The 57,671-nt window shown below is 32.9% G+C and carries 46 protein-coding genes and 2 other annotated features (1 of these 48 running past the window's edge); of the genes, 17 read left to right on the top strand and 29 right to left on the bottom strand.

Annotation, left to right across the window (positions count from 1 at the left end):
- The 6 genes from N4T77_RS12235 to N4T77_RS12210 form a co-directional block, all read right to left on the bottom strand.
- Positions 1-825 carry the 5' portion of an MFS transporter gene (locus N4T77_RS12235; protein WP_261672085.1) on the bottom strand. 387 nt of this gene lie to the left of the window's left edge, so the window shows 825 of its 1,212 coding nt (coding positions 1-825); it begins with the start codon at positions 823-825; its stop codon lies off the left edge, out of view.
- A 207-nt stretch (positions 826-1,032) separates the two neighbouring features.
- Positions 1,033-2,142: an ABC transporter permease subunit gene (locus N4T77_RS12230; protein ID WP_261672084.1), complete on the bottom strand. Its 1,110-nt coding sequence runs from the start codon at positions 2,140-2,142 to the stop codon at positions 1,033-1,035.
- A 4-nt stretch (positions 2,143-2,146) separates the two neighbouring features.
- Positions 2,147-3,181, bottom strand: a complete 1,035-nt coding sequence (locus N4T77_RS12225; RefSeq protein WP_261672083.1) for an ABC transporter permease subunit — start codon at positions 3,179-3,181, stop codon at positions 2,147-2,149.
- Entirely contained in the window at positions 3,178-4,800 is a 1,623-nt protein-coding gene (locus N4T77_RS12220) for a sugar ABC transporter ATP-binding protein (RefSeq protein ID WP_261672082.1), read from the bottom strand. The genes N4T77_RS12225 and N4T77_RS12220 overlap by 4 nt, the downstream gene beginning before the upstream one ends.
- An 81-nt stretch (positions 4,801-4,881) precedes the next feature.
- Positions 4,882-6,105, bottom strand: coding sequence for a DUF3798 domain-containing protein (locus tag N4T77_RS12215; protein ID WP_346432501.1), 1,224 nt, complete (start codon positions 6,103-6,105; stop codon positions 4,882-4,884).
- 329 nt (positions 6,106-6,434) lie between these two features.
- Positions 6,435-7,058: an MtnX-like HAD-IB family phosphatase gene (locus N4T77_RS12210; RefSeq protein WP_261672081.1), complete on the bottom strand. Its 624-nt coding sequence runs from the start codon at positions 7,056-7,058 to the stop codon at positions 6,435-6,437.
- A gap of 196 nt (positions 7,059-7,254) precedes the next feature.
- On the opposite strand from N4T77_RS12210, the gene N4T77_RS12205 reads away from it, so the two are divergent.
- The 4 genes from N4T77_RS12205 to N4T77_RS12190 all read left to right on the top strand — a co-directional run bounded on the left by N4T77_RS12205 (position 7,255) and on the right by N4T77_RS12190 (position 10,667).
- Entirely contained in the window at positions 7,255-7,674 is a 420-nt protein-coding gene (locus tag N4T77_RS12205) for a HutP family protein (protein WP_261672080.1), read from the top strand.
- A 311-nt stretch (positions 7,675-7,985) separates the two neighbouring features.
- Positions 7,986-8,996, top strand: coding sequence for an ABC transporter substrate-binding protein (locus N4T77_RS12200; RefSeq protein WP_261672079.1), 1,011 nt, complete (start codon positions 7,986-7,988; stop codon positions 8,994-8,996).
- Complete coding sequence (locus N4T77_RS12195; protein WP_261672078.1) at positions 8,996-9,910, top strand: ABC transporter permease; 915 nt, start codon at positions 8,996-8,998, stop codon at positions 9,908-9,910. Before N4T77_RS12200 ends, N4T77_RS12195 begins: the two co-directional genes overlap by 1 nt.
- On the top strand, positions 9,873-10,667 hold the full coding sequence (locus N4T77_RS12190; protein WP_261672077.1) for an ABC transporter ATP-binding protein: 795 nt from the start codon (positions 9,873-9,875) through the stop codon (positions 10,665-10,667). The genes N4T77_RS12195 and N4T77_RS12190 overlap by 38 nt, the downstream gene beginning before the upstream one ends.
- A 156-nt stretch (positions 10,668-10,823) precedes the next feature.
- Here the strand turns inward: N4T77_RS12190 and N4T77_RS12185 are convergent, their stop codons facing one another.
- Complete coding sequence (locus N4T77_RS12185; RefSeq protein WP_261672076.1) at positions 10,824-11,246, bottom strand: hypothetical protein; 423 nt, start codon at positions 11,244-11,246, stop codon at positions 10,824-10,826.
- 16 nt (positions 11,247-11,262) lie between these two features.
- Positions 11,263-12,060, bottom strand: coding sequence for a 4-hydroxy-tetrahydrodipicolinate reductase (dapB, locus tag N4T77_RS12180; protein WP_261672075.1), 798 nt, complete (start codon positions 12,058-12,060; stop codon positions 11,263-11,265).
- A gap of 312 nt (positions 12,061-12,372) precedes the next feature.
- Between dapB and N4T77_RS12175 the strand changes: the two genes are divergently transcribed.
- Together N4T77_RS12175 and N4T77_RS12170 are read left to right on the top strand one after the other, a co-directional pair.
- Positions 12,373-13,236, top strand: a complete 864-nt coding sequence (locus tag N4T77_RS12175; protein ID WP_261672074.1) for a CsxC family protein — start codon at positions 12,373-12,375, stop codon at positions 13,234-13,236.
- Positions 13,237-13,437: 201 nt separating this feature from the next.
- A complete protein-coding gene (locus tag N4T77_RS12170) occupies positions 13,438-14,958 on the top strand; it encodes a CsxC family protein (protein ID WP_261672073.1) in 1,521 nt (506 codons plus the stop codon).
- Between the two features lie 101 nt (positions 14,959-15,059).
- On the opposite strand, the gene ilvB is transcribed toward N4T77_RS12170, so the two are convergent.
- The 4 genes from ilvB to N4T77_RS12150 all read right to left on the bottom strand — a co-directional run bounded on the left by ilvB (position 15,060) and on the right by N4T77_RS12150 (position 19,537).
- A complete protein-coding gene (gene ilvB / locus N4T77_RS12165) occupies positions 15,060-16,730 on the bottom strand; it encodes a biosynthetic-type acetolactate synthase large subunit (protein ID WP_261672072.1) in 1,671 nt (556 codons plus the stop codon).
- A 71-nt stretch (positions 16,731-16,801) separates the two neighbouring features.
- A complete protein-coding gene (gene ilvC / locus N4T77_RS12160; protein WP_261672071.1) occupies positions 16,802-17,803 on the bottom strand; it encodes a ketol-acid reductoisomerase in 1,002 nt (333 codons plus the stop codon).
- A gap of 259 nt (positions 17,804-18,062) precedes the next feature.
- Complete coding sequence (locus N4T77_RS12155) at positions 18,063-18,281, bottom strand: hypothetical protein (protein WP_261672070.1); 219 nt, start codon at positions 18,279-18,281, stop codon at positions 18,063-18,065.
- A gap of 86 nt (positions 18,282-18,367) precedes the next feature.
- The gene (locus N4T77_RS12150) at positions 18,368-19,537 is read right to left on the bottom strand and encodes a PLP-dependent aminotransferase family protein (RefSeq protein WP_261672184.1); all 1,170 of its coding nucleotides are present in this window, start codon (positions 19,535-19,537) and stop codon (positions 18,368-18,370) included.
- A gap of 121 nt (positions 19,538-19,658) precedes the next feature.
- Positions 19,659-19,854, bottom strand: a binding site (T-box leader).
- A 499-nt stretch (positions 19,855-20,353) separates the two neighbouring features.
- Positions 20,354-20,603 (top strand) — a binding site (T-box leader).
- A 61-nt stretch (positions 20,604-20,664) separates the two neighbouring features.
- Between N4T77_RS12150 and ilvD the strand changes: the two genes are divergently transcribed.
- Complete coding sequence (ilvD, locus tag N4T77_RS12145; RefSeq protein ID WP_261672069.1) at positions 20,665-22,347, top strand: dihydroxy-acid dehydratase; 1,683 nt, start codon at positions 20,665-20,667, stop codon at positions 22,345-22,347.
- A gap of 80 nt (positions 22,348-22,427) precedes the next feature.
- On the opposite strand, the gene cooS is transcribed toward ilvD, so the two are convergent.
- Complete coding sequence (gene cooS, locus N4T77_RS12140) at positions 22,428-24,344, bottom strand: anaerobic carbon-monoxide dehydrogenase catalytic subunit (RefSeq protein WP_261672068.1); 1,917 nt, start codon at positions 24,342-24,344, stop codon at positions 22,428-22,430.
- Positions 24,345-24,689: 345 nt separating this feature from the next.
- On the opposite strand from cooS, the gene spoVB reads away from it, so the two are divergent.
- On the top strand, positions 24,690-26,195 hold the full coding sequence (spoVB, locus tag N4T77_RS12135) for a stage V sporulation protein B (protein WP_261672067.1): 1,506 nt from the start codon (positions 24,690-24,692) through the stop codon (positions 26,193-26,195).
- Between the two features lie 78 nt (positions 26,196-26,273).
- Here spoVB and N4T77_RS12130 read toward each other — a convergent pair whose 3' ends face one another.
- On the bottom strand, positions 26,274-26,891 hold the full coding sequence (locus N4T77_RS12130; protein WP_261672066.1) for a YitT family protein: 618 nt from the start codon (positions 26,889-26,891) through the stop codon (positions 26,274-26,276).
- 10 nt (positions 26,892-26,901) lie between these two features.
- A complete protein-coding gene (locus N4T77_RS12125; RefSeq protein ID WP_261672065.1) occupies positions 26,902-27,309 on the bottom strand; it encodes a MarR family winged helix-turn-helix transcriptional regulator in 408 nt (135 codons plus the stop codon).
- A 265-nt stretch (positions 27,310-27,574) separates the two neighbouring features.
- Here N4T77_RS12125 and N4T77_RS12120 point away from each other — a divergent pair, with 265 nt between their 5' ends.
- Entirely contained in the window at positions 27,575-28,465 is an 891-nt protein-coding gene (locus tag N4T77_RS12120) for a sulfite exporter TauE/SafE family protein (protein WP_261672064.1), read from the top strand.
- Between the two features lie 74 nt (positions 28,466-28,539).
- Here the strand turns inward: N4T77_RS12120 and N4T77_RS12115 are convergent, their stop codons facing one another.
- From N4T77_RS12115 to N4T77_RS12105, 3 genes are all read right to left on the bottom strand, one after another.
- On the bottom strand, positions 28,540-29,658 hold the full coding sequence (locus N4T77_RS12115) for a restriction endonuclease subunit S (protein WP_261672063.1): 1,119 nt from the start codon (positions 29,656-29,658) through the stop codon (positions 28,540-28,542).
- Between the two features lie 13 nt (positions 29,659-29,671).
- Positions 29,672-31,213: a type I restriction-modification system subunit M gene (locus N4T77_RS12110; RefSeq protein WP_261672062.1), complete on the bottom strand. Its 1,542-nt coding sequence runs from the start codon at positions 31,211-31,213 to the stop codon at positions 29,672-29,674.
- A 115-nt stretch (positions 31,214-31,328) separates the two neighbouring features.
- A complete protein-coding gene (locus N4T77_RS12105) occupies positions 31,329-34,079 on the bottom strand; it encodes a type I restriction endonuclease subunit R (RefSeq protein ID WP_261672061.1) in 2,751 nt (916 codons plus the stop codon).
- 203 nt (positions 34,080-34,282) lie between these two features.
- On the opposite strand from N4T77_RS12105, the gene N4T77_RS12100 reads away from it, so the two are divergent.
- Positions 34,283-35,173 carry a GGDEF domain-containing protein gene (locus tag N4T77_RS12100; RefSeq protein ID WP_261672060.1) on the top strand — a complete coding sequence of 297 codons (891 nt, stop codon included), beginning with the start codon at positions 34,283-34,285 and terminating at the stop codon, positions 35,171-35,173.
- Between the two features lie 61 nt (positions 35,174-35,234).
- Here N4T77_RS12100 and N4T77_RS12095 read toward each other — a convergent pair whose 3' ends face one another.
- The 7 genes from N4T77_RS12095 to N4T77_RS12065 form a co-directional block, all read right to left on the bottom strand.
- Positions 35,235-36,842, bottom strand: coding sequence for a polysaccharide biosynthesis protein (locus N4T77_RS12095; RefSeq protein ID WP_261672059.1), 1,608 nt, complete (start codon positions 36,840-36,842; stop codon positions 35,235-35,237).
- Between the two features lie 128 nt (positions 36,843-36,970).
- Entirely contained in the window at positions 36,971-37,930 is a 960-nt protein-coding gene (locus N4T77_RS12090; protein ID WP_261672058.1) for an RluA family pseudouridine synthase, read from the bottom strand.
- A 296-nt stretch (positions 37,931-38,226) separates the two neighbouring features.
- Positions 38,227-39,399 (bottom strand): M20 family metallopeptidase, encoded by a 1,173-nt coding sequence (locus N4T77_RS12085; protein ID WP_261672057.1) that lies wholly within the window; start codon positions 39,397-39,399, stop codon positions 38,227-38,229.
- A gap of 66 nt (positions 39,400-39,465) precedes the next feature.
- Positions 39,466-41,583 carry a cell division protein FtsA gene (locus tag N4T77_RS12080; protein ID WP_261672056.1) on the bottom strand — a complete coding sequence of 706 codons (2,118 nt, stop codon included), beginning with the start codon at positions 41,581-41,583 and terminating at the stop codon, positions 39,466-39,468.
- Between the two features lie 94 nt (positions 41,584-41,677).
- Positions 41,678-41,977, bottom strand: coding sequence for a hypothetical protein (locus N4T77_RS12075; protein ID WP_261672055.1), 300 nt, complete (start codon positions 41,975-41,977; stop codon positions 41,678-41,680).
- Positions 41,978-42,114: 137 nt separating this feature from the next.
- Entirely contained in the window at positions 42,115-43,335 is a 1,221-nt protein-coding gene (locus N4T77_RS12070) for an SGNH/GDSL hydrolase family protein (RefSeq protein ID WP_261672054.1), read from the bottom strand.
- A gap of 110 nt (positions 43,336-43,445) precedes the next feature.
- A complete protein-coding gene (locus N4T77_RS12065; RefSeq protein WP_261672053.1) occupies positions 43,446-45,467 on the bottom strand; it encodes an ATP-dependent helicase in 2,022 nt (673 codons plus the stop codon).
- Positions 45,468-45,645: 178 nt separating this feature from the next.
- Between N4T77_RS12065 and N4T77_RS12060 the strand changes: the two genes are divergently transcribed.
- Positions 45,646-47,127: a nicotinate phosphoribosyltransferase gene (locus tag N4T77_RS12060; protein WP_261672052.1), complete on the top strand. Its 1,482-nt coding sequence runs from the start codon at positions 45,646-45,648 to the stop codon at positions 47,125-47,127.
- 165 nt (positions 47,128-47,292) lie between these two features.
- On the opposite strand, the gene N4T77_RS12055 is transcribed toward N4T77_RS12060, so the two are convergent.
- Positions 47,293-47,523: a hypothetical protein gene (locus tag N4T77_RS12055; protein WP_261672051.1), complete on the bottom strand. Its 231-nt coding sequence runs from the start codon at positions 47,521-47,523 to the stop codon at positions 47,293-47,295.
- Positions 47,524-47,817: 294 nt separating this feature from the next.
- On the opposite strand from N4T77_RS12055, the gene N4T77_RS12050 reads away from it, so the two are divergent.
- Both N4T77_RS12050 and N4T77_RS12045 read left to right on the top strand, forming a co-directional pair.
- On the top strand, positions 47,818-48,207 hold the full coding sequence (locus tag N4T77_RS12050) for a helix-turn-helix domain-containing protein (protein ID WP_261672050.1): 390 nt from the start codon (positions 47,818-47,820) through the stop codon (positions 48,205-48,207).
- 106 nt (positions 48,208-48,313) lie between these two features.
- Positions 48,314-48,661 (top strand): hypothetical protein, encoded by a 348-nt coding sequence (locus tag N4T77_RS12045; RefSeq protein WP_261672049.1) that lies wholly within the window; start codon positions 48,314-48,316, stop codon positions 48,659-48,661.
- Between the two features lie 51 nt (positions 48,662-48,712).
- On the opposite strand, the gene N4T77_RS12040 is transcribed toward N4T77_RS12045, so the two are convergent.
- Positions 48,713-49,318 carry a CoA pyrophosphatase gene (locus N4T77_RS12040; RefSeq protein ID WP_261672048.1) on the bottom strand — a complete coding sequence of 202 codons (606 nt, stop codon included), beginning with the start codon at positions 49,316-49,318 and terminating at the stop codon, positions 48,713-48,715.
- Positions 49,319-49,537: 219 nt separating this feature from the next.
- Here N4T77_RS12040 and N4T77_RS12035 point away from each other — a divergent pair, with 219 nt between their 5' ends.
- The 3 genes from N4T77_RS12035 (at position 49,538) to N4T77_RS12025 (ending at position 52,817) form a co-directional block, all read left to right on the top strand.
- Positions 49,538-50,803 (top strand): D-alanyl-D-alanine carboxypeptidase family protein, encoded by a 1,266-nt coding sequence (locus tag N4T77_RS12035; RefSeq protein ID WP_261672047.1) that lies wholly within the window; start codon positions 49,538-49,540, stop codon positions 50,801-50,803.
- Between the two features lie 176 nt (positions 50,804-50,979).
- The gene (locus N4T77_RS12030) at positions 50,980-52,494 is read left to right on the top strand and encodes an MBL fold metallo-hydrolase RNA specificity domain-containing protein (RefSeq protein ID WP_261672046.1); all 1,515 of its coding nucleotides are present in this window, start codon (positions 50,980-50,982) and stop codon (positions 52,492-52,494) included.
- A gap of 74 nt (positions 52,495-52,568) precedes the next feature.
- Entirely contained in the window at positions 52,569-52,817 is a 249-nt protein-coding gene (locus N4T77_RS12025; RefSeq protein WP_261672045.1) for a hypothetical protein, read from the top strand.
- 35 nt (positions 52,818-52,852) lie between these two features.
- On the opposite strand, the gene N4T77_RS12020 is transcribed toward N4T77_RS12025, so the two are convergent.
- Positions 52,853-53,935, bottom strand: coding sequence for a 4Fe-4S dicluster-binding protein (locus N4T77_RS12020; RefSeq protein WP_261672044.1), 1,083 nt, complete (start codon positions 53,933-53,935; stop codon positions 52,853-52,855).
- A 207-nt stretch (positions 53,936-54,142) separates the two neighbouring features.
- Complete coding sequence (gap, locus tag N4T77_RS12015; protein WP_261672043.1) at positions 54,143-55,195, bottom strand: type I glyceraldehyde-3-phosphate dehydrogenase; 1,053 nt, start codon at positions 55,193-55,195, stop codon at positions 54,143-54,145.
- Positions 55,196-55,949: 754 nt separating this feature from the next.
- On the opposite strand from gap, the gene gltX reads away from it, so the two are divergent.
- Entirely contained in the window at positions 55,950-57,404 is a 1,455-nt protein-coding gene (gltX, locus tag N4T77_RS12010) for a glutamate--tRNA ligase (protein WP_261672042.1), read from the top strand.
- Positions 57,405-57,671: the final 267 nt, after the last annotated feature.

Raw genomic sequence — 57,671 nt, 5'->3', positions numbered from 1 at the left:
AATGATTACCGTTAGAGATATAACTGTAAAGGCATTTATACTCATAAGTAATCCAAATTTTTCTGCTCCAGTCCCTGTAAATACCTCATCCAACATTAAAGGCAGAGAAAATCTATGCTGTGTATAGACCATACTATATAGAATATAAATTATAAGGAATATTAAAATCTGTTTACGTCTAAAAAGAACTTGAAAAACACTACCTTCCTCAGCCTTTTCCTTGGAAGCTGCTGCTTCTACCATATTAGATGGCTTACTCTCACTTATAAAAATAGCAACTAGGGCTACTGCAAGAAAAGAAGTTAACGCATCACCTATAAATAGCATAGGAAGATAGTTATTGAATAGGAATCCAGCCACCATAGGACCAATAGATGCTCCTAAATTTATACCTAAATACTGAAGAGAATAGCCAGCCTGTCTCCTATCTGCTGGCAGCAGATCTGCAATTATTGCACTTAAAGAGGGTCTAACTGCTTCATTAAAGAAAGTTGAAACTAAAAGAAAAGTAACGATAACATAAGAATTTTTCACAAAGGCACAGGGTATTAGTGCTAAAGCTACTGTTGTCTGAGTAATGATATAAGTCTTTTTTCTACCTATTTGGTCAGCTAATTTTCCACCTACTATAGCTCCAGGTATTCCAAGCATAGATCCAATCATAATAACCATACCAGCAGTTTGAAAAGATATACCTAGCTTTTTTATCAGCAGCAGCGTCATAAATGGCAGTACAAAATCACCAAATCTATTCACTACCTGTACCAAAAACAGTATGTATACACTCCGTGGCAATCCTTTATAAACACTAAATATTTTCAACATAACTTCTTTACTCCTTACTAATCGATTACTGGGATAATAACAATTATAAAGTAGTTTACAAAATCTTACCACATAATTTCATCTTTTGGTGTCAACCTTTTCCTATTCTACAAAATATAAAAATACCTGGCCTCATCAGTAATGAGAAACCAGATATTAGAATCAGGCTTTCAATATTTATTCCCTACAAAATCTACATAATTAAGACTACTTTGCTGCATTTCCGCTATTTCCTGCTCTCAGGTAAGCTCTATCCATTTCTTTATCCTTTTGTCTCTTCCATGCATGAAGTACCAATGCTAAGGTAACAACTCCATAAGATACAAACATTCTGAAGTATTCCCCTATCATAGCTTGACCTGTCAAATTTTTACCAGCCATAGGCATAACTACAAACATTAAGTGAAACAACCCTGTACCAATAATAGCATTTGGTATAGACGCTTTACTTACTGTAGCTCCCCCTACTAGAAGTGCTGCAGCGGCAAATAATGCTGCTTGATCTGCTCCATTATAAGTATTTAACGTCCCAATGTTTTGTAGATATATTACCTGTCCATAACAAGCAAGAACAGTAGAAATTATAATTGATTGTATACGAGTTTTTTCTACCTTTATTCCTGCAGTTTCCGATACCGTCATTTCCTGACCTACAGCCCTCATTTCCTGTCCAAGCTTAGTCTTTCTGAACCATACTGTAAATACACATATGAAAGCAATTATTAAGAAGGTTCCTATAGGTAAAGGTACTCCTCCTATATTAACCATCAGTAATTTATCGAATCCACCTGCTACATCTAAGTTTATGGCATTTCTAATACCATAGCCTCTTGAGAGAAGCAGAGTAGGACTTTTCACAGGTATTATAGATCCACACAAATATAAAAGGAAAAATTGATATATTCCTGCTATAAAAAAGCCTAACATCATTGAAGTAATCATTTCACGGCCCTTTGCTCTATTTAAAACAGCACCTCCAAAGTATCCCAAGAGTATTGCAATAGGAGTGCCTACTACCATTGCCAAGAAAAGCCCCGCTACCCCTTTAATTCCCCAGTCAGTTATGAATATTAAGCCTATCTGTCCAGCCATTGCACCTAAAACCATTCCAAAGTTAATACCCATACCTGCCATTACCGGTAATAAAAGAGATAACACAAGTAAGGAGTTTCTTGCAAGTCTAGTTGTAATCTCTCTAACTAGGTATAGTCCAGAAAACTGAGAAATAGGTATTGCTACTGCACTGATTAGTAAAAATAGAATTGGTACGGCACTGCCCGTTAAAAACTTTTTCATCCATCGATTATCAACCTTCATATTCCTACCTCCCTTTCCTAGTAAGGGCATATACTATCATCCCGTTTGATACAATAATTCTTATGATTTCAGAAACGTCTATGCTGATTGCGCTATTTATAACTGAAGGTGTCATTGTAACTATACCTTGGAACAGGATAGTTCCAATAACCACATTTGTAATAGTAGCTTTATTTACAGAAGCTCCGCCAAGAAGTATAGCTGCTACTGATGGAAATGCAAAAGCTAGCGGAGCATTGTACATTTGGATAAAACCGAAGCTCTGCTGATAGACTATCATTCCTATAGCTGAAAGTACCGTTGAAAGGACAACAGACACCGTTCTCATCTTATCTACATCTATTCCTGAAGCCCTTGCGAATTCAGGATTAGAACCAACTGCTGTTATTGCAGTTCCTATTTTAGTTTTAAAGAATCCCCATACCAATATACTCATGAAAATAAAGAATAATATCATTCCTGTTGGAACAATAAAATCATTTGTTATTTTTATTTTTAAAAAGTCGCTAATCTGATGAAACCAATAATTCTCGACACTTATTGTTACACGAAGTCCCTCTCCCTTAAACCCTTGAACACTTGCAGGATTCTTAAAAGGAAGTGCTATCCATAACATATTCATAAAAAATACAAAGGAATACCCTACATATGTAGCAATAATCATTTCGTCACCTTTTACTTTATTTAAAAGCTTACCATATCCGTACCCTAATATTACAGCTACAATTATTGCAATTCCAAAGGCTACTAATATTCCGGTAATGCCTGTAAGGTTAAATTCTAGGCTCATTACAGCTCCTAAAAGTCCAGCAACCAATCCAACTGGACTCCCAAAATTTAAACCACAGCCAGATTGTATCATCGGTACCATAGCTAGAACAAGAACTGCATTCATCCCAAAACGGACTATAACATCATTTAATGACATATCTTCTCGGACACCAAAAAACGGTGCTGCAATAAATAGGGATACTAAAAATAATCCTATAATAATACGAGGCCATCCAAAATTCTTTATAAAATCTCTAGCCTTATTCACTGCCTTTCACCTTCCTCCATTAAATGATATCCACCAGACATAAGTAGTCCAAACTCTGCTGCTTCAGCATTAGGAGGCAGAATGCCTGCTACCTTCCCCTCACTTATGATAGCAATTCTATTGCATATAGACTTTAGCTCTTCTAATTCAGATGAAACCATTATAATTGTAGTATTATTTTCAGCATTATATCCTCTTAATGCGTCAAGAACTAGCTTTTTAGCACCAACATCTATACCTCTGGTAGGCTCAGATACAAATAGAAGACTTGGTTCAAGTGCAAAGGCTTTTGCAAGACATACCTTCTGCTGATTCCCTCCTGAAAGCTGCCTAGTATATTGTTTCTCGCTTGTACATTTTATTTCTAGAGACTGGATATACTTTTGGGCACATTCCTTCATCGCTTTTTCATCTCGCCATTTAATTAGCCCTCCTAGTAATCTCTTAAGAAACTTCTCCTGAATCTGCATCGCATTAAAAGCAATGTTCCAATCAATAGGTTCATCAAGCAAAAGTCCTACTCCTCTACGATCCTCCGACACAAAGGCTAGGCCACTTTTTAATGCATTGAAGGTTAAATTTAGCGGTAATGCTTTACTATTGAAAGTAACCTGTCCACCAGCAGGAAACAAACCCATTATTCCGTTAGGTATCCCCAGTTTCCCTTGTCCTGCTAAGCCACCTATTCCAAAAATCTCTCCCCTTTTAACGGCGAAAGATACATTTTTTACTGTTTCTCCTGGCATATCAACCCAAAGATTTTTTACTTCTAGAATGACATCCTTGTTGTTATCCGTTGAATCTATAATTTTTACCTCTTCATCTTTTCTATTGTCAACATCTCTTCCTACCATCCATTCTGCAATCTGCCTTACATTTACTCCTTCAACAGGTCTTTCAACTACAACTATGCCATCCCTTAGTACTACAAGGGTGTCACATACTGCTGTTATTTCTTGCAATCTATGTGAAATAAATATAATTGAAACACCAAGATCAGCAAGCCTTCTCATAGACTTTAGAAGTATTTCTGCCTCTGATTCCGTTAAAACAGCTGTAGGCTCGTCCAATATTAGCAATTTAACCTTTTCTCTATCAATTTCTCTGGCAATTTCAATAAACTGCTTATGTCCTACTGGCATTTCTGAAACCAGAGTATCTGGATCAAGTTGGACACCTAATGTTTCAATGGCTTTTTTAGCACTCTTTCTCATTTCTTTTATATCAATGGTTTCTAATCTTTTTCCAAATATTTTTGATATTACATTAGATTTAGTTTTTTCCATATTTAGTAATATATTCTCTGTTGTTGTAAAGCCAGGTATAAGTGAAAACTCCTGGTGCACCATTCCAATCCCAGCCTTTAAAGCCTCAATAGGATTTTTAAAATTAATTTTTTCACCATCTAAGTATATTTCTCCTTCATACCCTCCTGTTTCTGCAATGACAGTCATACCAAAAAGTATTTTCATAAGTGTTGATTTCCCAGCTCCATTTTCACCGACTAAAGCTAGTATTTTACCTTTCTCCAGCGAGAAATTTATATCTTTTAGTACTCTGTTACCTTCAAACTGTTTACCTACACCTTCAACCTTTAACAATATATTTTCATTTGACAATTATTTCACCTCTTATCATACAAAGTGATCTGTTTATATTAGGAAACGGCCTTTCATTGGCCGCTCCTAATATACCTTCAACTATTTTATCTTCTTATATTTATCAGGAACTACTTCCTTTGTCTGGCCTAAATAGCCTTTTCCAAATACATATGTGTCTTCGTACAACATAACGTGATTCTTCTTTTCTGTTCCGGTAGCTCTATCTATATAATATGAACCATTCCATGCTGTTCCAGGAGTAAACTTTTCATAGCAAGCCATTAAATCTTTAAAGGAATCTTTTTGTGCCTTTCCTTCAATTACCCTTTTTGCAAACTCAGCAAGTGCCTCGGTGCTAGTATAGTTATAGGAATAAGCCCAAGTTCCCATTCTTCCACTGCCGCCTTTATCAATTACAGTTTTTTCAACCTTTTTAAGTATTGCAGGCCAATTTCCTGCCTCAGCTTTAAGGTCAATTCCGAAAGCTCCTGGGTATCCCATTATTGGAGATGGAAGATCCGGCTCTACAAATATTGCTCCTAATTCAGCAACTTTCTTTAAAAGAGGTTCTGTTTGTGCATCATTTGTGCAGAAGAAAGCTGTGTCTTTTCCATATTTTTGTACCCATGATGGCATTTTTTCAAGTATAAACTGCTGTGCACCTGGAATTCCAACGTCACTCATTGGGTCTGGAGCTGTTTCAAAAGCGAACTTTAATCCTAAATCCTTACAAGCTTCTTCCATTATTGTTTTTCTTAAGGATAAAAGTTCGATACTCATATGTCTTGGGAATGAAATATGAACAAAAGTTTTAGCTCCCATTTTCTTTGCTGCGAGAATCATTAAGTACCCACGGTTTACGTTATCTGCGTTTACTACTAAATCCGAAGCCGCTTCTATCATGTTAGTGTCTTCCTGTGGTTCTCCTGCAAGTAAAAGTATGTCCGGTCGTCTTTCTCTGATTTTCTTAAAAGCTGCAACTGTACCTGGAACAGATTGATTAACCACAATAGCCTTCATATCCGGATCATCCGCAAGTCCTGCAATCTGAGCTATAGTTGTTTCCTGTTCCTGCATAAAGTTGTCAGGATAAGTTACATGTTTTACTATTCCTCCTTTGTCCACATCACCGTACTCCTTAATAAATGCTTCAGCACCTCTTAATTCATCCTCAGATTGTGCCACTGTACCCGTAACTATACCGATGTGAAACTTGGATTTGTTAGAATCAGAGCTTGTACTATTTGTAGAATTTGAACCTCCGCACCCTGCCAAGCCTAAGGCCATTGTTGCCGTAAGAACTAGTGCTAGTACCTTTTTCAAAACATTTCCCTCCTCAAAATTCCTTTTTATATTAGGTTGAAAAGCTAACTTTTCAATTACTAATCGTAGGCAATTAACCCTAAATACAAATTCCTATTATATTTATATTGATTAATTCATATTATATTCCACAATTATCTGATTACTTTTATATTTCACAGCCTATCTGGTTTTTACTGTAGACATTTTCTGATCTATAATAAAAAAACACTACTAATACTATAGTTATATATAGTATTAGTAGTGCTTTTTTAAAAATGAGATAATGAGTACAAAACCGAACTCTATCTATCATTCTTATTTTCTAATGTCTATTTTACAAAGCAGTTCTAAATGTATTTTAGTATATCAAAAAAAGTGTCAAATTTGTAATGAGGTATTTTTTGTTCTTCACAATATTCTTTTAAAAGAGATTTAGCAAATACTGCATCGGCATGTATGCAAGCGCACCTATCAGAGTAGCCATCTCCTATGTAGTAAACTTCATAATCATCATTTTTTAATTCTTCCACTAATGATTTCTTGCAGTTTCCACATAAATTACATTCTCTATCTTTATTTAAGAAGGACAACTTCCAACCATTATTGTAAACTGCCTTATTACAATAAATATCCAAGTCCTCAAATTCCTTTTTATCTAATATTTCATTTATATATACATCATATCCATCTGAAGCTACAACTACTTTATATCCCTCTTTATGCACTGCCTCTAAAAATTCCTCAAAGCCTGAGCTTATTTGAAAGTTCCTTGCAAAGTTTCTTATATATTCATCATCATGTTTTATTAAATTCCATTGTTTCTGACCACATTCTGCCGTACCAATTTTCTTATCTAACCAAAGCTGGCCTATTTCCTTCCATCCTTTCTCTGCCAGTGTCTTTACTATAGAAAAACCAACATCTTCTTTAGTTATAGTTCCATCAAAATCAACAACAAAAGCCTTTTTCAACCTTTCTCCCTCCAAAGTATTCACAATATCTTAATATATACATTTCCCAATGTTTAATTATACAAGAGCAAAATATCCATGTCTACAGTTATTTACATATAAATACAAATTCTTCATAATTTACTCTAATTATATATTATGCTATAGTTAAACTAAGCTAGAAATTAGTTTTCTGATAATTTAGGAGGTAATATATATGGATCATAAAAGTACAGATATAGCTAAAGCTTCTGTTAAAATGGCTATATCATCAAGGAGTACAGAGGAAAAACTTATGGCTGCTTTTAAGGAAAAGGGTATCCTTACTACTGCTGTAGACATAGGTGGTGATTTTACATACTCCACTACAAAAATCATAGAAAGGGCTCTTGTTGCTTCAAAAAGAAGTGGATTAACTAAGGATTGTCACGTTCATGATGGTGCTGTAGCCGGTGCTACCAAAGAAGCCCTCGCTCAAATCATGGCTAAAGCCAATGGCTTAAATGTAGGTGGCAAAATAGGAATAGCTAGGTCAGGAGAACATATAAGTGTTTGTATATTCCTCAGTATAGGATTGCTTCACTTAAATGAAGTGGTAATAGGTCTTGCCCATCGCTCAATTCCGGATATCTACTAAATAATAATTTAAATAGATAACAATTTAAAAGTTTAATTTTTTGTTGCAGATTGAAGTTCTAAGTTGAGTATTATAAAGTCTTTATTTTATAAATCAGAAATTTAACCTTCAAAATAAACAATTTTACCAAAAATCGTAAATACGTTGACTTTATCTGGAACATAATATATGATTATTTTCAATAAGAATTTTAAGAAAATTTTAAAATTTATAATTATGTAGTATGGTAGGAATATATTTCAGTTTATGTGGCTGCCTTTATATTTAAAGGTGCCTTTATTTTATAACTTAATATTTAGGAGGATGGTAGTATGGTAGAAAAAAAATTATTATCAGTTCTATTTGGCACTTTATTTTTAGGTACATCAATTTTAAACGGATGTAGTTCTAAAACTGTTAGTAGTACAAATAGTTCCACAGGAGTTATTGAGGTTGGTATTAGTCAACTGGTAGAACACCCTGCTTTAGATGCAACTCGTAAGGGTTTTCTTGAGGGCTTAAGTTCTAAAGGTTTTAAAGATGGTGAAAAAATTAAGGTTGAATACCAGAATGCCCAGGGAGATATCCCAACAACTCAAACTATAGCAAATAATTTTGTTTCAGGTAAAAAGGATTTAATATTGGCAATTGCAACTCCAGCTGCTCAAGCAGCTTATAACAGCACTAAGGATATACCTATTTTAATTACTGCTGTAACAGACCCTGTAAAGTCAGGATTGGTAAAATCCTTAGATAAACCTGGTACAAACGTTACTGGAACTAGCGATGCTTTACCTATGGATAAACAATTTTCATTAATTAAAGAATTAATTCCTAACTGTAAAAAGGTAGGTATACTATATAATACTAGTGAAGCAAATTCTGAAATTCAAGTAAGCAAAGCAAAGGATCAGGCATCAAAAACTGGCCTACAGCTAGTAACTGTAGGAGTTACTAGCTCTAATGACATATCCCAAGCACTTACTTCTTTGCTTCCAAAAATTGATGTTTTATATACACCAACAGATAACTTAATAGCATCTTCCATGGCTTTAATAAGCTCAAAATGCATAGAAAACAAAATACCAATTATTGGTGGCGAAAAGGCTCATGTTGATGCTGGTGCTTTAGCTACAGAGGGTATTGATTACTATAAACTTGGTTTTCAAACAGGAATTATAGCAGCAGATGTGTTAAGCGGAAAAAAACCTCAAGATATATCTGTTCAGACTCTGAAGGAAACAAAGTTAGTTATTAACGAAGATACTGCCAATAAGCTAAATATCACTATACCTAATAACCTGAAGTCTAGGGCAGAATTAGTTGTAGGTGGTGGTAAATAGTGAATGGCTTTATTATAAACGTTCTTGAGCAAGGCTTTATATTTGGAATAATGGCTATAGGTGTTTATATAACCTATAAAATATTAGACTTCCCGGACTTATCAGTGGACGGCACCTTTGCCTTAGGAGCTGCAGTAACAGCCTCAGCTTTAGTAAAAGGGATGAACCCCCTTTTTACATTAGTTTTAGCTTTTACCGCTGGTTTAGTTGCTGGAGGAGTAACAGGTATACTTCATGTGAAATTGAAAATTACAAACCTACTTTCTGGAATTCTAGTTATGATAGGCTTGTATTCTATAAATTTAAGAATAATGGAAAAGGCTAATATACCCTTGTTCTCTGAGAAAACAATTTTCTCCTTTGGCCTTTCACCGATAATTATATCTGTAGTAATTCTTATATTAACAAAATTAGCTTTAGATATCTTTCTAAAAACAAAGTTAGGTTTTGTTCTAAAGGCTACAGGGGATAATCCTCAGATGGTGACCTCCCTTGGAGTAGATATAGGAAGAATAAAAATTATAGGGCTAATGATTTCAAATGCAATAGTAGCCCTATCAGGTTCTATAATGGCCCAGTATCAAAGATTTTCAGATGCTGGCATGGGTACTGGAATAATAGTTATGGGTCTTGCTTCTGTAATCTTAGGAGAATGTATTTTTCAAAGAACTTCAATAATTGCAGGAACTACTGCTGCTATTGTAGGTTCGATAATTTATAAAGGCAGTGTAGGTGTTGCCCTAAATTTAGGCTTCCCTCCTACAGACTTAAAGCTTATAACCTGTATAATTGTTATTGCTGCATTATCCCTCAACAGCAAAAAACTCCACCTGAATTTTAAGGGTAGAGAGAGCTTTACTAGAGGAGGTGCGGTAATTGTTACAAATAAAAAATCTGCAAAAAGTTTTCAATAAGAATACTGTAAATGAAAAAATTGCTTTTAAGAACTTTTCTATTAATATAGATGAAGGGGATTTTGTAACAATAATAGGTAGCAATGGTGCTGGAAAATCTACACTTTTAAATCTAATATCTGGTTCTGAGCCCTTGGAGAGTGGCTCTATAACTTTAGATAAAAGGGAACTATCTAAACTTCCTGAATTTAAAAGAACTAAATTTATAGGTAGAGTTTTTCAGAATCCCTCTTTAGGAACTTCTCCATCTATGACTATATTAGAAAATTTATCAATGGCTTATAATAAGGGCAAACAGTTTGGTTTTTCATCTGGAATCGATAGAAAAAATCTAGACTTTTTTAAAGAAAATATTTCTGAGCTTTCTTTAGGTCTCGAAAATAATTTAAATACCAAAGTAGGGTTGTTATCAGGAGGGCAAAGGCAAGCACTTTCCTTGCTTTTAGCTACAATATCCAATCCTAAACTGCTTCTACTTGACGAACATACTGCAGCCTTAGATCCAAAAACTTCTGAAAATATTGTAGAGTTAACAACTAAAACTGTATGTAAAAAAAATATAACAACATTGATGGTTACTCATAATCTAAACCACGCAATAAATATAGGTAATAGATTACTAATGCTTCATCAAGGTGAACTTATCTTAGATATTAGAGGAGCAGAAAAGAAAAGCCTAACAATAGAAAAGCTGCTAGACTTATTTGCTAAAGGAAACTCAAAAGACTTTATAAGTGACAGATTAGCTCTTTCTTAAAAATTTATATAATACTTTTTTCTCTTTTTAAGGTCGAAAAAGTCCCTATGTTTACCTCCGAATTTTAAACATAGGGATTTTTTTCTTTCTATTTTTTTGATAGAGGCTGCATTAAATTCTGCTCGTAGACTTTCATAAATAAAATCCTAAGATTCTTTAATCTTCTAAAAGTTCTTTTATATCTTTATAAATAAAAATGTTAGATATTCCTCCATAATATCTTATTATACCATCAACCACAGTAATTGGAGGTTCAAAACCGTCTTTAATTATCTCTTTTATCTTTTCTTCAATTAAGTTATCTTTGTTTAATTCTATGAATTCTAATTGAGTACTATTTTTAACATCACTTTCATTAATAAACTGTTCTAATTCCTTATAAGCCTCTGATATAGTTTTGCTCTTTCTGCCTTTGCAACATGAATGTTCCACCTCTGAATTACTACCACATCCATGGCAGGAGCTTTTTTTATTTTTACATGTACTAGAACAGTCCTTTTTTTTCCCGTGGCATCCACAACCACTGGATAATCTTTCTTCTCCAATTCCGTATACCTGAACTTTAATTTTTCCATTCATGTTTCTTTTTCCCCTTCTATAATCCTAAAACATCTTTTACAGTGTAAAATCCTGGTTCCTTTCCTTTTAGAAATAGGGCAGCCTTGCAAGCTCCATTTGCAAAACACTCCCAATTATGTGCATGATGGGTAATCTCCAATCTTTCTCCCATTAATCCAAAGATGACAGTATGACTGCTTGAAATATCCCCTGCTCTCACAGAATGATAACCTATTGTTCCTTCCTGTCTCTCTCCAGCTCCTTCTCTGCCATAAACAGCAACGTCCTTTAGCTTATTACCTAAGGATTCTGCTATTACCTCTCCCATCTCCTTTGAAGTTCCACTTGGGGCATCTTTCTTATTTCTATCATGCATTTCTATTATCTCTATGTCTGACATATGTCCTAAGGTTTCCGCTGCAGTCTTTAGAAGCTTATACATGACATTTACTACCATAGAGGTATTTGCAGCGAAAACTATAGGAATAGACTTGGAAATATCTTTTATTCTATTAAGTTGCTCCTCTGTAAACCCAGTGGTTCCACATACAACAGCTTTCTTATGCTTTAATGCAGTTTCTATAGTTTCCATTGAGCACTTAGGAGTAGTATAGTCTATTATTACATCACAATTTTCTATTATACTTTCTAGTGAGTCTACCACCGGTGAACCTACTTCCTTGCCTATACCTGCTGTAAAACCTACATCTTTTCCTATGTAATCCCTTCCCCTGGGAGCTACAGCACCAACAATGGTGATATTCTCCATATCTGATGCTAATTTAGTAATTAGCCTTCCCATCTTTCCCTTAGGTCCCATTACTACAATCTTCATTTATATCACCTCATTTTTAAACTTTTACCAATAGGAATATTAAAACAGCACATAACATATATCTAATTTAAATTATTGCCATATAGAAATTATATCACAGTTTTATCATTACAATAACAAATTGTATAAATGTCCGTTCACATCGCTTGAAGTTTTAACAAAAATTAAAATGCAATTATGAAATATATAATTTTCCTTAAAAACCTTTTATCTTATGTGGCATATTTCATGAAACAGCATATTATAAACTAGAATATGAAATAACGAAAACTACCTTTCATATTCACCTTAGATTAAAAGGAGGTTACCTATATGTCTAGAGATAAATGTTATACATCAAATGAAGATAATAATAAGTGCACTGAAACTAGCTGCACTACTTCATCTTTTTCCGATAACTGCGACTGCCATGACCAATGCTGTGATGCAAAGGTTATAAAAGCTGAAACAGAATGCCAATGTCCAACTTCCACTCTACCACCTGCAGTTATTCCTGCTGGGGCTTTTGTAGGAAAAATACCTGTAGAACTTGCTTTTATAAGTGTAGATATTCCTGTTATGGCTACTATTAAACTTGAAGAAAAAGCCTATGAAATTAAACGTATTAAAAAGAATGCATATGTAACTCAATGTCACCTTCTTCCTACGCTTACCAGAATTCCTGGAACTAATACAATTACTGGAACACTATTTATAGAAGGATTTGTTAGAAAAAATATAGAATACGCTACTAAGGAATGTTCTAGTAAGAGCGTAACCAGCGGAAAAATAAGACATACTACTGTTAAAATACCTTACAAATGCACAACTTCTGTCACTTTTACTGCAACACCTCCTTTCCCATTAACAGGCTTAAGACCACCAATATTTATTCCAAATACTCCACCTACAGAAATTGGACAGTACTCAGAGAGATTTAACACCTGCGATCCTTGTCAGGAAGCAACATTAGGACAGGATTCCTGTCAACAATGCTTTACCAGCACTGAAGTCTTTAACGAACCAGTTTTCTGTGAATTAGTAAGTGCTACCTTTAATGAATGTGACATTCACTTAAATCCAACAATTTGTTGTGATCCTACAGAACAAACTTTCCAAAAAATTCAGGAAAAAATGCTTCTAACTCTAAGAATTAAAATACTACAAAAGCAGCAGGTAAGAGTTACAGCGCTTTAATCTACCTTTAATAAGTATTAAGGCTTATGTATTTAAAATTATTTAGTAACAAAAGCTAGCTAGTAAAATACAGACCCAACTCCTACGAACTTGGGTTTTGGGTCTGTTTTTAGAGTATATGCTTATAGACACATAAAAACATTAAAATTTTTAGAAGAGAAACCTATATCAGGCAGCCTGTTAATGAAGGAGGATAGAATTATGAGTAGAAAAGACCATAGAAGACCTACATCGGAAGAAAGCAATGATCTTTTAAAAGACAAGCGAGTAAGAGAACTATTAGACAAACTATTGGAGAAAAAGACCTCACAGGAAGATGCTCATAGTACCGGTGAAACCAACTCCAGTGAAGCCAGTTCCAGCGAAAAAGAACGTACAGATAAAACTACAGATAGGAAGCGTTCAAGAAGAAAACACAGAAGACATAGAAAAGAAAGTTCCTCTAGCACTGATGGTGGCAGATCTAAAAAAGAAAGAAGATCTAAAGGTCATAGCAAAGAAGAGGAAAAAGAAAGCTCCTCCAGTTATGAAGTTTCTATGATTGAAGAGGAATGTATAAAAAAATATGAAGACAAACAAGTAGAAAAAAAAACTACAGACAATGACTGTGATGAGGAAAATTCATCATCTAGCTCTACTGATGCTAGTACCACTACTGAAGATTCCTGTAAATGCAATGAGCCTATAGATGAGAGTTCTGCACATACCAGTGCTAATAATTGCAGTTCTTCTTCTAATGACACTAGTACTACAGATAACTGCACTACCGAAAGCTATTGCTGTCATTCCGAAGATTCAGGTGAATGGGAAAAATGTGATGAATGTGGTGAATGTGATGAATCCCATGATTGCGATGAATGCGATGACTGTAGTGAATGTAGTGAATGTGATGAATCTGAAGATTGTAACGAGTGCACTGAATGTGATGAAACTGATAGCTGTGAACAATGGGAAAGCTCCAGTGAATATGATCAGTGCCAAGTTACCTTAGAATGCTGTGAAGCAGATGTAGATTCAGAAAGCATGTCTCTTTGTCCAAGTACTTCCACTTGCCCTACATTTACCCAGGGTCCCGTAATAATAAAAACTCCAGTAGTATTAGCACAACCAAGAATAACTGTATCAATAGTATCTTCTCTTAAGCTTGAAGAAGAAGCTATTGAAATAAAACGTATTAAAAAGAACGTTTATGTAACTCAATGCAAGCTTATCCCTAATTCCGGTAATGGAGATCCTTGTTATGGAGTAGTGTTTATAAGTGGGTTTATTAGAAAAAACATTGAATATGCTACTAAAGACTGTATAGACAAAGATGCATTAAGTGGTAAGATAAAACACACTACTGTTAAGGTGCCTTTTAAATGTGTAACTAAAGTTAGATTTATAACTCATCCAGTTATTAACACTACAGCCCCTCAAAGTGAAGTAGAAATACTAGACAGCACTATGAATATTTGTGACCCTTGTGCAGAAAAAATTGCTGGTAGAGATTTATGTCAGCAAAGCTTTATATTTAGAGAAGTTTTTAACGAAGAAGTCTTTTGCGAGTTAGTGGATGCGGAAATTATTGAATCTGATATTTTAGAAAATCCAAAGGATTTATGCTACAACTCACCTATTGAAAAAATTTTTAGAAGTATAACTGAAAAGGTAGTATTAAATATAACTGTTAAACTGCTCCAAAACCAACAACTTTGTATTACCTCTTCTCCATTACACTAAAATAATAAGGTCAGCATCTCCGCTGACCTTATCTACTTTTTGCATTTTTTGAAACACATAGACTTGAGATAATTTCTTAATTTCTATATTCTTATTAATTTTTAACCTATACACTCAGTAATAGCAGCTCCTGGAGGTACTATAGGGAATACCTTATTATCACTGCTAATAATACATTCTATAATAACCGGCTCCTTTAGTGATAAAGCTTCTCTTAGAATTGTATCTATTTGTTTATCCTCAGTTATTTTCATTGTTTTTATTCCATAGGCTGCCCCTAATTTAATAAAATCAACATCTTCACCTAGCTTTGTATGAGAAAATCTACCTTGATAAAACAAGTCCTGCCACTGGTGTACCATACCTAATACATGATTATTAAGAACTAGTTGTATAATAGGTATTCTATACCTTGCTACTGTTGCTAATTCTGTAGAATTCATCTTAAAACTTCCATCTCCAGCTATGTTGATTACCTTTTTATCGGGATTACCAATGGAGGCTCCTATGGCAGCTCCAAGGCCAAAGCCCATAGTTCCAAGTCCTCCAGATGTTATAAAAGTTCTTGGCTTTAAAAATTTAAAATATTGGGCTGTCCATATTTGATTTTGACCAACCTCAGTAGTAATAATACAATTGTTACCTGCTAACTCTTGAAGCTTTTCTATTATATTTTCAGGTCTTAAGGAATATATATCTTTCCTTTCTGATGTTTTATAACCTTTCCAATTCTGAATTTGTTCAGTCCATAAGTCATTATTCTTTTTTTCTACTCTTTCTATTAGAAGTGATAGAATTTTTTTTGCATCTCCCGCTAACGACACAGCAGTATCTATATTTTTTCCAAATTCTCTAGGGTCTATATCAATATGAATTAACCTTGCATTTGGTGCAAAGGCCTCTACTTTGCTAATTACGCGATCACTAAACCTAGCACCTACTGCAATTAAAAGGTCACAGTTATTTACTGCATAATTTGAACAACGAGTTCCGTGCATTCCTACCATACCCATATAGCTTTCATGATTACCAGGGAAGGCTCCTATACCCATTAAGGAGCATGTGACAGGAGAATTTATCTTCTCTGCAAATTCCCTCAACTCTTTATGGCTTTCTGAAATCACAACTCCACCACCAGCATAAATTACAGGCTTCCTACTATCATTTATTATATCTATTGCTCTACCTAGACTAACTTCATCGAAAGTAACATACTTTTTACCTTCACTTAAGAGAGTTTTGTCACCTTGTCCAGCTTCATAGTCAATAAAAGCTTCCTGAACATCCTTTGGTATGTCAATTACTACTGGACCTGGCCTTCCTGATTTTGCAATCATAAAAGCTTCTCTTACTACAGCTGCAAGAGATATGGGATCTGTTACTATATAATTCTTCTTAGTAATAGATTTTGTTATTGACACAAAATCTACTTCTTGAAAAGAGTCTTTTTTTAATAGTTTCTGTGAAACCTGCCCTGTAATTACTATTAACGGCACCGAGTCCCTGCAAGCTGTTGCAATTCCTGTAACAGTATTTGTTGCACCGGGACCAGATGTTGCTATGACAACTCCTACTTTTCCTGTAGACCTAGCATATCCGTCTGCCGCGTGAGTAGCTCCCTGTTCATGAGCAGTTAATATATGAGTTATTTCCTTCATACCATATAGGGCATCATAAATAGGCAACACTGCACCACCTGGATACCCAAATATTGTATCTATCCCCTGTTCTTTTAGACATTGTAATAATACTTGTGCACCTCTTAATTTCATAATGATACCCCCTATATATTATATAAATACTACACTAATATTCTAGTACACTCTCTTAAAATTAATCTATATTATTTGTTTTTAAGCCAAGACATCATAGCTCTTAAATCTTTTCCTACCACCTCTATTGGATGATTTTGTTCGTTTCTTCTTTTTGCATTAAAATAAGGTCTATTAGCGGCATTTTCAAGTATCCAGTTTCTAGCAAAGGTACCATCCTGTATTTCACTAAGTACCTTCTTCATTTCTTTTCTAGTTTCCTCAGTTACGATTCTCTTTCCTATACTATAATCACCATACTCTGCTGTATCACTTATAGAATATCTCATATAACTTAATCCACCTTGTACCATAAGATCTACTATAAGTTTCATTTCATGAAGACACTCAAAATAGGCATTTTCTGGCGCATACCCTGCTTCTACTAAGGTTTCAAAACCTGACTTTATAAGCTCACAAATTCCTCCGCAGAGTACAACCTGTTCACCAAATAAGTCTGTTTCAGTTTCATCCTTAAAAGTAGTCTTAAGCACTCCTGCTCTGGTTCCTCCTATACCTTTTGAATATGCTAATGCATAGTCCATAGCTTTTCCACTATAATCCTGATATACAGCACATAGACAAGGTACTCCCTTTTCTTCTACATATTCTCTCCTTACAATATGACCTGGTCCCTTTGGTGCTACCATTATTACATCTACATTTTCCTTAGGAACTATTTGATTAAAGTGAATATTAAAACCGTGGGCAAACATCAAAACTTTTCCTTCTGTTAAATTAGGCTCTATGCTTTCAGTATATAGCTTACTTTGTTTTTCATCTGGCACAAGTACCATTACAAAATCTGCAGTTCTTACTGCATCCACCACTTCCATTACCTTAAACTCTGCTTCTTCTGCTGCTTTCCAAGACTTACTCCCAGTATAAAGTCCTACTACGACCTCTACACCACTATCCCTTAAATTTTGTGCATGTGCATGTCCTTGGCTGCCAAATCCTAATACCGCAACTTTCTTTCCCTTTAATAATTTCAAATCTGCATCACTATCATAATAAACCTTTAATTTTTCCATTTTTATTCCCCCATTTTTTCTATTTTATAATCTAGATACATATTTTCAGCAATGGCAACTATATATAAAACATCTAATATTCTTGACTAGTGAACAATTGATTTATAAGGAGCCTTATTCTTATAGAATAAGAATTGCTTTTTTAAAGCTCCTTCATTATCAATTGTCCACTTTAAATTTCAAGCATAACAAATTGCTTTATCCAGAATTTTCAGTCTTATAATCTTATACCTCGTTGATTCTCTCTAAACTAAGATGATTAAGCAGAACAATTTTTACAGAGATATTTTCCATTTACCAAACTTATATCACTGCTATGTCTTTTATCGTATACAGAATTACACCCTGAACAAACTACATTATATTTGTCATTGCATTTAGGACAATACACTGTATTTTCACTTGAATTGTAATTCTTTTCCCCCATTTTACCACAACTCTCACATACTCCAACGGTTATACTATTCATAAAAGGCATAAAACCTCTCCTCCTTTTTATTTAAATAATAAAATATTTTTTAGAAGCTCTATAAATATCTCAAATCCCCTTATCTTTAGTGCCTTTTAAAAACTTCTTAAAACCTGACCCAGTCTTTTTACTCCTTCTACAATAAGCTCATCCTTCATGCTTGAGAAATTAAGCCTGAAATTATTCCTATGACCCCCATTTGGATAAAAGGCTATACCAGGAACAAATCCTACCCTGTACTCCATTGCTTTTTCTAAAACCTTTGATGCATCTAACTCTTCAGGAAGTGTTACCCATATAAATAATCCTCCTGCTGGATTTGTATATGAGCAACTTTCTGGTAATTCTTCCTTTAGGGTTTTTACCATCAAATCTCTTCTTCTTTTGTAAACTTCTTTAATTTTATTTACGTTATCTTTTATATCATACATATTCATATAAAGTGCAGTTTCTTTCTGAGCCATGGTATTGGTCTGCAAATCTACAGACTGTTTAATTAACAGATACTTATTCACTATCTCCTCTGCTGCACAAACCCATCCAATCCTAAGTCCTGGACAAAATATTTTTGAGAAAGTACCATGATAAATAACTCTTTCATTTTTATCAAAACTCTTAATTGCTGGTAGCCTTTCACCCTCAAATAGCAAGTTTCCATATGGATTATCCTCTAGTATCATGACATCGTATTTTTCCGCTAGCTCAACCATTCTTTTTCTTCTTTCAACAATTAAAGTAATTCCTGTAGGATTTTGGAAATCAGGTACAGTATAAATAAACTTAGTATTTGGATTATTCCTTAGTTTCTCTTCTAAATCCACCATATCCATTCCATGTTCATCCATTTTTACTTCCACAAATTTAGGTCCATAAGGCTGAAAAGCAGTTATAGCTCCTAGGTAACTTGGACTTTCACATATAACCACATCCCCTTCATCTAAAAATAATCTTCCTGAAAACTCTAAAGCCTGCTGGGAGCCACAGGTTATGACTAAATTATCTGCTGTAGTATCTACCCCTGCCTCTTTCATAATTTGCTCTGCAATAACTTCCCTCAGTTCTCTTATTCCTTGTGTAGTACTGTACTGAAGAGCATTTCTTCCATCACTTTCTAGTACTTCTTTAGTTACTTTTTTCATTTCTTCAATAGGAAAAAGTTCCCCGTCTGGTAAGCCTCCTGCAAAAGATATTACTTCAGGCATTTCAGTAAGCTTCATTATCATAGCTATAATTTCATCACTTTCCCTTGATGCTCCAACATTCATTCTATTAGCAAATTTATTCTTCACACTACCATCTCCTTTGTTTTGCATAACTATAACTACTTTTGAATTAATATACTAATCAATTTTAAAAATAGGTATAAAAAAAACAAACCCTTGCCCACCATGGGGCGAGAGTTTGTTCGCGGTACCACCCAAATTTTTACTTAACTAAATAACGACTTTCGCCGGCACAGCTTACTACAGTTCAGCTTACAACTTAAGGGTGATTTTCAATAGCCTCTAGTTTGTGAGCTTTCACCTAGCCTCACTCTCTGTAAAACCTTTCACTATTTACTCTTCCCTATCACAGTTTTTAAATATAGATTTGTATAATCATTCAAGTATTGTTATTAATTTACACCTTTTTAAATTTAATGTCAAGAGTTATTTTTAAATTTTAAAAAATATTTTATAGATTAAAATTCTTCCACTTTTTATTGATGAATGGAAATTAGAATCAAATAGTTATGTGACGATAATAATATTTAAAATTTCATTTGTCAATATATTTTTTTCATTTATTCTCTTACATTTTTTAGTCTATTAATTCTTGCAAAACTGTAATTTCAGCAAAGTTAATCCTATTTTTTTGCTATAATACATAATATTAAAGCCTTTTATTGAATATTACTTTTTTATTTCAAGAAAACTTAATTAAACGTTTACAATATGATGATTTTACTAAAAACTTTTTATCATTCACTTTATGATTTTTTATAAATTCTAAATTTCAATTTTCTATATATTATATTACTGAATATTTTATCATTTTTAATTGACAGTGTTCAGAAACTATAGTATATTTAGGAGCAAATACTAAAAACTATGACAGGAAAGAGTAAACATACCTATGCTTTAAAGAGAGTGGGACTAGGTGAAAACCCATAAGCTAAGTCTGTTGAAAATCATCCTAGAGTTGCAAGCTGAACTAGCTAGTAAGCCGCGCCGGTGTAAGCCGTTATCTTAATCAAGTATAATGTTAGGCAATATGGAAATTTAGTCTATTTTCATGGTATTGTTTAGCTAATAAATTTGGGTGGTACCGCGAGCAGATTTCGCCCCATTATTGGGAGAGATCTGTTTTTTGTTTTCGTAAAAATCTAATATTCTGAATTGGGGGTATTATAATGTCAAAAACAAACTATAGAAGTAAAGAAATAACAGAAGGAGTAGCTCGTGCACCTCACCGTTCCTTACTATATGCCATGGGGTATTTGCCTGAAGATTTAGAAAAGCCTCTAGTTGCAGTTGTAAATTCACATAACGAAATAGTTCCTGGCCATTTTCACTTAAATGAAATAGTTCAGTCTGTAAAATTAGGGATTAGTGCCAGCGGAGGAACTCCTATTGAGTTTCCCTGTATAGGCATTTGTGATGGAATTTCAATGAATCATAGTGGCATGAAATATCCTCTTTCTAGCAGAGAACTAATTGCAGATTCTATAGAAGTCATGGCAATGGCCCATAAATTTGATGCTCTTGTTTTAGTTGGAAATTGTGACAAAACTGTACCTGGAATGTTAATGGCCGCTGCAAGACTTAATATTCCAGCTATCTATATAAGTGGTGGCCCAATGCTTACTGGTAAACATAATGGAAAAGTTATAGATTTAGTACATGGTGCCTTCGAAGCAGTAGGTGCTTACGCTGAAGGCAAAATAGCCGAAGAAGAACTGGTAGAAATCGAAGAAAATTCTTGTCCTACTTGCGGAAGCTGCTCCGGCATGTTTACTGCTAATACTATGAATTGCTTAGCAGAAGCTTTAGGAATGGCTCTTCCTGGCAATGGAACTATCCCAGCCCCTTACGGAAAGAGAAGACAGCTTGCAAAAAAAGCTGGTATGAAAATAGTGGAGCTTGTTAAAAATAATATTCGTCCTAGAGATATTCTTACGCTAAAAGCTTTCAAAAATGCAGTAGCTGTAGATATGGCTATTGGTGGTTCAAGTAATACTACTCTTCACCTCTTAGCTATTGCAGCTGAAGCCAAAGTTGAACTAAACTTAGAGCACTTTGATTTAATAAGTAGAAAAGTACCAAATATAGCAAAATTGAGCCCTTCCGGTATGCACAGCATTGAAGACCTAAATGAAGCTGGTGGCATTTCTGCAATACTAAAAGTGCTCGCAGAAGGTAACCTGATTTCTACTGACACCATCACTGTCACAGGAGAAACTTTAGGGGAAAATATAAAAGACACAAAGATACTTAACAGCTCTGTAATTAGACCTTTAGATAATCCTTATTACAGCGAAGGAGGTATTGCAATATTAAATGGCAACTTGGCTCCTGATGGAGCAGTTATTAAGCAATCCGGTGTAGAGCCAGAAATGTTTCATCATAGAGGCCCTGCTAGGGTATTTGATTCAGAAGAAGAAGCCTTTGAAGCAATTATAAAAAGGGAAATAAAGGCTGGTGATGTTGTGGTAATTAGATATGAAGGGCCTAAAGGTTGTCCTGGCATGAGAGAAATGTTAAGTCCCACTGCCGCAATTATTGGAATGGGTCTCCAAAAATCTGTAGCTTTAATTACTGATGGACGTTTCTCCGGAGGCACAAGAGGCCCCTGTATTGGTCATGTCTCTCCGGAAGCTTCCGAAGGAGGACCTATTGCAATACTAGAAAATGGTGATATGATACAGATAGACTTACCAAGCAGGGTTTTAAAGGTAGAACTCTCTGAAGAAGAGATAAATAGCCGTTTATCTAATTGGACACAACCACCTTGTAAAGCAGAGGAAGGTACTTATCTTTATCGTTATAGTAAACTTGTTACTTCAGCTAGTACTGGAGCCGTATTAAAAAAATAGTTTATATAGACTTACTTAGCATAATAAAAGCACTAGTAAGTATTATTCAATCTTGATAATATCTACTAGTGCTTTTTTATTTAGCTTAAACCTAATCCTTTTCTCTTTTCATTAATATGTGCCTCTATGTTATTAGCAACCTCAACAGGATCATCACCAAGAGCTATTTTACCACCTGTCATTCCTTCAACGTCTTCAGTAAGAAGTTTTACAGCTTTAGGAGCTCCTGTTAAAAATGGGGTTGGAGACAGGTGAGTGTAAGCACCATAGGCTACAGCAAATACGCCATCTATAGTAGCTTTTTGCTCCATCCATTCCGGTGCAGTTACAGCTATCGGTAACTGAGGTATATCTACGTCTAAATGGTCTGCAAGAGCAGTAACAAGCATAGATATTCTTCCTGTATCAGTACAAGTTCCAAAACTTAATACTGGAGGAATTTTTAATAAATTGCAAACTTCTTTTAATCCATCTCCTGCTATATCTGCTGCTTCTAAACTGCAGAGGCCAGCTACCTCAAGGGCATGGTTTCCACAACCTCCCGCTACTACTAGTATATTTCTCTTTATCAGTTCCTTTGTAAGGTTAACTGTGTTCCAGTCTTGAGGACCGTTTCTTAATGTAGAACAGTTAGCCAAAGCTACTACCCCTTTAATTTTTCCTGCTGAGATTACATCTACTAATGGATCTAGTTTGTTTCCTAAGGCTTGAAGTACTGCCTCTGTAGAAAAGCCTGCAATTGCCTTTTGTGTTATTTTAGGAACCATTGATTCAATTTTTTTATCTTTACGTTTTTTAAAGTTTTCTATTCCAAAGTTAATAAGTTCATTTACCATTTCATCTACCTTATCAGGATGATATGGAATTTTATGTTGCAGTCCTGGTATGTCTATAATAGTGCTTATTGCTACTAATGTTACCTGATACTTTTCAGCATAATGGTCTATTGCAGGAGGTGAACAGTTTTCTTCCATAGCCATAACGTCTACTGTACCAGTGGCAAGCAATGGCTCTATAGTTAACCAGTTTCCCATTAATCCTACGAAAACGTCATCTACGTCAAATCTTTGAAGTAACTCTTGACCAGTTTCTATAGATCCTACTACGCGAAGTCCCTTAGCACCAGCTGCCTTTGCTTTTTCTTGAACTTCAGCTTTTCGTGCCTTTTCTATCATTGCAGCTCCAGCCCATGGTTGATGACCATTAAATACTATATTTACATAGTCCGGGTCCATAATGCCTAAGTCAACGTTTACTTCATGTGGCATTGGAGTTCCAAATAAAATATCTTGAGCCATCTCAAGTCCAATTTGAGCATTATATATAGTAGCTAAACCTAATTTTAATGCCTTAGCTGCCAAAGACACATGATTTCCATCTACATTTGTCAAACAGCTTGCTACACAATTTTGTTCTTCATGTAAAACTCCCGCTGGATATAAGTTTAAATCTCTCCAAACCTGTTTTCTTTTTCTTGGTGCAAAGGCCTCTACCATTAGATTTTTATCCTCTGAATCAACTCTCATTTGTTCTTCTAAAACATCTGCAAGCTGAATAGCCATTTTATTTACATCTTGGTTTGTATTAATTCCTAACTTCTCACACATCCATCTAAGTTTATTTTCATCCTTAATTTTAAATGGTGTTTTTCCTTCTCCTGTAGCCTTCAATGTTCTAAAAGCCTCATAGGCATGATGGCTATATGTACCTGCACCCATAACATTTTTCAATACTAGATTTCTTATTGCCATGGCATCTGGTCCTATTCCACAGACACCTTTTTCTTGACCAGTTTTTTCACTAATTCTGCAAGGACCTTGTGAGCATAATTGACAACTTAAACCTTGAAGACAAAATTTACATCTGATTTTTTCTTGTAGTGCCCATCTATCGAATGCATTTGACATTCCATCCTCTCTTATTCTTTTCAGCATTTCCTCTACAGAATCGTGGTAACTTACTCGCCCTTCTGTTCTTTCTAATATGGTTTCACTCATTATTTTACCTCCAATACTTACATTTTCAAGATAAGTTTTCTCTAAAGAATTGAAAAATATTCATAGAGTACCATATTCCTAGTACTTGCCTATATAGTCAAGTTACAGTTAAAATTCTCAATTTCCACAGTCACTTAAATAAATGATACAGATATAAAGAATATAATAAAAACTATTAACATAGTTATTATTATTAGAAAATAAATTAGTAGTTTTCTATAACTCTTAAATTCCATCCTCTAAATCTTTATTTATAACATATGAAATAAATCCCACTATATAAACTACTGATATTTAGAGTTGGGAACATTTTAAACAAAAAATAAAATACATAGGAGTTTTTATATGAGAAGAGACAGGTTTTTGAAAAATTCACTTTTATTAATTTCTTCTAATCTAATTACCGGGGTTTTTGGGTTTATATTTTCTATAATACTGTCCCGTGAATTAGGTGCAGAGGGTATGGGACTATATGGCTTAGTAATGCCTATATATGACTTGTTTATATGTCTTATTTCTGGTGGAATGGTTACAGCTATTTCAACCATAGCTGCAATTTATTTTGCAAAGGATGATTTTAGAAATTTAAATAGATCTATAGATATATCTCTGCTATTTGATTCTGTATGGTCTTTGATTGTTGTATCCTTTGTCTTTGTTAATGCTTCTTTTATAAGTAACTATATAATTAAGGACACTAGAACTTTACACGCCATACAGGTTATGTGTCCTGCTATGATTTTTATAGCTCTTTCTTCTGTTTTAAAAGGGTATTTTTATGGTACCTCTAATATTAAAATTCCAGCTTTTATAGATATATTGGAAAAACTGCTGAGAATAATATTTATCGTGACAATTATAAACGTTTTTGCACTAAAAGGTGTAAAAAGCACAGTAACTGCCGCCTATATAACTCTAGCCATAGGGGAATTATCTAGTTTTATTCTGCTTTACTTTTACTTTAAGGTTAAACAAAGAAGCTATCGTTTTGTTTTTTCCGCTCCAGAGGACAGGCTTCAATTGCTGTTTAACATATTGATTATATCCTTTCCTCTTTGCTTAAATGGATTTTTATCTACCGCTTTATCAACGGTATCTGCTTTAATAGTTCCAAGAAGACTAGTAAGCTCTGGTATAGAATATAGTGTTGCTTTATCTATGATAGGAAAATTCAAAGGAATGTCTTTAACTATAATTTTCTTTCCTATGATTATAGTTAACTCTATATCCACAGTGCTTATACCAGATCTTTCAGAAAAGCTAAGTAAAAAAAATTATTGGGAAGCAGAAACGAGAATACTTCAGGTTATTAAAATTGCCTTTTTACTAGGAGTTGCTACAATGATAATTTGTCTCAGTATCCCGGATTCCTTAGGTCAGTTATTCTATAATAGAACTGATTTAGGCTCTTATATAAAGTTTTCTGCCTTAGCAGCCCCTATTACTTTCGTATCTGCCACTACTTTTGGTATACTTAATGGTCTTGGAAAACAAAGTGTTATCCTACGAAATTCAGTAATTGTTTCTATATTTGAGCTTATACTTTTATTTATACTCACAGGAATTTCCTGGATAAATATTTATGGATATGGAATAACCTTAATAATAACCTCTTTTGCATTGCTACTATTAAACATGCATGAGATAAAAAAAATATTCAACATAAATATTACTGCCTATGAAATTATGATATACGTCCTTTTAGCTATTCTTTTATATTTTGTACTAGCTATACTTAATACTTTAATACCTTCCAACTTATTTGTAATTAAGAATTTTATTATAATTGGCTTAGGTTTTTTCCTATCCTTTATATTTATAATATTTGTGGCCAAAAATAACTTTAGTTAAAATGAAATATTAGTAACTAGACAAAAGGACCAAGGCTTTATGCTCTTGGTCTTTTACCATTAGAAATATAATAAAAATTTAAATTCTTGCTAATTGCCTTGTCCAAAACCTCAATGAAGTTTGCATAACAGGCCCAATAAAGAAAATTGTAATAAATGTTCCAAGTGCAACAGGCCCTCCTATGAACCATCCAACTGCTAAAGCCATTATCTCAAGTAGAGTTCTTGATAACCTGACAGAAATAGAAAACTTTTTAGATATAAATAAAGTCATACCATCTCTTGGACCTGCCCCTATTTTAGAAGATACATACATTCCAGAACCAGTTCCCATTAATATAGTCCCTAATACTAGTAATACTGTCCTTTGTACTACTCCTGTGAAGGAAGGGATTAGATTTAAACCCAAGATACTATTTACAAAAAATCCAACTAATACTATATTTAATATGCTCCAAATAGCTGGTCTTTCCTTTTCAAAATAAGCTGTCATTAAAACCATAATAATTCCTACTATTTGAATCCATCTTCCTATAGATAAATTAACTAATCTGTTTAAACCAATATGCAAAACATCCCAGGTGGGAACACCTAAGTTTGCTTTGATTACAGCAGAAACTCCTAATGCCAAAATAAATATTCCTAGTACGAATAGTATTAATCTGAAAGTAAAATTTGCTGCATTTTTTTCTACCATTTTGTCACTCCTAATCTAAATTTTTCATCATCTTTTCCAAAACCCTGTTAAAGACCTCTAGTTCATTTGTATCAATGCCATCTATAGACTCTGCTTGTATATCATTTTCAACTTCCTTCCATATTCCAAACATCCTAGAAGCTTTTTCCGTTAGTTTTATGTGTTTTTCTCTCTTATCAACTCCCTCTTCACGAATTACTAATCCACTCTTTTCCATCCTAATTAACGTCCTAGTAATAGTTGGTGCTTCTACATTTAGGTATCGACTGAGCTGAATTTGTGTGCATTGTTTTCTTTCATGTAAATATAATACAATCGCCCATTGTGAACTATGTAACCCAAGGGGATTAATTTTTTCATTTAATTTCTTAGTAAAGCTTCGAGCTAATTGGTTTATTTTATGGCCGTATATTATCAATTGTACGCCTCCTTCATATACTTACTTAAGTAATTGTTACCTAGGTAAGTATATCTCATAAATCAATAATAATCAAGTATTATAAGTAAACATTGTTGAATTTTAAAAAGAAGCTTTATGGTCACTTTTCAGAATGATGCATAACTTTTTTCAATACTAGATCGCTTATACATTTTATCTTCCAATAATTGTTGTAAAACTTTAATATGTCCTATAAAATAGCATTGTTATTAAAATAACAAAACACTTGAAAGGATGACTATTTATGCTAAAAATTTTACTAGGTATTACCTTAATTATCGGAATTATTTTTACAGTAACCCTTGCCAGAGACTATATTAGAAAGTCTAAAGAAGGAACTCTTGAGAAAGGAAGCTTTCTAATTTCAGGAATTATTGGGATTATTGCAAACTTTTTTGACACCTTAGGCGTTGGAAGTTTCGCTATTGAAACATCTCTCTTTAAAAACTTAAAACTTGTAGATGATAAAAAAATTCCTGGTACCCTTAATGTAGGAGCTACAATCCCTACTATTGTAGAAGCACTTATTTTTCTAACAGTGGTAGAGGTTGAGCCTGTTACACTTATATGTATGATTCTTGCCGCAATTGCCGGTGCTTTAGTAGGTGCAGGAATTATATCTAAACTTAATGAAAAAGCTGTACAAGCATCCATGGGTATCGCTTTAATTGCCATAGCATTTTTAATGGTTGCGGGTCTACTAAATCTTTTCCCTGTTGGTGGTAACGCTATTGGACTTACAGGAACAAAACTTGTGATAGGAATGGTTGGTAACTTTATTTTTGGTGGTCTTAATACTCTGGGAGTTGGTTTATATGCCCCATGTATGGCATTAATATTTGCACTTGGAATGGATCCTAAGATTGCCTTCCCTATAATGATGGGATCTGGGGCTTTATTACTACCATTTGCATCCTTTAAATTCATAAAGTCAGAAACTCATTCTACTAAAACTTCTACTGCTATTAATATATGTGGTCCTATAGGAGTTTTAATAGCCGCTTATCTTGTTAAGACTTTACCGCTTAACACATTAAAATGGCTAGTAGTTTGTGTTGTATTATACACATCCTTTACTATGTTTAAATCCTTTATGGCGAAAAAAGAAACAAGAGAACTTAATCAATCAGCATAGATATAAAGAGAGATACGGCAAAACTTACCCAAAATATGATATGCCACCTATATATAGGTGGCATATTTTTATTATCAAACAAACATTTTTTGAAGTAATCCCTTCTTAAACTTTTTTAGTTGTTCTAGCTTTTTCTGCTCCTTATAAATCTTTTCTTCAATTTGAAAAAGGATATCAGCAATTTTTTGTTGTTCCTCTATAGCCGGAATACTGACTTTGAATCCTGTTAATGCACTCTTTTGAATGTTGGGCAATCCAGAACCTACCCGTAACGCCATAATACTCGGTTCGTAAAACTTTAAATATTGATATAAATACTCATTATAAATGCTTTTTGAGAGTCCTTCTAAAGTATAGCAATGCCCTCCACTCCAAAACTTTTTCACATTGAATTTTACATACCCACAGGATGCTCCACCTTCACTAATAGAAATAGTATTCTCCTTGGTATTCCAATTTTCTGTATATCCTGAAGGTTCAATACCACCGTTTAAGGCATAGTATTCACCATTACTTAATAAATCTAGTTTATTAAGCTGCTCTCCCTTATTTATGCTGCATATATCGCCTAAAATTTTTACCTCCCACTTTGGATAACTTTCTCCATCTTCATCCTTAAATCTTACCTTCTGCAAAAAAATCTTCTGCATAATGCCCTTTTTATACTCTTGTAGTGTTTCAACTTTCTTTTTTTGTTTCTCTATTTTTTTATCAACTAATAGAAAAAGGGAGGCAATCCTTTCCTGTTCTTTAATATTAGGAGCTTTTACTGGTATTATTTTTACCGATTCAGCATTTAGCTTAGGCTGTGCTGTTCCTGTATTATATGGGATATAGTTTATCAGTTCCAAATAATATTTTAGAAAATCAATATTAAAGTCATCTTTAGGTTTAAAAATATGTGCATGATTATTTACCCAAAACTTACCGGATGTTTTATACACTAACGGAGCATTTCTCGTAACTATATTGGCTCCATCTTCACCTAATAACAAATATTCACCTTCAAAGATAAAATCATTTATATAGTCTATAATTCCAGTAGCTCCATAGTAAGCATACGGTCCACTAGTTCTTTCCTGTTCTTTAACTGGTTTTCTTTTATTATCATAAAATTCTACAACATTCCCTAAGGAATAAGTTTTCCATTCGCTGTTAAACTCAGGAAACCTTAATTTAGGCGTCTTACTCATCTTATGCACCTCCTTATATTCCTAATTGCCTTAAAAGCAACTCTAGTTGACTGTCAATGCCCTTAATTTCCTCATCAAGTTTTTCAACCTCAGCCTTAACCTTTTTCACATCAATAGGCTCTTCTTCTTCAGAGGTATCTACATATCTTGGAATATTTAAATTATAGTCATTTTGCTCAATTTCTTTTAAAGTTGCAACATAGGAATATTTATCAACCACTTTCCTTTCTGCATAAGTTAAAAGTATTTTTTCCACATCTTCATCCCTAAGCAAATTCTGGTTTTTACCCTTCTCAAAGTTGCTAGAGGCATCTATAAACAAAACATTTTCACTATTTTCACGACATTTTTTAAATACTAAAATTACTGTTGGTATTGATGTACCAAAAAATATGTTAGAAGGCAATCCAATTACAGTATCCAAATAATTTTTTTCTATTAAATACTTTCTAATAATTCCTTCAGATGCTCCTCTAAATAGCACACCATGAGGTAGCACTACAGCCATTGTTCCCTTATCATCTAACTGGTAAATCATGTGCTGAATAAATGCATAGTCTGCTTTGGATTTCGGCGCTAATTTTCCATAGGCACTAAATCTTTCATCATCCAAAAATTTATCGTCAGCACTCCAATTTGCTGAGTAAGGAGGATTTGCTACGATAGCATCAAATCTCAGTTCTATATGTCTTGGGTGCTCTAAGGTATCATCGTTTCTAATATCAAAATTTTGATAAGATACATCATGAAGCAGCATATTCATACGAGCTAAATTGTAGGTTGTGGAAGTTAGTTCCTGTCCATAGAATTTACGTACCTTTGCCTCCTTTGCAACTCTTAAAAGCAGAGAACCAGAACCGCAGGCTGGGTCATACACATTCTTTAAGTCTTTTTTCCCTACTGTAACCAGCTTTGCTAATATTTTAGACACCTGTTGTGGCGTATAGAATTCTCCTGCTTTCTTTCCCGCATTTGCAGCAAATTGAGATATAAGAAATTCATAGGCATCTCCAAGTACATCAATTTCTGTATCCTCATGACTAAAAGGTATCTCTGCTATGTTTCCCATAACCTTTGCAATAAGTTTTGAACGGCTTTTAACATCTCTTCCAAGCTTAGTAGAGGTTAAATCCATGTCATCAAATAAGTGATCAAAATCCTCTTGACTCTCTTGGCCTATAGTAGATTCTGTAATATCATTTACAGCACCTTGAAGCATTTCGATGTCAAAATTCCCCTCTTCAATAGCTTTCTTTAAAGAGGAAAATAAGTATTTTGGTTCAATGAAATATCCAATTTGGCTTAGTAACTCCTCTTGAAGGGCCTCTCTATATTCATCATTTTCCCAAGCTTCTATATAGGAAATATTGTCCTCAGCTAGAAGACTTTCCGCTCTTCCTTCTACTTTTTCTGAAAGATATCGATAGAATATAAGTCCTAATATATAATTTTTAAATTCATTAGCCTCCATATTACCTCTTAAATCATTTGCAATTGCCCATAATCTTGTATGCAAATTTGATTGCTGCTCCTGCTGCTTTTCACTTACTGTCATTATTGTTCCTCCTTTAGTTTATTAACTGTTGAATTTTTTTCTAGTTATTACGCCACTACTTCTTCAATATTCAAGAATCATGAATTAATTGATTTAATACTACAAGTAATCTTAACTATTCGTACTTCTCAACATGCTCCACAATAAAATCCTTTATTTTTTTTAGGATCTTTCTCTTTTTCAATAGAGGAGCTATAACCTTATCGCTTATTTCTTCATGGTTTAATAATCCACTATACTCATACTCTGCTATATGTTCTTTTATTAAATCCGAATCTAATCCTACTTCATGAGAAAACTGATTAATCTCCTCTTTTCTTTTTATATCTTCAAATTCACTATAAGCTTCATCTATAGAATCTTCTGCTGTAAGATTAGGCACTACTTTGTGTAAAAAGGATTTTAATAAATCCACCTTTAATCTTAATTCCTGGTTATCTGCTCTATCCAGTTCAGTGATAATATGACTAATATCTTTTTCCATTTTCTCTTTATCATCAATATTAATATTTCTTATTAGATTCATTATGTAGCTAACGTTAATCTTGTCTGTATGCATAAGTTCAATTCCGAAATCAATATCTGACAAAATAGAAACTTTATCATCTTCGCTACGTCTTACAGAATCATAAATTAAAAAATATTTGCTTTTAAAATCTTGATATTTTTGCTCACTAATACCTAGATTTTCTTCTGTAAACTTAAAGTTTGTAAAGGTCTGTAATTTCAGAAGAACTTTAGATAGTTCTCTAAAGGCTATTATAAAATTTTTCTTTTCTTCCTCTCCTTTAAGTGAATCAACATCGCTTGGATTTGATACAATTTTGTATAATTTCTTTAACTCTTCATCAAATATATTTAAATAGTAATCATAACTTTCCATTAGTACTGTATCTGTATTTTCAGTTTGGGAAAATAGGCATATAGCATCATCAGTATTTTTCTTTAGATTTCTATAGCATACTATATTCCCATAGGGTTTTGTAGATTTTTCAACTCTATTTGTTCTTGAAAAAGCTTGAAGTAAATCATGATACTTTAAATTTTTATCTACATATAAAGTGTTTAGTGTCTTGCTATCAAAGCCAGTTAAAAACATATTGACTACTATCAATACATCAATCTGGGCTGTTTTCACCCTTTTAGATACATCTGCAAAGTAGCTTGAAAAAACATCTGTTGAATAGTTTGTGTCGAAAATACCATTGTAGTGCTGAATCATTCTTTCTAAACTATCTCTGGAATGTTCATCCATGCCTTCACTTTCTTCATTTGCACTGAAGGTAAATATACCTGCTATCCTTAAATCAGAATCTAGTTCGTTAAATTTATCATAGTATTTGATAAGAGCTTTAATACTTTCAACGGTAAGTATTGCTGTGTACTCTTTATTTCTCGTCTTTAAGGAATGATTTTTAATAATGTGATTTACTATTAATGAAATACGTTCCTCACTCATGTACACTTCATTAGTATCAATAGTTTTAACCCTAGTATCATCTTCCTCATCAAATTGTCCATCAAAGGTTTTAACATACTCAATAGAGAATCCTAGAACATTTCCATCGCTTATAGCATCTTTAATAAGGTAGCTATGAAGACATTTTTCAAACAAATCTGCTGTAACTCTGCCATCCTGGCTCTTATTTTCCTCAAAACGAGGTGTTCCTGTAAAGCCGAAATATTGTGCATTTTTAAAGTGCTTGTTTATGGCTTTATGCATATCTCCAAATTGTGATCTATGACATTCATCTATTATAAAAATTACTTTTTCATTCTTATATTTTTCCATAATAGATTGATATTGTGCTGAATTTATTGCATTTGACATCTTCTGTATAGTGGTTACTATCAACGATTTGGTGATATCCCTTATTTGATTTATAAGGGTACTTGTCTTATCTGTTGTATCTACAGAATTCTCCTCAAATTTATTAAATTCAGCAATAGTTTGGCTGTCTAAGTCCTTACGATCTACAAGAAAAAATACTTTATTTATACTAGGTTCGTTAGCTAAAATTTGACTGGCCTTAAAAGAAGTTAGGGTTTTACCACTTCCAGTTGTATGCCATATATACCCGTTATTGTTAGTTTCAAAGGCTCTTTTTACAAGAGCTTCCACAGCAAATATTTGATATGGCCTCATCACCATTAGTATCTTTTCCGTATCATTTAGTACCATATATCTTGCAACAACTTTTGATATATGACATTTCTCTAAAAAGGTTAACGCAAAATCCTTTAGGTTGCTGATTCTTATATTATTTTCATCAGTCCAGAAAAAGGTATGACTATACAGAAGTTCTCTATCAGTATTGGCAAAATACTTTGTATCAACGCCATTACTTACAACAAAAACTTGAATATATCTATATAGTCCTTGATAAGAATGTTTTCTATAACGTTCTATTTGATTAAATGCCTCTTTTAAATCCAATCCCCTACGTTTTAATTCTATTTGAATAAGAGGTAATCCATTAATTAATAAAGTTACATCATAACGATTAGTATATTTACCAACTACTGTAGTTTGGGCAGCAACTTGAAATCTATTTTGACACCATGATTTTGTGTCAAAAAATTCAATATATACTTCTGAACCATCTTCACGTTCTAGTATAAATTTATCTCTTAATATCTTTGCACTTTGAAATACACTCTTACCTTCTAGCTGCCTAAGTACTCTTTCAAACTCCTTATCTGTAAAGGGTATTCCATTTAAACTTTTCTCATTATGCTTATATAACTGAATTCTAAAATTTTTAGTTAATTCTTCTTCATTAACTATACTAACTTTGTCATATCCTTGATTTACCAATTGATCTACTAATTGTTTTTCTAACTCAGCCTCACTTTGGTATGCCACCTTACCTCTCTCCTTATCTATAAGACTTATATTACAATTTTATTATAGCATTATTAGATTATCAATAAATACAATTGCAGACTTATATAATAGCTTATTTATGTACAAAATACGACAAATATTACTGTTTTTCTATTTATAAAATGAAGCAAATGCTGTAGAATATAAATAAATAGATAATAATTAAATAAAGGATTGATTCAATGGATTATAAAAATATTACTCTAGAATTACTTGTTGAAAATATGGGTATATTTAAAATGCTTTATGACATTGTGAGAATAATAGATCCTGTAAAGAAACAGGTTTTAGACTTATCTTCTGGAAAACTAAGCCCTCTATCTTCTTGCCACTGTCTGTGGAATAAAAATAAAGCCTGCAATAATTGTGTCTCTATAAGAGCTTATAATGAAAATAAGTCCTTTGATAAAGTAGATTATGATGGGAAAAAGTTATATATGCTTACAGCTATCCCTGTAGATATAAGGAATAGAAGAGTCGTAATTGAACTATTAAAGGATGTCACCTGTAGTGGCATAATAGAAAAAATAGACAATAAGAACGCAGACACAATCTATAATATAGTAAATAACTTAAACAATTTAATTGTTCAAGATCCACTAACAGAAGTGTTTAATAAAAGGTTCTTAAACGAAAGACTGCCTACGGAGATTAAACTAAGCTCTGAAAATAAAGAACCTTTATCAATAATAATGATTGATTTAGATTATTTTAAAAAAGTAAATGATACTTATGGACATGTACTAGGTGATAGGATTCTCAAGGCTGCTGCTAGATCTTTTTCAAACTGTATAAGGAAAAATTCTGACTGGATTGCTCGTTATGGAGGTGAAGAGTTTATTGTATGTTTAAAAAATACAAATATAGATACTGCAGTTAAGGTTGCTGAAAGAATGCGAAAAACACTAGAAACCATAGAAATATGCTGGGAAAATAAAAAAATTCATATCACTGCCAGCTTCGGCATTAAGACCATATTGGGTCAAAATATTGATGTAGATAGCTTTTTGAATGAAGCAGATATAAAGCTCTATGAAGCTAAAAAAGGCGGAAGAAACAAAGTTGTATTTTAAGATAACAGCGATTATATAAATATAAAAGGTTGACGATAACTTTCGTTATCATCAACCTTTCTTATCTTATTCTCTTCATGACAAAACCAGGAATTAGTCTTACTAGCTTTCGAGGCATAGTTTCTAAATCTTCTTTTCTTATTCCTCCAGTAATCATCAATGCTACCAGGTAAGCAAGCATTCCTATAATGATAGAAACCGTCGTTAGTATCACGTTAACCACATACCCTTTAGTAACTAATCCAAGGAAACCACCAATCTCATAACGTACAATAAAGATTATGGCAGCCATGATAGCTGACGCAATAACCGGTTTAACAGAATGCCTTAGAAGTCCTAGTCTTACTCCTAGGGATTTTATTATTATTCTATGATTTAGAATTATTGGAATTGCAAAGCCTATCACACTTCCACCAACAGCTCCTAATATATTTACACTTGGAATTGCTATTAAAAAATAATTAGCAATAATCTTACAAACTATACCTAACACTGAATACAAGGTTGCAGTATAAAGCTTTCCTATGCTTTGAAGAATTGTAGTCTGAATCTGCATAACAGACATCAATATAAGTACAATAGATCCATATGCCATAATGTAGGATCCTCCTCCAAATTTAAGCATTTGGAATACTGGATCACTTAAAACAGCCAGTCCAACGGCACAAGGTACTGCAATTAGAAAGCAAAGCTTAAGCGAATAGTTAATATTACCTTTTACTCTATCTCTATCCCCAACAGCAACTGCTGCAGATATTGCCGGTAAAATAGCCATAGATAATGAAGATATAATAGCTATTGGCACATTCAATAACTGTTGATATTTAGTTAAAAACCCATATAGTATTGTAGCCTGAACTTCAGGTACTCCCCCTGCCATAAGTCTAACCTTTGTATTATACAAATCTACTATGTTACCAGCATAGGTCATTCCTACAGAAACAGTTATAGGAATTCCATATTTTATTATTCTTCTTACTAATGCTTTAGTAGTAAGTCTTCTGTTATCCTCATTTAGGTATCCTTTAGGGACTCTAAAGGTTTTGTTTCTTTCATAGTAGAATATTAAGAAAGTTGCAGAGGCAAGGGCTCCTAGTGAAGTACCTATCGGCGGTCCAGCATAGCTAGCTTCTACACCATATTTTAAGAGGTATAGAGCAAAAATCAGTCCAAAAACAGTATTTGTTACCTGCTCTATAACCTGCGAAACTGCTGTAGGAGTCATATTTCCTCTTCCTTGAAAATATCCTCTATAAGCAGAAGCAATTGATGTAAATAAAACTGCCGGTGCTAGTGTCAAAATTGGCAAATAGGCCTTATTATAATGGACAGCTCTTGCTAAAGGTTCTGCAAAAATAAGCAGCAAGCTAGCCATCAAAATCCCTATAGCTAGCAGAATAAATCTTGCTATTTTAAAGCCTTTTACAGCATCTTTATAATTTCTTACCGCAGTAAGTTCTGAAATAAGCTTAGATATGGCTACTGGTATACCAGAATTCGTTAAAACAAACACAAAAGCATATACTTGGTAAGAAGCGCCATATATTCCATACCCTTCATCGCCTATTATTAATCTCAAAAATGGTATGTAAAGTAAAGATAAAATCTTCACCATCATAGTTGCCGCAGATAATATAGCAAATCCTCTGGTGGTTGATTGTTCCTTCATAATAAAAACTCCCTATACACAACCTTAATAGTGCATGATATTATAACATATGACTTTCATACACTATTATATCACTAATATTAATTTTCTATATTTACTACCTTTAAAGCATCTGTTCTTGAGAAATTTTAAAACTTATCAAATAGATCCTTTTTGATCTTTTTGAGTACTGGTGGCAACGCTGCTGCAATAGTTTTATTTTCCATATAAGCTAGCTTTTCCGGACAATCCTTAAAAATTAGTTTATATGCATATAAGAACTGGTAGTTTAATCCATACTTATTTACAAAAAAGCTATTTGACTTAGCTGTTCCATATTTACTGTCTCCTACAATAGGATTGCCTAAATGACTTAAGTGAGCTCTTAATTGATGACTTCTTCCTGTTAATAATTCTAATTCTACTAATGAAAAGGTTCCAATACTCTTAATAGTTTTAACATCTGTAGATATTTTCTTAGTATTTTTTCTTGGTTCTTCAAAAACCTTAGAGATATTCTCTCCTTCATCTTTAGATATATAAGCCTCATATAGGCCATCTTTAATTCTTCCGCTTACTACAGCTTGATAATACTTTTCTATTTTTCTTTCTCTTATCATTTCATTTAATAACTTTAGAGCCTCAAAATTCTTTCCAAAAATTACAATACCAGAAGTATTTCTATCTAATCTATTACAAGGTGCTGGTATGAAAGTTATTTCACTTTCTGGTCTGTAATCACCCTTATCAAATAAATAAGAGAGCACATAATCAGTAAGAGTAGGAGCTCCATTCTTTCTATCAGAGTGTACTAAAACTCCTGGCCACTTTTCTACTAAAAGCATATTATCATCTTCGTAAATCACTTTTAAAAATTCATTTTCTATTCTGTTGAACTTTTCCTTCTTTTGTTCTGTAACTATTTCTCTAGTCTCCAGTATGTCACCTTCCTCTAAAGAGTACTTTTCTTTTGCTTTTTTTCCATTAATTTTTACATCGCCTTTTCTAATACTCTTATATATAGCACTTAAAGGTACGTCCTTAAGCCACTTTCTTAAAAATTTATCTAATCTCTGACCTGCTTCATTTGGTCCTATCTCTATTCTCATTAAATCCACTCCTATATTTATTAATGATAGTTCTTTTTTAATCAAAGGAATAAATCATCACTACAAAATTGTAGGGGATTGCTTACTTTTCTACATCAATCTTCATTTTTATATTCATATTGACAGTTTATACATTAACAACATCTAATTATATACTACTATTATTCCCAAAAGCAACACATTTACTGTATTTATATTTAGGATTTTCACAACAACTATTACTTGTAAATCATAAAAGCTAGAAAAGACGAGATAACTTAGAGTAACTAAATTACCTCGCCTTTTATTTATATAAGCTATTTAAGTAATCTAAAAGCAGTTTCACATTGTATTGCTACACCAATAGGTAAACAGTCTTCATCAATATCAAATAGACTTCCATGGGCAGGATGTATTATTCCTTTACTTTCGTTTCTAGAGCCTAGATAGTAAAAAGCAGCTGGCCTTTCCATAGAGAAATATGCAAAACTTTCAACGCCCATACTTGGGCTATCTAGTATTTTTATATTTTCTTTTCCTATAACCCTCTCTGCTGAACTTAAAAGCGTCTTTACTGTATCATCATTATTGTACAGACATGGGTAACTTTCTTCTATATCTATCTCGCACTGTCCTCTCATAGAGAGAACTATTCCTTCCACCACTTCCACAAGTCTTTTCTTAACATATTCTCTATGTTCTGTTCTCATGGTCCTTATAATTCCTGAAATAACCACTTCTTCAGGGATTATATTTTGAGCAGTACCTCCATGAAAAGAACCTATTGTTAAAACTGCTGGATCCGTTGGAGGAAGCTCCCTGCTTATTATATTTTGAAGAGCCATAACTACAGAGCTTCCTATAACTATTGGATCTATTCCAGTATGAGGACGTGCCCCATGCGCTCCCCTACCTTTTATTTTTATAGTAAAGGGATTAGATGCAGCGTTAACTACTCCCCACTTAATTCCAACCTTACCTACTTCTATGTTCTCATCTACATGTAGTCCTATAACGCTGTCTACATGAGGCCTTTCAAGAACTCCTTCCTTTATCATAACCTGCGCTCCGCCAGTAGTTTCTTCCGCTGGCTCAAATAGTAATTTTATGTTTCCATTTAATCTATCTTTAACCCTATTTAAAACCTTTCCTACTCCAAGAAGTATAGTAGTGTGAGCATCATGTCCGCAGGCATGCATTTTTCCTTTTACTGCAGAACTATACGCACATCCCTTTTTATCTTCCAGTGGAAGAGCGTCTATATCTCCTCTTATACCTATTGTCTTTTCACCATTACCTCTTATTATTGCACATACACCAGTTCCAGCAGTTTCTGAGAACTCTATTCCCTCTCTTCTTAGAAAATCTTTTATCTTTTCTGAGGTTCTATGCTCCTCATAACCAAGCTCTGGATTTTTATGAAAGTCTCTTCTTATTTCTACTAATTCATCCTTAATTTCTTTAGCCATCTTAAAAAAATCTAGTTCCATTGTCAACTCTCCAATCTTTTTAATTAACAATTATGAAATAACATTTATATTTAGTTATTAACTTTCTTATTCCCAACCTAGTTCTATCTGATCTCCGTTTTTAAGGCTATCGTAATATCCTGCACTATTTCCATTTAAGCGTAGATAAAGGTTTCCTTTTGGTACCGTTAAATCAAATTCTATGTAGTTAAAAATATCTACAAATATATACTCCTTCTTACCCTTTAGAGTAATAGATTTATCGTTAACTATAATCTCAATTTCCTCAGAATTATTTTTATCTAACTCAAGATCTATATACTCTCTGCTGCTTACTTCACTGATAGTATCTTTGTCATTATCAATATTATAGCTTTCTGTACTGCTGCTGAAGTTATTGTCTTCTTTACCTTTTTCAACAATCTCTTCTTTTAAGCTTCCGTCAACTCTTTCAGATTCTTCATTCTTAATTCTATATATCCTATTTTCATCCTTTATAACATAGTTATCTGACAATTCCACTCCATCTAAAAAGTACTTATAATCTAATGAATTATCTGTATAATACTTTTTATAATCTCCCAAGGTTTCAGGAAATATTATTTGTACTTCGTCCCCTTCTCTAATATCATCCTCTATACCTGCTTTTTTCCCATTAATAATGCCAATAGGTTCTAAATTTTCTATTATGTCATTAATAAAAAAACTTACTGAGTAAAGTTTCTTAACATAGTCCTTTATCTTTGGCGATGCATCTTTTCCAGCTTTAGCATAGATAATGTTTACGGTATCTCCCTCTTTTACCTCTTCATCTATGCTTTTTGCAACTCCATTTATAAAAATTTCTGCATTGGAAGCAAGTGAGCCAAAGGCAACTCGTTTTATGCCATTTAAATTAAATCTCATATTTCTTCCGTTTTTACCTATAAGTATCTTAGGATCAACTCCAGCCTGCATCATAACGTCCATTACTGTATGCTTATGTGAATTAAATAAACTAATCACCGTTCCATTCACCGTTACATCAATAAAGTCATGACCTAGCCTTTTTATTGAAATCAATGCGATACCAAGAACTGTTACCCCAATGCTTCCCATAGAATTATCCTGACAGACACAATCGACTACTGCATCTCTTCCTCTTATTCCGATTCTTTGGATAGGTATATTAAGCTTTTCCGCCAAAAATTCTTTAAGCATTGGGGTATGTGCTCCACCTCCAACAAGAAATATAGCATTTGGGGATTTATCTCCATTTAATCTTATAACAGTAGCGCCTATTTCCTCTGCTATTTTTCTCACAACAGGAGTAATTAGTTTAATTACTTCTTCAGAAGTTATCTCATTTTCTAAACCCAATACATCTACATAAGAGATTATCTCCTTGTTAGTACAATCCTTCTTTATATTCTCTGCAGTGTTGAAGTCTACTAAATAACTTTGTGCTATAGTCTCTGTTACCTCATCACCAGCAATTGGAACCATCCCATAGGCACTTATGCTGTCCTTGCTGCTTATAGCTATATCAGAAGTTCCTGCACCTATATCTACTAGTGCTATATTTAGAAGCCTTAAATTCTTGGGTATAGCTGCTTCCATAGCTGCTATAGGCTCTAAAGTTAAACTTGCCACTTGAAGCCCTACTTTATTCATAACTGCATAAAGGCTATCCACTACAGATCTTGGCAAAAATGTTGCTATAATTTCCGCTGATATGATTTCTCCCTTATGTGCAAGCAAATTATTTATTATGTATCCGTTTAAAAAATAATTTCTGACACTGTACCCAACACAATAGAGCTTTCCTTCACTTTGGTCATTAATTTCTTCTTCAGCAGCTTTAACTGCTGTAAGTTCAAGACTTCTCACTGTATCATTATCTATTTCTCTATCATAGTCTAATTTAAGTTCAGCCTTTGAAATTACTGTTCTCAAAAATCTTCCAGCTGCAGCAATTGCAACCTTTTCCATCTTCATATTTAGACTTTCTTCCAGCTTTTTCTTTACATTGTTCACTGCCGCAGCAACTAGCCCTATATCATGAATTTGTCCATCTATCATAGACCTTTCTTCATGTTCTATAGAATATTCTGCCACTACATGAAATTTCTTATCCTTTACAATCCCCGCTGTGCCTATTACTGAACGGGTACCTATATCCAATGCAAATATAACGTCTTGGGTATTTATATTAATGTTGTCCATATTTCATACCTCTTTTTTGATAATTTAAAAGCTCATATTCTAAGAATATGAGCTTAATAAAATTATATAACATTATGAATAAACATTCAATAAACTACTCTGTTATCTTTAATGTACCTTCATTTTCATTTATATATGGTAATGTTTTTATTATTTCGTAAACATACTTTAATCCTGATCTTTCACCCTTTAAAAGTTCACCTTTTTCAACCTCATTATAGCAAAGCATATTGCACCAGAAGTCCACAAAATCATCCTTAGTTACAAAATGAGTGTTATCGTTATCTTTAACTACAAAACCACTCTGAAATTTTTCCACTATATCAATATTCTTAATTTCATCCTTTGATAAAATTACATTTACATCATCCCACATTTTTTGAAATGCAACCATTGGTTTCCCTCCTGATTTTTATCTTTGTATTCAAATCTATATATAGTATATCATATATTATGTAGAAGTCAAAGACTTTGTTACACAGCCACTTAATAATGTATCACATTTTGTTTGTTTATAATAATAATCAGCTATTATTGTATATTATTATAAACAACTTCTCCAATATATTTATAACCTTTGTCACTAGGGTGACCAGTATTTGTTCCACTGCCTCCAGAGTAATCGTTAGCTCCCATTCCAAATAGGCCCTGCTTTTGTGCTTCAGTATAATCTTCAAAATATGCTTTGTAAATATCTATAATACCAGTGTTATAAGTATCTGCTATTTCATACATAGATGCTACATATGCAGCCCAATTTGTTGTCCATGTATCAGCAGGTTTTTGGTTTGGAATTAAACATACACTACTACCTCTTCCTTGCCAATAGGTTACTAAGTCTATCATGTTCGCTTTAAAATCTTCAACAGGAACGTCATTTGCTGCTTCATTAAGTCCAAAGGATAAAAGTACTAAATTTGGCTCTGCTAATGTGTCCCAACTTTTCTTTTGTGAAAGTGCATTAAAATAACTTGCTCCTTTGCTGGAAATTGCTATTTTATCTACTTGAATTCCTGTTGGACTTGATAAAGCAATTGCACCTTCTATATAAATACTTGCTGTTGTATTAGGAGTTATTATCAGCGTGTGCTTAGTGTTGCTTAAACCTGAATAAGAAACTTTATGAGAGAAACTAGTTGTTTCCCCCAAACAATTTATAGTTCCTACTTCTGCACCATCTATTGTTACTGTAGCTGTACCACCATCTGTTACCTTGGAGTATAGTAAATCTAAATCTGTCCCAGTGAAAACTAAAGTTGCTGGTGAAGCATTTTTAGCAGAAGTTGCAAAACAACCACCAAAGCCGCCAACATTAGAAACAATAGTATTTTTAGCGCCAGAAACACTCCAACCTTCTCCTAATGTCCATCTAGGATTAGTGCCAGAAGGTAATGCTCCTTCATATACACTAATAAAACCTTCTCCTGCATTCCCGTACTTATTTTGTAAAGAGGATTTCATTATTCCAACCCAAGACTTATTTACCTCATCACTGGAATATTCTCCTCTTGTGTTAGATTCACCTATACAATATATTTTTACTTTCTGCGTATTTGTATTTTTCAACGCATTTTTATATTTTGACAAAGCTTCATCGATATTATACCCATATTTTTTATAAGGTGATGGCTCTTCAATTGTTTCTGGCGGTGGTTCAACGTTTTTTGATAGGTTATTTTTTCTTAATGAACTTGCAAAAAATACCGCACAAGATACAGCTACAGCAGAAATAATTAATAGTTTTCCTCGCATATTCATACTCCTTCATAGATTTTTTTCTCCTAGGTTTTAAGGCCTTTAGAGTCCCTATATTTTAATATGTGTAAAAATGCTGCATTAAATGCATTTTAAGGAATTGTTGCTTAGTATTTATGTAATAATCCACTATCAATAACTACTAATGCATCAAACTTTCTTTCTATACCATTACTAAAAATAATACTTATATATTTTCCTTCAATTTTAGATATCTTTCCACTACCATAGGCTTTGTGGACTATATCTTCCCCCAATTGATAAGGAATGTTAACTGCCGCTTCCTTCTTATGTAGCTCCTCTACACCTATGTCAAATTCCTTAATAAATCTCGAAAGTGATCTCCCCCTTCCTTTCAAGGTTTTAGTGGTGTACATATATATATTATGTATTGCTCTTGTAATTGCTACATAAAATAATCTTCTTTCTTCTTCTAGGTTTTGCGGAATACTGTTTATGTGAGGTATAACTTCCTCGTCACAGTTAATTATAAATACGTTAGTAAATTCCATCCCTTTTACACCATGTATTGTACTCAAAACAACTCCATTTGTGTCCTTAGACTTTTTTTTAAGCTGATCCTTTAGAGTATCTATATGAAGAAGGAAGTTGGTTATACTATTATAATCTTCTGCAGCTTCTTTAAACTCTTCCAAAACATCCTTCAGTTCCGAAGTATCAGCTTTCACTCTCTGACTATATTCTCTTATGTAGTCCAGGTACCCTAAATTATTTATGATAAAATTTATTGCATCCTTAAGATTCATTTTATTTAACCTTAGAATATCCCTCTCTAAAGTTTCAATATTTTTAATTTGAAAAATAGGCATATCCTCTATATTTCTTAGTATTTCGAAGCAATTGTCTTTAATTATACTTTTTCTAACTTTCTCAATATTAACCTTACTAATATATCTAAAGGGCTTATTTATTATTCTTACAAAGCTTTCTCTATCAGTACTGTCAATACTTAGCTTTAAAAAAGCTATAATATCCTTGCATACAAAGTGTTCAAAAAAATCATACTCCTTGTCCATAAGCATAAGGGGGATATCTTTTTTTAATAAGGCTTCAATAATACTTCTACTCTCCATATTGGTCCTATATAAAATCGCCATGTCTTTGTAAGTATAGTTATTTTCTTTAATTAAGCCCTCTATACTTTCTATAATTCTTTCTGACTGACTTTTCTCGTTTTCCACATTATATATCTTAATGTTTCCCCTTTCACTTTTATTGGCTTCAATTTCCTTGTTGTTTCTGTTTTTGTTATTTTGAATTAACTTTTTTGATAGGGAAACTATATTCTCTGAGCTTCTATAATTAATACGCAAAAATATCTTCTGTCCATCTTTGAAATATCTGTCAAACTCAACCATACAGTCTGGTCTTGATCCCCTAAAACCATATATACATTGATCTTCATCTCCTACTGCAAATATAGAGTTCTCTACTCCAAGCATTTGTAGCAACTCAACTTGAAGTTTATCGCAATCCTGAAACTCATCAACTAGTATATATTTAAAAAGTGATCTGTATCCATCTAGAAGTTCTGGTTTTTCTAGAAACAATTTTTTTGTATTAAGCTGAAGATCATCAAAATCCATCAGTCTATTTTCCTCTTTATAATTCTCATAAGCAGTAAAGCATTCTCTAAATATTGCCTTATCTATCTTGGATTTAAAGTCATTTATATCTACTTGGCTATTTTTAAAAAGTGAAATATCATTAATTATCTCCTTAACTTTTTCATCACTTACAGAGTCAAGAAAGGAGATTAGCACTCCATTAACTAACTTATAGACCTCAGAGGTTTTTATTATATTTATATCTCCTTTATGCCTAGATAGTATTTTATAAAATAAGGCATGAAAGGTTCCAAAAAAAGGAGACCTGCTAGCTTTTGTTAGCTTTAAAAATCTTTCCTTCATATTCAAAGCAGCAGCCCTTGTAAAAGTTATTACTATCATGTTATCAACACTAACCCTTTTATTGACTATAAGATGTACAATTCTACTTATAATAACAGTAGTTTTGCCACTGCCTGGTGGGGCTACCACCAGAACATTTTTATCTTCTGCAAATACTGCCCTTTTTTGGTATGAATCTAAATTATTATTTCCAATCATCATTTTCTCCCTTTGCATAATTCAACTTATAAATATATAATATCTATTATATATTTATAAGCTTACAATAGTAGACTTTTTAACACTATTGTAATAATTTTAGTAAAGTATTACAATGTGTATATACATAATTGTTAACTTTATTCATTTTATTAAAACATGTAGAGGAGTTTTTGTTATGGAATATACTAAGAATTTTGATGTGAGAAACGGAAGAAATCTTACAATGCTAGTAGATTTTTACGAACTTACAATGGGCAATGGGTATCTTGAAAGCGATATTGGAAACAAGATAGCTTATTTTGATATGTTCTTTAGAAGAGTTCCTGATGGCGGTGGCTACTGCATAATGGCTGGGGTGCAACAGGTAATTGAATACTTATCCAACCTTAAGTTTTCCAAGGATGACGTTGAGTACTTAAAGAGTAAAAATATATTCTCAAAAGAGTTTTTGGATTATTTAGAAAACTTCCAATTTAGCTGTGATGTCTGGGCAGTTCCAGAAGGAAACCCGGTGTTTCCAAATGAGCCTTTAATTACTGTTAAAGGTCCAGCTATTCAGGCACAATTTATTGAAACTATGATTCTTCTTACAATAAACCATCAAACTTTAATAGCTACTAAAGCCAATAGGATTTGCAGAGCTGCAGAGGGAAAGTCTGTAATGGAATTTGGTTCAAGAAGAGCTCAAGGTTACGATGGAGCTATATACGGTGCTAGGGCTGCTGCTATTGGAGGTTGTTCTTCTACTGCATGTGCTATCGCAGAGCAAATGTTTGGAATTCCAGCCATAGGTACCATGGCTCACAGTTGGATTCAGTTATTTCCAACAGAATATGAATCCTTTAAGGCTTGGGCTGATGTATACCCAGATAACTGTATCTTACTTATTGATACATACAATGTACTTAAGTCTGGCTTACCTAATGCTATAAAGGTTTTCAATGAAGTCCTTATTCCTAAAGGTTATAGACCTAAGGGTATAAGAATAGACAGTGGTGATATAACTTATCTCTCAAAAAAATGCAGGGAAATTCTTGATGCAGAAGGTTTCAGTGATGTAAAAATCATTGTATCAAATTCTCTTGATGAATTTATTATCAGGGATGTATTAAGTCAAGGAGCTCATATAGATTCTTTTGGAGTTGGTGAAAGACTAATTACTGCCAAATCAGAGCCAGTCTTCGGAGGAGTATATAAGTTAGCAGCAGTGGAAGATAACTCTGGAAATATAGTAGCAAAAATAAAAATAAGCGAAAATGAAGAAAAAATAACAAATCCAGGCTTTAAGAAGATCTATAGAATATTTGATAAGGCAGAAAATAAAGCTATTGCTGATTTAATAACGTTAAACGATGAAGTAATAGACGAAAATGAACCTATAGAAATATTTGATCCTGTTTTTACTTGGAAAAAGAAAAAGATTAAAGAGTATTATGTTAAAGAGCTTATGGTGCAGATTTTTGATAAGGGGCAGCTAGTCTATGAAAGTCCTGAAGTTATGGATATAAGAGAAATTGTTAAACAGGAAACTGAACGAATGTGGCCAGAGGTTTTAAGATTCGAAAATCCTCATACTTACTATGTAGATTTATCAAAAAAACTGTGGAATTTAAAACAAGAATTGCTTCATAAGTATTCAAGTAACTATGAAGAATAGCTTGTGCAATTAGTAAAAGCGGCGATATAGCCGCTTTTATGTTATAATCACCATTTTATCTTTTTAAAATTATATATCAAAACAGCACTTTTCTCTTTTTAACTATTAATTCTACTAGTCTTTATCTTAATTATAGATTAAAATATCTTACCCTTTGTCCATTGTTTATAGATATTGATTATGTCTCTCTAAATAAGTTTCTCTTATAAAGTTTAAGTCTCTTTCTAAAAAGTCTAAATCACTTTTTTCACTATCAACCCTGTGCATCTTATAACTAGGAACATTTTTAAAAGGACAAATACCGCCTGTCCCTTTGTAGTTATATAAAGCACAATCCTTAAAACACTCTACATCATTTTCGTACGTTGATAAAAATGGGCATTCCTCCATTATCATACACCCTCTCCTAAAAAGATATTATCATGTTACCCCTATTATACAACAACCATATGTAAAAATGAATATAATTTACCAAATTTTAAAAATTTTCATTCCTTTGCTATTTGGACTTTTGTTTTACTAATATTTCTTTAGCATTATTTAAATTGAATAATGCCTGTATAAGTGATATAATCTTGGATAGTTACTTTATTATAAAGTACATCTTTAATAGTAAAAAAGTATAAAAAATATACTTAGTTTACATGCATCCCATCATCCATCGTAGCAAATTTAAAGGGGAGTTGTTTTATGGACAAGGAAATCAAAGTCATGAAGATAAGAAATAAAGAATATACCTGTTCTGTGGAGTTAACTTTGGATATAATAGGTGGAAAATGGAAACCCTTAATTCTATGGCACCTGGGAACAGGAGGAACTAAAAGGTTCAGCGAAGTAAAAAAATCTCTGCCTGGAATTACCCAGAAAATGCTAACTCAACAATTAAGAGAACTTGAAGCAGATGGTATGATTAATAGAAAAATATACCCCCAAGTTCCACCAAAGGTTGAATATTCTTTAACAATTGAAGGAAAAAGCTTGATGCCTATTTTAGACACTATGTGTAAATGGGGAAAAGAATATTATGAAAAAGTTCAAAAATGCTTGGAACTAGAAAAGGATCATTCCGTCGCAAAATAAATTAATGTAAATAAGTAGCCTATACCATTAAAGTATATACTACTTATTTTTTTATTTTTTGGTTAAACTAACTATGATAAAAATTTATTGAAAAGGAGTTGGTCATATGTATCTTCCAAGTATATCCCTTTCATATTTCTTTTTAGCAGTAGCTATAATTGCAATTGCTGCCTACTTATATTTTAGACTTTTGATAGTTAAAAGTTCTCCTGATAACTCTAATAGAGAAAAAATAATTGGGAATATGAAAGATCCGGAGAGTTGGAGAGAAAGAAATAGAAAAATGTCCTATGTTTGTATTTTCTGGTTTGTGGTTTCTATAGCAGCTTTTGCGTACTTGAAATTTTTATATTCAGTTGCCTTAATTCCAATAATTTATTTAATCATTTATGCGGTACTTATAGTTTTGTCTTTAATATTTTTTCCACGGACAAAAAAGAAGGCTTCTGCTTAAAAGCCTTCTTTTTTCTTTCATCCTAGTAGGTAATTAGTGTATATATCCATATTAATCTGACTTTATTATATCGACAAAACTTTTAATAATAAGAGCTGTGAATCCCCATATAATATAATCATTATATTTATAAAAATACTCAGGTATCTTTCCAACCCTAAATTGATAATCCTTACCATTCCTTATTAAATGGTAAGGAAAATCCTCTCCTGGATTCGGTACTAAAGGCAATTCGAAAAGCTCTGGTGAACTCTCTATAAAAAACTCTAGCGGAACCTTAAATACATGGTCAACTTCTTCTCTATTAGGCTTAATTTCACTTTTATTTAGCTTCGCAACAAAAGGATACATTATAAAACCATAAGGAGTAACTACATAATCCATATCTCCTATTACTTCTATATCATCTCTTTGTAAGTTCAATTCTTCCATAGTCTCTCTTATAGCCGCTTCTCTCGGTGTTTCTCCCTTTTCTACTTTTCCACCTGGCAGACATATATCGCCAGGTTGTCTTCTCAAAGTTAATGATCTGACCTCAAAAATAACACTTGTTTTTTCACCTTCGTCTAATAGTAAAATAGTTACTGCACTCTTTTTATGATTTCCTAAGATACCGGCTTCTCTATTTTTAAAGCTTTTCTCTACCTTATTTAACATACAACATTCCTCCACTCCTGCAATAGGTTTCACTATAGTTATTTTGTGATAACTTTCGATTAATTTTTTATAACCAGGTTCATATAGATTGTAAATTTTTTTTCTAAGTGTTATACTTTAAAATAGTTCTGTAGATAAATAAAACCTTATCTATAGTCTAATTATAATATTTAATATTGTAATATGTATATAAAATTATTGTAAATGGAGAGATGAGCCGTGAAATCAAAAAAGTTACCTTTATTATTATCGTTTTTTCTTACTTTCTCACTAACCTTTAATGTATTTGCTGCAGAGGATACGACAAAAGTAGAACCTGAAATTCATGGTAAAGCAGCTATTACAATAGATATGAAAACAGGTGAAATAATTTATGCAAAGGATATAGACAAGCAAATGTATCCTGCAAGTACTACAAAGCTTTTGACAGCATTACTTCTTGCAGAAAATAAAGGCAAGACAGATATGCTTAGTTATACAGAAGGTGCTAAAAGTCAACCTGAATATTCTCTTAACATAAACTTACATTCTATCGATGTAGGCGAAAAGATGTCTGCCGAAAATGCTATGGACGGTCTTTTACTTTATTCCGGAAACGATGTTGCTTATATGATTGCTGAAAATGTAGGAACAAGTGCAAAAGATTTTGAAAATAAAATGAATGAAGAAATAAAAAAATTAGGTCTTAAAAACACCCATTTTATTACACCTAATGGGCTTCATGATGCAAATCATTATACTACAGCTTATGATTTAGGTATAATTGCTAAGACTGCCTCTCAGAATTCATGGGTAAAAGAATCTATGGGTAAGTTAAAAAGTACCATAAAGACTTCCAAAGGTACAACATTCATAATAGAAAATAGAAATAAACTTTTAGGACAAGATGGTTATATTGGAGGTAAAACTGGATATACTGCCGCTGCAGGAAGGTGCCTTGTAGCTGTAAAAGAAAAGGATGGACGAAAAATTCTAGGAGTTGTGATGAATTCAGTATATGACCAAAATGATACTATGGTTTTTGAAGATATGAAAAAAATTATGGACTGGAGTTATTCTATAAAGCCTGAAACTCTACATAAAAAAGACTCAGTAATAACAACTAAAACTGTTAAGTATAAGCCTTTAGGATTTATAGGCCCAGAGAGAACTATAGATGTACCAGTAGTAATAAAGGATGATAGCAAATACTACAACAATGCAGTAAATAAAAGTGAATTAAAAGAAGAAATAAAGCTAGATAACATAACTGTTGCAAGCTTAAAAGGAAACAATCCCATTGGTACTTTAACGATTAAAGAAAGAAACGCATCTAAGGATTATAAACTATACGCAAATGTGCCGAAAGGAACAGTTACAAAGACTAACTTACCTATATATGGTGTAGCAGCTCTTGTAGTATTAGCTGCAGTTGCCGTTGTAGCGTTTATAGTTAAAAAAATACTAGATATTAAGAGAAGAAGAAGAAGAGGAAAGTATATTTAATTTATAAAAGAGAGAGCATACCGGTTTTTATACTGGTATGCTCTCTCTTTTAGTTGTTTAAGTTTTTGCGTATACATTTACCTACATATGAAAAAAATAAATATCACCTGTAATTAACATAAACTTTTTTAAATTATAATATGATTAATACAAGCAATATACAAAGGGGGATTTAGATGAAAATTGAATTTAATGGCGCAGCTGGTTGCGTTACCGGCTCCTGCCACTTACTTAAAGTTAAGGGTAAAAACATTTTGTTAGACTGCGGGATGTATCAAGGAAAAGATGAGCATGATAGAGGTAACGAAAGCTTCTTCTTCAATCCTAAAGACATTGATTTTGTAATTCTATCCCATGCCCATATAGATCATAGTGGGAGGATTCCTCTTCTATATAAGCAGGGATTTAAAGGAACTGTCCTATGCACGGAAGGAACATTAGATCTGTGTAATGTAATGTTGGCAGACAGTGGACATATTCAAGAATTTGAAATGGAGTGGAAAAATAGAAAAAGAATTAGACAAGGTTTACCTTTACTAGAACCTCTATATACCTCAAAAATAGCCCAAGTTTCCATGTATCTTTTTAAAGGATATCCTTATGACCAATGGGTGGAACCTTTCGACGGCTTTAAAATTAGATTTAGAGATGCTGGACACCTATTAGGTTCAGCTATAATAGAAATGCTTATATCTGAGGATAATAAACAAACTAAAATTGTTTATACCGGAGATCTTGGAAATAAGCATATACCTATATTAAAAGATCCTACTATTATTGATTACGCAGATTATGTAATTATGGAGACCACCTATGGTAACAGACTTCACGGCAATTTATCCTCAGAACTAAAGGATTTCGCAGATATTATAAAAGGTACCTTTAGAAAAGGAGGTAATGTTATAATCCCTTCCTTTGCTGTAGGAAGAACCCAAGAGGTTTTATATGCTTTAAATAATTATATAGAAAATAATATGCTGCCAAATGTTTCTGTTTACGTAGATAGTCCTCTAGCCTCTGAATCTACTGCAATATTTGCTAAACACCACAAATATTATGATGATGAAGCTACCAAGCTTTTAAATAGTGGAGATGACCCTTTATGGTTCAATGGTCTAACCTTTACAAAATCAGCTGAAGAATCGATGAAACTTAATAAAATTCAAAAAGGAGCAATTATAATATCTGCTAGCGGCATGTGTGAGGCTGGGAGAATAAAGCATCACTTAAAGCATAATTTGTGGAGAAAAGAATGCTCTATAGTATTTGTAGGATATCAAGCGGAAGGCACATTAGGAAGAAATATAATTGAAGGTGCTAAGAAGGTTAGGATATTTGGCGAAGAAATTGCCGTAAATGCAAAGATTTATAACATGCATGGTCTTTCAGGTCATGCAGATCAGAATGGCCTTATAGACTGGCTAGAAGGGCTAAGAGCTAAACCAGAGAAAGTAATACTAGTTCACGGGGACAATAACGCCCAGCAGGGATTTAAGGAGTTACTAGAGCTCAATGGCTATTCTACTTTTATAGCTAAACCTGGTGATAGCTTTATACCTGGTAAGTTACCACAGAAATTTAGCTTAGTTAGAAATAAGATTGTCTCAATTGTCAATTCTGTTGAGGATTTAGATGCTATGGATAAGAACCTTCTATTAGATCAGATAAGAGATGCTATAAAAGACATTTAAACTATTAATCTTTAAAAATAATTTTTTAGGTAATACTAAAGATATATTCAATTTATTAATTAAGGAGTGATTTTGTGGAAAGTGTGATTATGGCTCTAACAATTGATCCAAGAACAGCTCATGCACCTCAAGTACAAACGGTTTTAACTAAACATGGCTGTATAATTAAAACCAGGATAGGTCTTCATGAAGTTCATTCAGATCATTGTTCTGAAAAAGGTTTAATAATTTTACATATCTGTGCAGAGCTTGATAAAATAAAGGATCTTGAAAGAGAGCTTTTAGATGTAAAAGGTGTATCCGTAAAATATATGACACTATAAAAAACCCCCATCTCCAGGATGGGGTTTTTACTTGGTTAAATTTTTATTGCCAGCTCTGGACATCTTGTTATACACAATCCACATCCAAAGCACTTTGTCTTATTTATAACAGCTGTATCCTTAATTTCTATAGCATTATAGGTACAGCCTCTAGCACATTTTCCACAGGATATACATCTTCCCCTGTCTATATTAGGAAAAACTGGTGAAGTTATTACCTTCCTTTCAGCTATCTTCCTAGCTGTTAAGCCTCTTATTTCCTCAATAGTATTGTACCCATGGTTATTTAACCAACTATCCATTTCCCCTATTATTCTAGAGTATACAGTTGGTCCTTCCAGTATAGCTGCAGTACAGATTTGGACAGCAGATGCTCCTGCCATAACCATAGCTATTACATCTTCTCCGCTAGAAATTCCTCCTGCTCCAATTACAGGAACCTTTACAGAATTTGCTATAGAATAAACATACCGTAGGGCTATTGGATTTAAAGACTTACCTGAAAGCCATCCATATCCTTTTTCGCTACCAAGATAGGGTAATCCCGTTTCTATATCGATATTGAGACATGGACCTAAGGAGTTTATTGCGACAAATCCATCAGCACCTTCCTCTACCAGTCTTTTTACATACCATCCTATCTTAGTAATACCAGGGCTGATTTTTATATATACAGGTTTATCAGTGAGTTTTGCTATTTTTAAGGATTTAATTACAGGCTCTATATCCTTTTCCATGTAATGAGTTGATATTTCTATTACATCTGCATAAGGAGATACTATAGGTATCAGCCTTTCTATTTCTTCTGCAGTATATCCTAAGCTTACTATAAAAGGCACTCCAGAATACTTACACTTTTCATATTCCTCCTTTACCCACTGTTCTGCAGATATTTCAGACCATAATTCACTATTTAAAAAAAGTCCACTTTTAGTTTGCTGCATACAGGGCCTCGGTATTTCCGCCGGCTCCTGAGAAATGGTTTTTGTAACTAAAGCTCCTACGCCCTGTCTTACACATTCCATCATACACTCAGCATTTCTAACCTGTGGACCAGCAGCAGGCATAACTGGATTCTTTAATCTTATGCCACGAAGGTTTACGCTTAAATCTGCCATATAACTCCCCCCAATCAATTATTCTATTAAATCATCAGCAATTCTAAATATATATAAATTAAGTTTTAAACTCTTCTATATAAATAATTTCTACATTTTTTATTATTTTCCTTCTTAACAAAATTACTCTATTCTAATAACTCCCTCATTAAATTATATTAGTTATATAAAAAAATTATGGCTTTCCTTTTGGAAAGCCATAATTTTTTAGCTGTTAGCAGCTATATCCATATCATAGTCGTATTGTTGTTGCATTAACTCAGCAACATAGTTTACAAGATCTATAGTTCTACAGGAATATCCCCATTCATTATCATACCAAGAAACTACTTTTATCATGTTATCACTAATTACCATTGTTGATAAACCGTCTACTATAGAAGACCTATCATCACCTTTATAATCTATAGATACAAGTGGTTCCTCTGAATATCCAAGTATTCCTTCCATATATCCTTCTGCAGCTTCTTTAAATGCATTGTTAACCTCTTCTACTGTAACAGGTTTGGATAGTTCACAAACTAAATCTGTTAAGGAAACTGTAGGAGTTGGTATTCTTACTGAGAATCCGTTTAACTTTCCTTTAAGATTTGGAAGTACCTTTTCTACAGCTTTAGCAGCACCTGTAGTAGTTGGTATTATTGACTCCCCTGCTGCTCTTGCTCTTCTCAAATCCTTATGAGTTTTATCTAATATTCTTTGGTCATTTGTATAGGAATGTATAGTTGTCATTAATCCCTTTACAATTCCAAAGTTATCGTCTAAAACTTTAGCGAAAGGAGCTAAACAGTTAGTAGTACAAGATGCATTTGAAATTACACTGTGATTTTCTATATCTAAATCCTTTTCATTTACTCCCATAACAACAGTAATGTCTTCATCCTTTGCTGGAGCAGTTAATATAACTTTTTTTGCACCAGCCTTTATGTGTTTCATAAGTTTTTCTTTAGTTTTAAAGATTCCTGTAGATTCGATAACTATATCTACACCAAGTTTTTTCCATGGCAAGTTCTCAGGATCATTTTCATTATATATTTTAATTTCGGAACCATTTATTATAATAGAGTTTTCTGTAGTCTTTATGTTTCCTCTAAATCTTCCATAACAAGAATCATATCTGAAAAGATGAGCTAAGGTATCACTATCTGCTCTAGCATTAATAGCTACAATCTCAACGTTATCATCTAATCTTTCCTGAGCAATTCTAAGTGCTGCTCTTCCTATTCTTCCAAATCCATTAATAGCAACTTTTATAGACATTTATTTTTCCCCCTAAATCTTGTATGATATATTATTCAAATAATTACACATCATAATATCTTTATTTATTAATAATATATGCACACTATTTAATATATGTGCTATATTATTTATAACAATAATATTTATTTATGTCAATTATATTTTACGTATCTTTATTAGGGAATATCTCAATCTTTCATTATATATCTTAATTTTGCTACACTATATACCCATTTATATATATTTTATACTTATATGGTTAATATCTTATTACCGTTCTGCTGACATTACTCCACCTGTGGAATATGGCAGCGACATGATTAAATATATCATCGAAGAATATAAGTCCTCAATTATAGAAAAGCTCTTTTCTCATCCTTCATTTATATAAATATAGGATATATTCTTTTGTAGATATAACTAACTTTTTAGATGGAAATTTACACACAAGAAATGAAGCTGTCTCTATAATAAGGATTATAGTTAAAAGTATTGCTAATATTAAGTCAGTTGAAACATCACTTTTCCAATTTATCATATAGATTACAATAGTTACTATCATTAATGAAATTGCTGAAAAGCTTGTTAAAAATAATGCACTCCTCTTTGATAAATTGTAAACAAATCATTGATAATAAAAATTGTAGAACATAAATGTAACTTGACACAAAATGTTCATTAGTATATCATTTAATAAGAGTAATATTTTTCTAAACTACCTTTCGTCCAGGTGATGAGAGGTTTTTATTTTAAAGAAATAGGAGTGAAAAAAATGGCTAAAATTAGAACAAGATTTGCGCCAAGTCCAACAGGATATATGCACGTTGGTAATTTAAGAACTGCATTATACGCTTATTTAATCTCTAAGCATGAAGACGGCGATTTTATATTTAGAGTTGAAGATACTGACCAGGAAAGATTTGTAGAGGGAGCTCTAGATATTATCTACAATACTTTAAAGATTACAGGATTAAAGCACGATGAAGGTCCTGATATAGGCGGACCTGTAGGACCATATGTGCAAAGTGAAAGAACAGCTATATATTTAGAGTATGCTAAAAAACTAATAGACAAGGGTGAAGCTTATTATTGTTTCTGCACAAAGGAAAGACTTGATGCTTTAAGAACTGATGCAGAAGCTAAAAAACAAACACCTAAATATGATAAACATTGTCTTCACCTCTCAAAAGAAGAAATCGAGGAAAAGTTATCATCTGGTATTCCTTATGTAATTAGACAGAATAACCCAACTACTGGAACAACAACCTTTGATGATAAAATTTATGGAACTATCTCTGTAGACAATTCCGAACTTGAAGATATGGTATTGATAAAATCTGACGGTTTCCCTACATATAATTTTGCTAATGTGGTAGACGATCACCTTATGGGGATAACCCATGTTGTTCGAGGAAGTGAGTACTTATCATCATCTCCAAAATACAACAGACTATATGAAGCTTTTGGATGGGAAATTCCGATTTATGTTCACTGTCCTCCAATAATGAAGGATGCTCAGCATAAGTTAAGTAAGAGAAATGGAGATGCCTCCTTTGAAGACCTAATTAAAAAAGGCTATCTAAAAGATGCAGTTCTAAACTACATAGCTCTTTTAGGTTGGAATCCAGGTACTGAAAAAGAGATATTTAGCTTAAAAGAATTAGTTGAAGTATTTGACTATAGAAACATAAATAAATCGCCATCAATATTTGATGATGTTAAACTAAGATGGATGAACAGCGAATATATTAAAATGTTAACCTTAGATGAGTTTAATAAAATGGCTCTTCCTTATTATAAGGAAGTAATAACTAAAGACTTAGACTTTATGAAGATAAGTGAACTAATGCAAACAAGAGTTGAAATATTAACACAAATTCCTGAGCTTATAGATTTATTTGAGGATCTACCTGAATACTCAATTGATATGTATCTACACAAAAAGATGAAAACTACTTTCGAAAATTCCTTAGAGACTCTTGAAAAAATATTACCTAAATTCGAAAACATAACTGATTGGAACCTAAATAATATCCAAAATTCCTGCATGGAGTTAGTGGAAGAACTAGGCGTGAAAAATGGTATCGTGTTATGGCCAATTAGAACTGCTGTATCTGGTAAACAATCCTCTCCAGGAGGAGCCTTTGAAATAGCTGAAATTCTAGGTAAAGAGGAAACAATAAGAAGAATAAAAGTAGGTATTGAAAAACTTCAGACTGCTAAATAAAGCTGTATTCTGATTAAAGAGAACCTTAAAAGTTAAATATAGTTACCTATATATGGACAGATCTCTATCGTTCTGTCAACCTTAACTTAGAAAACAGCCTCTAATACTGACTTTAATTTAAAAAGGATTCAAATTTTTCGTTGTATCTTTTCAAGAACTGAAAAATTTGAATCCTTTTTATATCACATTTAGGTTATCGGCATAAGAGGCTGTAATTCTTATATTTGTAAATAAAAAAAGAAGTAGTTTAATAACTACTTCTTTTTT

It is taken from the genome of Clostridium sp. CX1 (assembly GCF_025398335.1).
GTDB lineage: Bacteria > Bacillota > Clostridia > Clostridiales > Clostridiaceae > Clostridium_AM > Clostridium_AM tanneri.
The sequence above is the reverse complement of the archived record's forward strand: the minus strand, read 5'-3'. Positions and strand labels throughout refer to the sequence as shown.

What these genes read in the sequence shown, in the direction of transcription:
- N4T77_RS12230 (WP_261672084.1), bottom strand. Translation starts at nt 2,142, where the DNA reads ATGAAGGTTGATAATCGATGGATGAAAAAGTTTTTAACGGGCAGTGCC.
- N4T77_RS12205 (WP_261672080.1), top strand. Translation starts at nt 7,255, where the DNA reads ATGGATCATAAAAGTACAGATATAGCTAAAGCTTCTGTTAAAATGGCT.
- N4T77_RS12200 (WP_261672079.1), top strand. Translation starts at nt 7,986, where the DNA reads ATGGTAGAAAAAAAATTATTATCAGTTCTATTTGGCACTTTATTTTTA.
- N4T77_RS12185 (WP_261672076.1), bottom strand. Translation starts at nt 11,246, where the DNA reads ATGAATGGAAAAATTAAAGTTCAGGTATACGGAATTGGAGAAGAAAGA.
- dapB (WP_261672075.1), bottom strand. Translation starts at nt 12,060, where the DNA reads ATGAAGATTGTAGTAATGGGACCTAAGGGAAAGATGGGAAGGCTAATT.
- N4T77_RS12175 (WP_261672074.1), top strand. Translation starts at nt 12,373, where the DNA reads ATGTCTAGAGATAAATGTTATACATCAAATGAAGATAATAATAAGTGC.
- N4T77_RS12170 (WP_261672073.1), top strand. Translation starts at nt 13,438, where the DNA reads ATGAGTAGAAAAGACCATAGAAGACCTACATCGGAAGAAAGCAATGAT.
- ilvB (WP_261672072.1), bottom strand. Translation starts at nt 16,730, where the DNA reads ATGAAATTAAGAGGTGCACAAGTATTATTACAATGTCTAAAAGAACAG.
- ilvC (WP_261672071.1), bottom strand. Translation starts at nt 17,803, where the DNA reads ATGGAAAAATTAAAGGTTTATTATGATAGTGATGCAGATTTGAAATTA.
- N4T77_RS12155 (WP_261672070.1), bottom strand. Translation starts at nt 18,281, where the DNA reads ATGCCTTTTATGAATAGTATAACCGTTGGAGTATGTGAGAGTTGTGGT.
- N4T77_RS12150 (WP_261672184.1), bottom strand. Translation starts at nt 19,537, where the DNA reads ATGAATGTTGGAGCATCAAGGGAAAGTGATGAAATTATAGCTATGATA.
- ilvD (WP_261672069.1), top strand. Translation starts at nt 20,665, where the DNA reads ATGTCAAAAACAAACTATAGAAGTAAAGAAATAACAGAAGGAGTAGCT.
- cooS (WP_261672068.1), bottom strand. Translation starts at nt 24,344, where the DNA reads ATGAGTGAAACCATATTAGAAAGAACAGAAGGGCGAGTAAGTTACCAC.
- spoVB (WP_261672067.1), top strand. Translation starts at nt 24,690, where the DNA reads ATGAGAAGAGACAGGTTTTTGAAAAATTCACTTTTATTAATTTCTTCT.
- N4T77_RS12130 (WP_261672066.1), bottom strand. Translation starts at nt 26,891, where the DNA reads ATGGTAGAAAAAAATGCAGCAAATTTTACTTTCAGATTAATACTATTC.
- N4T77_RS12120 (WP_261672064.1), top strand. Translation starts at nt 27,575, where the DNA reads ATGCTAAAAATTTTACTAGGTATTACCTTAATTATCGGAATTATTTTT.
- N4T77_RS12115 (WP_261672063.1), bottom strand. Translation starts at nt 29,658, where the DNA reads ATGAGTAAGACGCCTAAATTAAGGTTTCCTGAGTTTAACAGCGAATGG.
- N4T77_RS12110 (WP_261672062.1), bottom strand. Translation starts at nt 31,213, where the DNA reads ATGACAGTAAGTGAAAAGCAGCAGGAGCAGCAATCAAATTTGCATACA.
- N4T77_RS12100 (WP_261672060.1), top strand. Translation starts at nt 34,283, where the DNA reads ATGGATTATAAAAATATTACTCTAGAATTACTTGTTGAAAATATGGGT.
- N4T77_RS12095 (WP_261672059.1), bottom strand. Translation starts at nt 36,842, where the DNA reads ATGAAGGAACAATCAACCACCAGAGGATTTGCTATATTATCTGCGGCA.
- N4T77_RS12090 (WP_261672058.1), bottom strand. Translation starts at nt 37,930, where the DNA reads ATGAGAATAGAGATAGGACCAAATGAAGCAGGTCAGAGATTAGATAAA.
- N4T77_RS12085 (WP_261672057.1), bottom strand. Translation starts at nt 39,399, where the DNA reads ATGGAACTAGATTTTTTTAAGATGGCTAAAGAAATTAAGGATGAATTA.
- N4T77_RS12080 (WP_261672056.1), bottom strand. Translation starts at nt 41,583, where the DNA reads ATGGACAACATTAATATAAATACCCAAGACGTTATATTTGCATTGGAT.
- N4T77_RS12075 (WP_261672055.1), bottom strand. Translation starts at nt 41,977, where the DNA reads ATGGTTGCATTTCAAAAAATGTGGGATGATGTAAATGTAATTTTATCA.
- N4T77_RS12070 (WP_261672054.1), bottom strand. Translation starts at nt 43,335, where the DNA reads ATGCGAGGAAAACTATTAATTATTTCTGCTGTAGCTGTATCTTGTGCG.
- N4T77_RS12065 (WP_261672053.1), bottom strand. Translation starts at nt 45,467, where the DNA reads ATGATTGGAAATAATAATTTAGATTCATACCAAAAAAGGGCAGTATTT.
- N4T77_RS12060 (WP_261672052.1), top strand. Translation starts at nt 45,646, where the DNA reads ATGGAATATACTAAGAATTTTGATGTGAGAAACGGAAGAAATCTTACA.
- N4T77_RS12055 (WP_261672051.1), bottom strand. Translation starts at nt 47,523, where the DNA reads ATGATAATGGAGGAATGCCCATTTTTATCAACGTACGAAAATGATGTA.
- N4T77_RS12050 (WP_261672050.1), top strand. Translation starts at nt 47,818, where the DNA reads ATGGACAAGGAAATCAAAGTCATGAAGATAAGAAATAAAGAATATACC.
- N4T77_RS12045 (WP_261672049.1), top strand. Translation starts at nt 48,314, where the DNA reads ATGTATCTTCCAAGTATATCCCTTTCATATTTCTTTTTAGCAGTAGCT.
- N4T77_RS12040 (WP_261672048.1), bottom strand. Translation starts at nt 49,318, where the DNA reads ATGTTAAATAAGGTAGAGAAAAGCTTTAAAAATAGAGAAGCCGGTATC.
- N4T77_RS12030 (WP_261672046.1), top strand. Translation starts at nt 50,980, where the DNA reads ATGAAAATTGAATTTAATGGCGCAGCTGGTTGCGTTACCGGCTCCTGC.
- N4T77_RS12020 (WP_261672044.1), bottom strand. Translation starts at nt 53,935, where the DNA reads ATGGCAGATTTAAGCGTAAACCTTCGTGGCATAAGATTAAAGAATCCA.
- gap (WP_261672043.1), bottom strand. Translation starts at nt 55,195, where the DNA reads ATGTCTATAAAAGTTGCTATTAATGGATTTGGAAGAATAGGAAGAGCA.
- gltX (WP_261672042.1), top strand. Translation starts at nt 55,950, where the DNA reads ATGGCTAAAATTAGAACAAGATTTGCGCCAAGTCCAACAGGATATATG.